At 66.3% G+C, this 57,671-nt stretch carries 48 protein-coding genes, 3 tRNA genes and 1 pseudogene (2 of these 52 only partly in view); 14 read left to right on the top strand and 38 right to left on the bottom strand.

The annotated features are described in order from the left end of the window. The 7 genes and pseudogenes from F791_RS0109605 to F791_RS0109575 form a co-directional block, all read right to left on the bottom strand. On the bottom strand, nt 1–701 hold the 5' portion of the coding sequence (locus tag F791_RS0109605) for a lipopolysaccharide biosynthesis protein (protein ID WP_019592489.1). Its footprint begins 604 nt before the window's first position; the window shows 701 of its 1,305 coding nt (coding positions 1–701); its start codon is at nt 699–701; its stop codon lies beyond the left edge, outside the window. Between the two features lie 53 nt (nt 702–754). Continuing rightward, a pseudogene (locus tag F791_RS13210) lies at nt 755–1,087 on the bottom strand (ABC transporter ATP-binding protein); the annotation flags it as partial. Between the two features lie 448 nt (nt 1,088–1,535). Continuing rightward, complete coding sequence (locus F791_RS0109595) at nt 1,536–1,727, bottom strand: DUF2283 domain-containing protein (RefSeq protein WP_019592488.1); 192 nt, start codon at nt 1,725–1,727, stop codon at nt 1,536–1,538. Nucleotides 1,728–1,941: 214 nt separating this feature from the next. Then, nucleotides 1,942–2,298, bottom strand: a complete 357-nt coding sequence (locus tag F791_RS13890; protein ID WP_019592487.1) for a DUF4258 domain-containing protein — start codon at nt 2,296–2,298, stop codon at nt 1,942–1,944. 42 nt (nt 2,299–2,340) lie between these two features. Further along, entirely contained in the window at nt 2,341–4,056 is a 1,716-nt protein-coding gene (locus F791_RS0109585; RefSeq protein ID WP_019592486.1) for a bifunctional sulfate adenylyltransferase/adenylylsulfate kinase, read from the bottom strand. 135 nt (nt 4,057–4,191) lie between these two features. After that, nucleotides 4,192–4,605, bottom strand: coding sequence for a PIN domain-containing protein (locus F791_RS0109580; protein WP_019592485.1), 414 nt, complete (start codon nt 4,603–4,605; stop codon nt 4,192–4,194). Further along, nucleotides 4,605–4,880 carry a type II toxin-antitoxin system Phd/YefM family antitoxin gene (locus F791_RS0109575; protein WP_018994127.1) on the bottom strand — a complete coding sequence of 92 codons (276 nt, stop codon included), beginning with the start codon at nt 4,878–4,880 and terminating at the stop codon, nt 4,605–4,607. The genes F791_RS0109580 and F791_RS0109575 overlap by 1 nt, the downstream gene beginning before the upstream one ends. 380 nt (nt 4,881–5,260) lie before the next feature. On the opposite strand from F791_RS0109575, the gene F791_RS0109570 reads away from it, so the two are divergent. Continuing rightward, nucleotides 5,261–6,367, top strand: coding sequence for a Wzz/FepE/Etk N-terminal domain-containing protein (locus tag F791_RS0109570; protein WP_019592484.1), 1,107 nt, complete (start codon nt 5,261–5,263; stop codon nt 6,365–6,367). A 294-nt stretch (nt 6,368–6,661) separates the two neighbouring features. On the opposite strand, the gene F791_RS0109565 is transcribed toward F791_RS0109570, so the two are convergent. The 7 genes from F791_RS0109565 to smc all read right to left on the bottom strand — a co-directional run bounded on the left by F791_RS0109565 (nt 6,662) and on the right by smc (nt 18,296). Next, nucleotides 6,662–7,828: a nucleotide sugar dehydrogenase gene (locus F791_RS0109565; protein WP_019592483.1), complete on the bottom strand. Its 1,167-nt coding sequence runs from the start codon at nt 7,826–7,828 to the stop codon at nt 6,662–6,664. Between the two features lie 306 nt (nt 7,829–8,134). After that, a complete protein-coding gene (locus F791_RS0109560) occupies nt 8,135–8,467 on the bottom strand; it encodes a MarR family EPS-associated transcriptional regulator (RefSeq protein WP_018994130.1) in 333 nt (110 codons plus the stop codon). Between the two features lie 118 nt (nt 8,468–8,585). After that, nucleotides 8,586–10,502, bottom strand: a complete 1,917-nt coding sequence (locus F791_RS0109555; protein WP_018994131.1) for a nucleoside-diphosphate sugar epimerase/dehydratase — start codon at nt 10,500–10,502, stop codon at nt 8,586–8,588. 308 nt (nt 10,503–10,810) lie between these two features. Further along, nucleotides 10,811–11,263 carry a transposase gene (locus F791_RS0109550; RefSeq protein WP_019592482.1) on the bottom strand — a complete coding sequence of 151 codons (453 nt, stop codon included), beginning with the start codon at nt 11,261–11,263 and terminating at the stop codon, nt 10,811–10,813. A 197-nt stretch (nt 11,264–11,460) separates the two neighbouring features. After that, nucleotides 11,461–13,545 carry an NAD-dependent DNA ligase LigA gene (gene ligA / locus F791_RS0109545; RefSeq protein ID WP_019592481.1) on the bottom strand — a complete coding sequence of 695 codons (2,085 nt, stop codon included), beginning with the start codon at nt 13,543–13,545 and terminating at the stop codon, nt 11,461–11,463. Continuing rightward, nucleotides 13,542–14,735, bottom strand: coding sequence for a cell division protein ZipA C-terminal FtsZ-binding domain-containing protein (locus F791_RS0109540; protein ID WP_018994134.1), 1,194 nt, complete (start codon nt 14,733–14,735; stop codon nt 13,542–13,544). Before F791_RS0109540 ends, ligA begins: the two co-directional genes overlap by 4 nt. 66 nt (nt 14,736–14,801) lie before the next feature. Then, nucleotides 14,802–18,296, bottom strand: coding sequence for a chromosome segregation protein SMC (gene smc / locus F791_RS0109535; RefSeq protein WP_018994135.1), 3,495 nt, complete (start codon nt 18,294–18,296; stop codon nt 14,802–14,804). Between the two features lie 191 nt (nt 18,297–18,487). Here smc and queF point away from each other — a divergent pair, with 191 nt between their 5' ends. From queF to cysZ, 4 genes are all read left to right on the top strand, one after another. Next, on the top strand, nt 18,488–18,910 hold the full coding sequence (gene queF, locus F791_RS0109530) for a preQ(1) synthase (protein WP_018994136.1): 423 nt from the start codon (nt 18,488–18,490) through the stop codon (nt 18,908–18,910). 9 nt (nt 18,911–18,919) lie between these two features. Continuing rightward, the gene (locus tag F791_RS0109525) at nt 18,920–20,218 is read left to right on the top strand and encodes an FGGY-family carbohydrate kinase (RefSeq protein WP_018994137.1); all 1,299 of its coding nucleotides are present in this window, start codon (nt 18,920–18,922) and stop codon (nt 20,216–20,218) included. A 135-nt stretch (nt 20,219–20,353) separates the two neighbouring features. Continuing rightward, the gene (locus F791_RS0109520; protein ID WP_018138546.1) at nt 20,354–20,563 is read left to right on the top strand and encodes a DUF3185 family protein; all 210 of its coding nucleotides are present in this window, start codon (nt 20,354–20,356) and stop codon (nt 20,561–20,563) included. 56 nt (nt 20,564–20,619) lie between these two features. Next, entirely contained in the window at nt 20,620–21,294 is a 675-nt protein-coding gene (gene cysZ, locus F791_RS0109515; protein ID WP_081622312.1) for a sulfate transporter CysZ, read from the top strand. A gap of 16 nt (nt 21,295–21,310) precedes the next feature. Here the strand turns inward: cysZ and F791_RS0109510 are convergent, their stop codons facing one another. Further along, complete coding sequence (locus F791_RS0109510; RefSeq protein ID WP_018994139.1) at nt 21,311–23,536, bottom strand: TRIC cation channel family protein; 2,226 nt, start codon at nt 23,534–23,536, stop codon at nt 21,311–21,313. Between the two features lie 245 nt (nt 23,537–23,781). Between F791_RS0109510 and F791_RS0109505 the strand changes: the two genes are divergently transcribed. Both F791_RS0109505 and F791_RS0109500 read left to right on the top strand, forming a co-directional pair. After that, nucleotides 23,782–24,741: an ABC transporter substrate-binding protein gene (locus F791_RS0109505; protein WP_018994140.1), complete on the top strand. Its 960-nt coding sequence runs from the start codon at nt 23,782–23,784 to the stop codon at nt 24,739–24,741. Further along, nucleotides 24,738–26,687 carry a SpoIIE family protein phosphatase gene (locus F791_RS0109500; protein WP_018994141.1) on the top strand — a complete coding sequence of 650 codons (1,950 nt, stop codon included), beginning with the start codon at nt 24,738–24,740 and terminating at the stop codon, nt 26,685–26,687. The genes F791_RS0109505 and F791_RS0109500 overlap by 4 nt, the downstream gene beginning before the upstream one ends. Before the next feature lie 61 nt (nt 26,688–26,748). Here the strand turns inward: F791_RS0109500 and F791_RS0109495 are convergent, their stop codons facing one another. The 3 genes from F791_RS0109495 to F791_RS0109485 all read right to left on the bottom strand — a co-directional run bounded on the left by F791_RS0109495 (nt 26,749) and on the right by F791_RS0109485 (nt 29,749). Continuing rightward, nucleotides 26,749–28,854, bottom strand: coding sequence for a DUF1631 family protein (locus F791_RS0109495; protein WP_018994142.1), 2,106 nt, complete (start codon nt 28,852–28,854; stop codon nt 26,749–26,751). A 133-nt stretch (nt 28,855–28,987) separates the two neighbouring features. Then, nucleotides 28,988–29,311, bottom strand: a complete 324-nt coding sequence (locus tag F791_RS0109490; protein WP_012982964.1) for a non-heme iron oxygenase ferredoxin subunit — start codon at nt 29,309–29,311, stop codon at nt 28,988–28,990. Nucleotides 29,312–29,383: 72 nt separating this feature from the next. Beyond that, complete coding sequence (locus F791_RS0109485) at nt 29,384–29,749, bottom strand: hypothetical protein (RefSeq protein ID WP_012982965.1); 366 nt, start codon at nt 29,747–29,749, stop codon at nt 29,384–29,386. A 98-nt stretch (nt 29,750–29,847) separates the two neighbouring features. On the opposite strand from F791_RS0109485, the gene F791_RS0109480 reads away from it, so the two are divergent. Continuing rightward, on the top strand, nt 29,848–30,396 hold the full coding sequence (locus F791_RS0109480; protein WP_018138540.1) for a pyridoxamine 5'-phosphate oxidase family protein: 549 nt from the start codon (nt 29,848–29,850) through the stop codon (nt 30,394–30,396). A 9-nt stretch (nt 30,397–30,405) separates the two neighbouring features. Here F791_RS0109480 and F791_RS0109475 read toward each other — a convergent pair whose 3' ends face one another. Beyond that, complete coding sequence (locus tag F791_RS0109475; RefSeq protein WP_018138539.1) at nt 30,406–30,861, bottom strand: YaiI/YqxD family protein; 456 nt, start codon at nt 30,859–30,861, stop codon at nt 30,406–30,408. 153 nt (nt 30,862–31,014) lie between these two features. Between F791_RS0109475 and F791_RS13530 the strand changes: the two genes are divergently transcribed. Further along, nucleotides 31,015–31,191: a PLDc N-terminal domain-containing protein gene (locus tag F791_RS13530; RefSeq protein ID WP_012982968.1), complete on the top strand. Its 177-nt coding sequence runs from the start codon at nt 31,015–31,017 to the stop codon at nt 31,189–31,191. Here the strand turns inward: F791_RS13530 and F791_RS0109470 are convergent. Beyond that, nucleotides 31,117–32,676 carry a MinD/ParA family protein gene (locus F791_RS0109470; RefSeq protein WP_018994143.1) on the bottom strand — a complete coding sequence of 520 codons (1,560 nt, stop codon included), beginning with the start codon at nt 32,674–32,676 and terminating at the stop codon, nt 31,117–31,119. The two genes, F791_RS13530 and F791_RS0109470, sit on opposite strands and share 75 nt — an antisense overlap. A gap of 190 nt (nt 32,677–32,866) precedes the next feature. On the opposite strand from F791_RS0109470, the gene F791_RS0109465 reads away from it, so the two are divergent. Continuing rightward, nucleotides 32,867–34,978, top strand: coding sequence for an HDOD domain-containing protein (locus tag F791_RS0109465; protein ID WP_018994144.1), 2,112 nt, complete (start codon nt 32,867–32,869; stop codon nt 34,976–34,978). Between the two features lie 37 nt (nt 34,979–35,015). Next, nucleotides 35,016–37,136 carry an EAL domain-containing protein gene (locus tag F791_RS0109460; protein WP_012982971.1) on the top strand — a complete coding sequence of 707 codons (2,121 nt, stop codon included), beginning with the start codon at nt 35,016–35,018 and terminating at the stop codon, nt 37,134–37,136. Nucleotides 37,137–37,172: 36 nt separating this feature from the next. Here F791_RS0109460 and F791_RS0109455 read toward each other — a convergent pair whose 3' ends face one another. The 13 genes from F791_RS0109455 to F791_RS0109395 all read right to left on the bottom strand — a co-directional run bounded on the left by F791_RS0109455 (nt 37,173) and on the right by F791_RS0109395 (nt 49,493). Then, the gene (locus tag F791_RS0109455) at nt 37,173–39,701 is read right to left on the bottom strand and encodes an EAL domain-containing protein (RefSeq protein ID WP_018994145.1); all 2,529 of its coding nucleotides are present in this window, start codon (nt 39,699–39,701) and stop codon (nt 37,173–37,175) included. 133 nt (nt 39,702–39,834) lie between these two features. Further along, nucleotides 39,835–40,965 (bottom strand): glycerate kinase, encoded by a 1,131-nt coding sequence (locus F791_RS0109450; protein ID WP_019592480.1) that lies wholly within the window; start codon nt 40,963–40,965, stop codon nt 39,835–39,837. Nucleotides 40,966–40,978: 13 nt separating this feature from the next. Further along, on the bottom strand, nt 40,979–42,340 hold the full coding sequence (locus F791_RS0109445) for a GntP family permease (protein WP_018138533.1): 1,362 nt from the start codon (nt 42,338–42,340) through the stop codon (nt 40,979–40,981). A 158-nt stretch (nt 42,341–42,498) separates the two neighbouring features. Continuing rightward, nucleotides 42,499–42,572, bottom strand: a tRNA-Cys gene (locus F791_RS0109440). A gap of 98 nt (nt 42,573–42,670) precedes the next feature. Further along, nucleotides 42,671–42,746, bottom strand: a tRNA-Gly gene (locus F791_RS0109435). Nucleotides 42,747–42,820: 74 nt separating this feature from the next. Beyond that, entirely contained in the window at nt 42,821–43,372 is a 552-nt protein-coding gene (gene pgsA / locus F791_RS0109430) for a CDP-diacylglycerol--glycerol-3-phosphate 3-phosphatidyltransferase (protein WP_018138532.1), read from the bottom strand. Between the two features lie 7 nt (nt 43,373–43,379). Next, complete coding sequence (uvrC, locus tag F791_RS0109425; RefSeq protein WP_018994147.1) at nt 43,380–45,209, bottom strand: excinuclease ABC subunit UvrC; 1,830 nt, start codon at nt 45,207–45,209, stop codon at nt 43,380–43,382. 162 nt (nt 45,210–45,371) lie between these two features. Next, entirely contained in the window at nt 45,372–46,010 is a 639-nt protein-coding gene (locus F791_RS0109420) for a uracil-DNA glycosylase (RefSeq protein WP_018994148.1), read from the bottom strand. Then, on the bottom strand, nt 46,000–46,476 hold the full coding sequence (locus F791_RS0109415) for a CYTH domain-containing protein (RefSeq protein ID WP_018138529.1): 477 nt from the start codon (nt 46,474–46,476) through the stop codon (nt 46,000–46,002). The genes F791_RS0109420 and F791_RS0109415 overlap by 11 nt, the downstream gene beginning before the upstream one ends. Before the next feature lie 104 nt (nt 46,477–46,580). Next, nucleotides 46,581–47,543 (bottom strand): beta-ketoacyl-ACP synthase III, encoded by a 963-nt coding sequence (locus F791_RS0109410; protein ID WP_018138528.1) that lies wholly within the window; start codon nt 47,541–47,543, stop codon nt 46,581–46,583. Beyond that, on the bottom strand, nt 47,540–48,568 hold the full coding sequence (plsX, locus tag F791_RS0109405; protein WP_018994149.1) for a phosphate acyltransferase PlsX: 1,029 nt from the start codon (nt 48,566–48,568) through the stop codon (nt 47,540–47,542). The genes F791_RS0109410 and plsX overlap by 4 nt, the downstream gene beginning before the upstream one ends. Before the next feature lie 99 nt (nt 48,569–48,667). Then, nucleotides 48,668–48,865, bottom strand: coding sequence for a 50S ribosomal protein L32 (gene rpmF / locus F791_RS0109400; protein ID WP_012982981.1), 198 nt, complete (start codon nt 48,863–48,865; stop codon nt 48,668–48,670). A 106-nt stretch (nt 48,866–48,971) separates the two neighbouring features. Then, nucleotides 48,972–49,493 carry a DUF177 domain-containing protein gene (locus F791_RS0109395; protein ID WP_026278827.1) on the bottom strand — a complete coding sequence of 174 codons (522 nt, stop codon included), beginning with the start codon at nt 49,491–49,493 and terminating at the stop codon, nt 48,972–48,974. Nucleotides 49,494–49,624: 131 nt separating this feature from the next. On the opposite strand from F791_RS0109395, the gene F791_RS0109390 reads away from it, so the two are divergent. The 3 genes from F791_RS0109390 to F791_RS0109380 are packed head-to-tail and all read left to right on the top strand — an operon-like array spanning nt 49,625 to nt 53,509. Beyond that, the gene (locus F791_RS0109390; protein WP_018994150.1) at nt 49,625–51,043 is read left to right on the top strand and encodes an acetyl-CoA carboxylase biotin carboxylase subunit; all 1,419 of its coding nucleotides are present in this window, start codon (nt 49,625–49,627) and stop codon (nt 51,041–51,043) included. A 34-nt stretch (nt 51,044–51,077) separates the two neighbouring features. After that, nucleotides 51,078–52,910 (top strand): sodium-extruding oxaloacetate decarboxylase subunit alpha, encoded by a 1,833-nt coding sequence (oadA, locus tag F791_RS0109385; RefSeq protein ID WP_018994151.1) that lies wholly within the window; start codon nt 51,078–51,080, stop codon nt 52,908–52,910. 5 nt (nt 52,911–52,915) lie between these two features. Beyond that, entirely contained in the window at nt 52,916–53,509 is a 594-nt protein-coding gene (locus F791_RS0109380) for a nucleoside triphosphate pyrophosphatase (RefSeq protein WP_018994152.1), read from the top strand. Here the strand turns inward: F791_RS0109380 and F791_RS0109375 are convergent, their stop codons facing one another. The 5 genes from F791_RS0109375 to alaS form a co-directional block, all read right to left on the bottom strand. Continuing rightward, nucleotides 53,510–53,884 (bottom strand): metalloregulator ArsR/SmtB family transcription factor, encoded by a 375-nt coding sequence (locus tag F791_RS0109375; protein WP_018994153.1) that lies wholly within the window; start codon nt 53,882–53,884, stop codon nt 53,510–53,512. A 543-nt stretch (nt 53,885–54,427) separates the two neighbouring features. Then, a tRNA-Ser gene (locus F791_RS0109370) sits at nt 54,428–54,518 on the bottom strand. Nucleotides 54,519–54,602: 84 nt separating this feature from the next. Continuing rightward, nucleotides 54,603–54,851 (bottom strand): carbon storage regulator CsrA, encoded by a 249-nt coding sequence (gene csrA, locus F791_RS0109365; RefSeq protein WP_012982990.1) that lies wholly within the window; start codon nt 54,849–54,851, stop codon nt 54,603–54,605. A 68-nt stretch (nt 54,852–54,919) separates the two neighbouring features. Further along, the gene (locus tag F791_RS0109360) at nt 54,920–56,164 is read right to left on the bottom strand and encodes an aspartate kinase (protein WP_018138521.1); all 1,245 of its coding nucleotides are present in this window, start codon (nt 56,162–56,164) and stop codon (nt 54,920–54,922) included. A gap of 151 nt (nt 56,165–56,315) precedes the next feature. Further along, nucleotides 56,316–57,671, bottom strand: partial view of an alanine--tRNA ligase gene (gene alaS, locus F791_RS0109355; RefSeq protein WP_018994154.1) — the 3' portion only. It continues 1,254 nt past the right edge of the window; the window shows 1,356 of its 2,610 coding nt (coding positions 1,255–2,610); the start codon falls outside the window, past its right edge — the gene reads right to left on this strand; its stop codon occupies nt 56,316–56,318.

Here is a 57,671-nt window from a genome sequence, read left to right as displayed (position 1 = left end):
TACAGCGGGAAATCGCGGTGCCTGTGCGCGAGCTCCTTCAGAGGCGTTCTTTGCCCTTCGTCGTCCGCGGTGGGTTCTGCCTGGTAGCGCCTGCGGGCGCCGATGAACAGCAGCGCAGCATGCAGGGCGTGCCCCAGGGTGGCCAACACAATGAGTACCGCCCCGACCGGGTGCATCCAGCCGATGCCGCTCTTGGCGCTATTCAGGATCAGCGAATGGGCTACTGCGGAGCGGGCGACCACGCCGAACTGCTTCTTGCGGATCAGCCATTGCTTGGCGATCTGCATCCACGCGGCAAACAGCATGGCCACGGGGATCAGGAACAGATAGCCGGCAACGGATTCGGCGCCGAGCGTTGCCGTCAGCCAGTCGCCACCGAACGCCAGCAGGGCGGCGGACAAAAGCGCGATGCCGAACGACAGGATGGCGGACAGGCGGACCAGGCCCAGTGCGTCGCGGTCGTCCCGCGGGAGGACGATGGCGATGGGGTATGCGAGCGCGGCGACGGGGATGGCGACGGCAACGATCGCCATGAAGGTGCCCAGCAGGCCAAAGGCCTCCGGCCCGTAGATACGCGTAATAAGCGGGGCGAAGGCCATGGTGATGGCCTGCGCCCCGGCGGTACCGGACGCGACCACGGCCACATTACGCGCGAAACGGCTGCGCCAGACGCGATCGAACGCGCGCCGCGGGAGGGCCATTGCGTTACTCATTGCAGGTGCGGGGCTGCCCCACAGCGGTCTCCAGCAGGCGTGCTGTGGCGGCGCATCTCGACGAAGCGGTTCATCGCGTAGTGCGTGAGCGAGCGAAAGAAGGCGGAGAACAGGATGAGCCCGAAGGCGGCCGCGCCCAGCGCGAGGATGAAGGCATCCACCGAGGTGAAGCCTAGGCCCTCGTACACGGTGTTGAGCACCGGGTTGGTCTGCACCACTTCGGGATTACCCAGCACGCTCAGAAACGGCATGACCGAGGCGACGCCGGCGGTTTCCAACACGGCCATCACGATGACCATGCCGAGCACGAGGCCGCCGCGGCGTTTTTCCTTGGGGGTGAGCAGGGCCAGGGCTTTTCGGTAGGTGCTGAACATTGCTGGGTACTGGATTCCGGGTGCTGGTTCTGGAGGGGGCAGCGCGTGCGAGAGGGGGTATGGCTCGCCTGGGTTTTCGCGTGCGAGCACGCTCCTACAGGGGTGTGTTCAGCGGTTGAACGCTGATTGGACCATGGTTGGGGGGTTGGGCTCAAGGTTTGGGGGGTGGCTCGGGCACCAGAAAGCACGCTGGCCGGCCGCAGGTAACGATGAAGAGCCCAGTGCTCTGGTCAGATGGATTCGGGTTGTGCCCCATCGCGCAGGGGATCGCGCTTCTGCGACCGCGGTGCAATTTGCCGTATGAGCGTGTCTGTAGGCGAAGCCTCTGCCGGCGTCCGACGCGGGCAGGGGCTTCGCGGCCAAGGCCGCTCCCACAGGGGGGCTAGCATTGGGTAGGGGACGCCAGGCCTCCTACAGGTGGGGTTGAGACCTCTGGGTGTGGCGGGAATCAAGCGGCCCGGGATCGCAGGAGCGGCCAGGCACCCTGTTTGGATGCTTCAAGGATCACGACTTCGACGATCGTTCCGTCGTCTGCGTAGCTCACGTGCGTATTCCAGTCCTGTGAGCATTCCCGCGTAATCGGCTTTTCCGAGAGGTGGAGTACGAGAATGTCGTCCGCTTCGTCATAAGTAGTGCGCATTATCACTCTCCCCAGTCAAAGTGGTGCATAAAGGTTTTGACCACCAACTGCTCCTTAAGGAAACACTGATTAATGTACACACTCGCGTTGGTACCCCAGGTTTTCCGAGACAAGGCGCGTCGTGCAGCGGGTAGTGGTTCTACCCGCCCGTTTCTGATTGATTCGGGGCGCAACGCAGGATCGGGGAACCTGGGGTACCAACCCCACAAGCCATTTAATGCGGGGGCTCGGCCGCTTTTGCGCGGGAACAGCGTTGCGGCTCCTTTGTGCAGAGTGACTGCACGGCAGTCACCGCGCCTTGTTCGCACGCAAAAGCGACTCGAGCGCGAGCGTGTACATTAATCAGTGTTTCCTTAAGGATCACGGCTGCACAGATAAGATTATCGGACCGCCCCTCGAAGTGTTTCGCCACCCAAAGCCGTATCTCGTCCTTGTAACGCAAGTCGCCGCGCTCAATCAATTCAAACAGTTCGTGTTCAGAGATACCGCGCTGCTTCATGCGCTCTTGTGCGTGGCGAGTGATCGCTACCTGCCGTTCAAATCTCTGGGAATGCATTCCATTGCGGTCCATAAAATCTTCCGTAGAGGAGGCTAGCCTCTGGCCGATTGTGCGTTAAGGGTTGCGGATGAAGCCCATGGCTTCGAGCTTGAGCAGGATGCGGTGGGCGGCTTCGTCCGGGGTCATCTCGCGGGTGTCGAGGCGCAGCTCGGGGTTTTGTGGCTCTTGGTAGGGGTCGTCGATGCCGGTAAATTCCTTGATGAGCCCGGCGCGGGCCTTGGCGTAGAGGCCCTTGCGGTCGCGGGCCTCGCAGGTTTCCAGCGGCGTGGCGACGTGCACCTCGATAAAGCCCCCTGCCCGCTCGATGCGTTCGCGCACGCGCCGGCGCATGTCGGTGTACGGGGCGATGGGGGCGCAGATGGCGCAGCCGCCGTTCTTGGTGATCTCGCTGGCGACATAGCCGATGCGCTGGACGTTGATGTCGCGGTGTTCCCTGGAGAAGCCGAGCTCGCTGGAGAGCTCCTTGCGCACGATGTCGGCATCGAGCAGCGTGACGGCGCGCCCGCCCAGCTCCATCAGCTTGACCCGCAGGGCGTTGGCCATCGTGGACTTGCCGGAGCCGGACAGGCCGGTGAAGAACACGGTGAAGCCCTGGCGGTCGCGCGGCGGGAAGCTGCGGCGAAGCTCCTGCACCACTTCCGGGTAGGAGAACCACTCGGGGATCTCCAGGCCTTCGCGCAGGCGGCGGCGGAATTCCGAGCTGGGGAGGCTGAGGGTGTGTTCGCCCTCGCGCACCTCGTCAGCCGGTACGAAGTCTGCCCGATCCTGCACGTAGGTCATCGCCTGGACTGGGACCATCTCGATGCCGATCTCTTCGGCATGGCGCTGGATTAGTTCCTGTGCCTCGTAGGGGCCGTAGAAGCCCCACTCGTCCGGGCCTGCATCGGGGCTGGCATGGTCACGGCCAACGATCAGGTGCGTGCAACCGTAGTTGCGGCGGATGATCGCGTGCCACAACGCCTCGCGCGGGCCGGCCATGCGCATCGCCAGCGGCAGAAGGCTCAATTGGGTGGTCTGCTCCGGCGCCTGGCGCAGCACATGCTCGTAGCAGCGCACGCGGGCGTAATGATCCACGTCGCCCGGGGCGGTCACGCCCACGACCGGATGGATCAGCAGGTTGGCCTCGGTCTGGCGCACGGCGCGACGGGTGAGCTCCACCTGGGCGCGGTGCATCGGGTTGCGCGTCTGGAAGGCGACCACACGGTTCCAGCCGAGCTTCTGGAAGTATTCCCGCAGCTCTCTCGGGCTGTAGCGGTAGTTGCGAAAGTCGTGGTGGACCGGGGCCTCCAGGCCGTGCAGCGTTCCGCCCAGATAGACGGGGCCCGTACGATGCAGCAGCTCGTTGACGCCTGGGTGCGCAGTATCGGTGGTGCCAAACACCTGTTCCGCCTCGCGCGTGCGATCGGGCGTCCAGCGGTGCTCCACGTCCATCACCGCGATGAGCATGCCCTCGGCATCGCGCAACGCGATGCGGCTGCCCTCCTCCACCTGCGCGGCGAAGGCTTCGGTCACATCCAGCGCGATCGGCATCGGCCACAGCGTGCCGTCGGCCAGGCGCATGTTGTCGAGCACGCCGTCGTAGTCCGCCGGGCCCATGAAGCCCGTCAGCGGGGAGAAGCCCCCATTCAGCAGCAGCTCCGCATCGCACTGCTGGCGCAGGGTCAGGTCCCAGGAGGGCATATCCCGCGCCGCTTCATTCAGGTCGCGGGCCGTCGCCTCGTCCACATACCGATCGCAGAGCGTGCCGCCATACGGCGTAATCAATTCCATTCCGTCATCCGTTGTCGTTTTACCTTCTGTAGGAGGCCAGCCCTCTGGCCGATTGGGGTATCACAAGCACCCCATCGCGCAGAGGGCTGCGCTCCTACCGTTTCGGCCAGATGACGCCGTGCGGGAGTTTCCGGGTCACCGTGGAATGCGGTGCACGCGCAGGCCCGGTACCTTTTCAAAGTCGCCATCGTCCGTCACGAATGCGCCTTCCGGGTCGGCCGCGAGCAGGGACGCGGCCTGGATAGCGTCAGGTGTTCGCAGGCCATGGTGCGCACGCAGTTTTGTTGCCTCGTCCAGAACGGCCGTATCCAGCGCGATGACCGACAACCCCGGGTCGCCGAAGAACACATCCAGTTGTTCAAGAACCCGGGTGTTCGATTCGCGTAGCGGGCGTACGCGGCATTCCAGACGACTCAAGGCGGATACCGCCAGCGCCGGAGGGCCGTCGCTCTGCTCCAGATTTCTGAGCACCTGTCGGACCGACTCTCGGGTACGGGTATCACCCTCCAGGAGGTAGATGATGGCGCTGGCATCCAGAAACGCCAGCATCAATCGGACCAGCCTTCGCGTTCGGCTTGCAACTCACGGTCCAGGTCCGCCCGGCTTCGGGGTGCGGCGGGCGTTGCATCGTCTTCCAGCAATCGGTGCCACAACCGTCCCCTGGCCTCGGCGCCCTCGGCCAAACGCTGGTAGGACTCCTCACTCAGGATCACGTAACGCGGACGATTGCGCTGGATCACGTGCACCGGCCCCTTCTTTAGCGCCCGATCCACTGCGCTAATGCCGCGCCGCTTGATCTCCTGCGCCGAAATCACGTTCTCCATACACCCTCCGGTACCTCTTTCAGTACCGATTATAGCACCCCTTCAGAAGGCCAGGCCTCTGGCCGATTACGCCGCGGAAAGCCCATACAACGCGCGTTAGCGGAGCAGAAGCTCCTGACGCGTCCGGCACCTGTAGGAGCCGCCTCGGCGGCGAAGCCCCTGCCAAGGTCCGGCACGGGCATGAGCGTTCGCCTGCAAGCAGGCTCCAACAGGATGCTCAAGGGGTGGCTGCGAATTTGACCACGCATACGCAGGGTGGACAAACGCGGGGGCCAACAGACTTCTGCGACGGAACTAACGGGGGCATCGGTGCCTGGTTCCCTTTGTTCGGCGAAATCCGGAGAATGCGTGCACTTGCACCATGACTCGAGAACCAACCGATGCCACCGAACGCCGACAAATCCAGCCCATCCGCGTCTCCCAGAGAACGCGACGAGAGGCACTCCGGTCCCTACGACGATGAAATCAGCCTGATCGACCTGTGGCGGGTGCTTGCACGCCGCAAGTGGTGGATCGCTGCTGTTACGGTCATTGTATTTGTCCTGGGAACCGGCTACGGCTTGCTGCAAACCCCCACTTACACCTTTCTGACCACGATCCAGATCGGACTGGATAACAACCGGAATCCGATTGAAAGCCCTGACGTGAAGGTCTCGTTCCTCAATGACGTCCTGATCCCTGGAATTCGACGCGACATGCAGGAGGAATACGAGGAGGGCCGCCCACCGGAAGCGCGAAGCCGACATGTCGAGGGCACAAATTTCCTCCAACTGACGAGCTCTTCCCCTCTCGATCGCCGCGAAGAGGTACGGGAACTCCATACACTCGTCACCCGTGGCCTGCGCTCGGAGTTCAACCCCAGGGTCGAAGACCTGCGCTCCAACCTGGAGGACGACCGCGAAGAGCTCATCTTGAGCCATCAGGCAAGAATGCAGGAAATGGCATACGAAGCCGACTCGATTGACGAGCGGATCACCCTGACCAACGAGCGCCTGGCGTTGCTTGAAGAGGAGAAAAAGCTCCTCGCGGAACACATCGACCAGCTAGAACCTCTCCGCGAACGGCTTGAAGAAACTCTGGCCAATCCACAAGACAACTCGCCGTTGTGGGCACTGATGCCACAGACGTCGATCGTCGAGATGCGACACAGCGCGGAGCGTGGCCTCCTCACGGACCTGCCTAATCGCATCCAGGAAACGCGACTACAGTTGGCTGAGCTGGAAGCGTCCAGCCAGAAGATTCAAGAGCAGATGGCGCAAGAAGAGCAACGGCACGAACGTTCCCTTTCCGCGCTTAACCGTGAACTAGAGCGAATCCAGGAGGTGGTCGCCCGCGGCTCGGATTACGCCCTGGCGTCCGAGCGTCCCGAGGGACCTGGCCGCTCCCTATTCGCCGCGCTCTCACTGGTTCTTGGCCTGATGCTGGGCGTTTTCGGCGCTTTCTTCCGGGAATTCCTCGCGAATGTACGGGCCGCGGAGAACAGTTAGAAACTCGCATTGCTCATCCGGCCAAGCCGCATCACTCTCCACTGTCACCCCGGAAACCGCGGAGCGGTTATCCGGGGTCTTTGTCGTTTGGAGTGCCGCACCGTCGGAGATCCCGGCTCTTCGCTGCGCTACGGCGGGGATGGTGTACGCCTCTAATGGTTGATGGATCCATTGGAGGACGAACCTGCCGCGATTCTGTGGGAGCGTGCTTGCACGCGAAGGGGTGCCAGGGGCTGGCTTTGGCGGGGGCTTCGCGTGCAAGCACGCTCCCACAGGTTTGTTGCCGGGTTCTGGTTAGTCGCTGTTGAAGAGGTCGCGGGTGTAGATTTTGTCGGTCTGGTCGCGGATGTCGTCGGTGATGCGGTTGGCGACGATGACGTCGGCGATGCGCTTGAACTCGTCGAGGTCGCGGATCACACGAGAGCGGTAGAAGTCGTCGTCCGGAAGTTCCGGCTCGTAGACGACGACCTCGATGCCCTTGGCCTTGATGCGCTTCATCACGCCCTGGATGGCGGAGGCACGGAAGTTGTCGGAGCCGCTCTTCATCACCAGACGGTAGATCCCGACAACCCTGGGGTTACGCCGAATGACAGCGTCGGCCACGAAATCCTTGCGCGTGCGGTTGGCATCCACGATGGCGCCGATGATGTTATTGGGGATCTCTTCGTAGTTGGCCAGGAGTTGCTTGGTGTCCTTCGGCAGGCAGTAGCCACCATAGCCGAACGACGGGTTGTTGTAGTGGCTGCCGATGCGTGGGTCCAGGCATACGCCGTCGATGATCTGGCGCGTGTCCAGGCCATGGGTCTCGGCGTAGGTGTCCAGCTCGTTGAAGTACGCCACCCGCATGGCCAGATAGGTGTTGGCGAACAGCTTGATCGCCTCGGCCTCGGTGGAGTTGGTGAACAGCATCGGGATGTCGTCGTCGATCGCCCCCTCGGCCAGCAGGTTGGCGAAGGTCTCGGCGCGTTCGGACTGTTCACCGACGATGATGCGGGACGGGTGCAGGTTGTCGTACAGCGCCCGGCCCTCGCGCAGGAACTCGGGCGAGAAGAGGATGTTGTCGCTCTGCATCTGCGCCTTGATCTCGCGCGTGTAGCCGACCGGCACGGTGGACTTGATCACCATGGTGGCGTGCGGGTTGATCGCCAGCACGTCGCGGATCACGGATTCGACCGTGGTGGTGTTGAAGTAGTTGGTCTGCGGGTCGTAGTCCGTGGGGGTGGCGACAATGATGAAGTCCGCCCCATCGTAGGCCTGCTGTTTGTCGAGCGTAGCGGTCAGATTGAGCGACCGGTTCTGCAGGAAATCCTGGATCTCGGCGTCGATGATCGGCGATTCCCTGCGGTTGATCTGCTCAACCTTCTCGGGCACCACGTCCAGCGCCACCACCTCGTGGTGCTGTGCCAGCAGCACTGCATTGGAAAGGCCTACATAGCCGGTACCGGCGACTGCGATCTTCATCCCGAATTCCTTGTCGTTCCCATTTATTGATGTGCTCATTGGTTGAGGTCAGGCACCTTTTGCGGCTGTCCGGTACCGCATCGGCGCAAATACCCGCCTTCCCGCCCCGAAACGGTAGGAGGCCAGCCCTCTGGCCGATGGGGCCTGTCCAGCACCCCATCGCGCAGAGGGCTGCGTTCCTACAGTGACAGCCCGCTGGGCGGTCGGGGTCCCTAACCGACTCGCTGCGTTAGCGCGCGCAGAATACCGGCGCCTGGCGATGGCAGGTCGTGCACGGTGCGCGTTCCATAAAGGGCTATCGTGGCTTCAGTCACGTTCCTGACGCCGCACCTCGGCCCGTAGCTGTTCGATCTCGGCCATCAAGGCCTCGTGCTCCGCGCGTTTGCGCTGCAGGAAGTAGTACGCCAGTCGAGCCTTTTCGCTCACGCCGCTCGGGGTGAGCTTGTAGAGATAACCGCGCTTGTTGCCGCTGCGCGTGAAATTCTGCGCCTTAACCCAACCACGCGCGAGCAATGCCCGCAGGGCATGATTCGTACCGCCGATGGAGACCCCCAGCTCGCGCGCCAGCGCGCGCTGCGAGCGCGTGGGGTCTTCCTCCAGCAAACGCAGGAGTTTGAATTGGAGTTCGTCGGAAGGCATTGGCTCGCAGTTTTTGGCTGCGCGGGGAGCAGCACGGCTTTAGCTGTTCATTCAATGAACGGCGATTGCAGCACGGGACCCTGTCTGCTGCAAGCCTCCATGCCACGGAGTAATACGGTCATTCCGATGATGACGCCACTTTGCCGTACGTCTGTGGGGTGTGATCAGCCGGTGCGTACTCATGTACGACACTGCGCAGTGCGCGGCAGGCCAGATCGACTTCCATTTCGCGATCCGCGCGATCGAGCTGCACGAGCGCTGCGCGCACATCCTCAGGGGTTACGCAGTCCTCACGGGCACGCATGATTCGAGGGTGCACGGTGGCTTCCACGTTGTCCCCGATCAGCAGTTCCTCGTAGAGCTTCTCGCCCGGGCGCAGTCCGGTAAACACAATCTCGATGCCGTCTTCGGGGTAGCCGTCTTCCTTCACCTGGCGCCCGTGCAGCCGGATCATTCGGCGCGCGAGGTCGACGATGCGCACGGGCTCGCCCATGTCCAGCACGTAGACCTCGCCGCCTTCGGCCATCGCCCCGGCCTGAATCACAAGCTCGGCTGCCTCCGGGATGGACATGAAGTAGCGCGTGATCTCGGGATGGGTAACGGTGACCGGCCCACCGTCCCGAATCTGCTGGTGGAACAGCGGCACCACCGAGCCCGAGGAGCCCAGGACGTTGCCAAAGCGCACCATGCTGAAGATGGTCCCGCGCTTCTCGCGGGCACGGTCCTGCAGGACCATCTCGGCCATGCGCTTGGTCGCGCCCATTACGTTCGTAGGCCTGACGGCCTTGTCGGTGGAGATCAGGATGAAGCGCTCGACCCCGGCCTTGAGGGCGGCATCCGCGAGAATGGCCGTACCGAATACGTTGTTCCGCACGCCTTCGATCAGATTGGCTTCCACGATCGGCACGTGCTTGTAGGCGGCAGCGTGATAAAGCGTCTGTACGCCAAACTCCTGCAACACCGCCGCCACCCGGCGCGGATTGGCAACAGACCCAAGAACTGCGTGAATCACCGGCATCCGGCCGGTTGGCACCGATCGCTCCTGCAACTCGCGCTCGATGCTGTAGAGGGCGAACTCGTTGCGCTCGTAGAGTATCAGCGCGGCGGGCTCCTCCAGCACAATACGCCGGCACAATTCGGAGCCGATGGAGCCGCCGGCCCCCGTAACCATAACCACGCGACCGCGAATGCTGCGCTGCAGCAACTCGGGCTCCGGCGGGACCGGATCACGCCCGAGAAGGTCCGCCACATCGATGTCTTCCAGCTGTTCCAGGCTGGCCTGCCCAGAGACGACCGCCTCCATCGACGGCACGGACTGGACATAGAGCGGCAGATGCTCAAGCTGCTCCAGGATGTGTCGGCGTTTATTGCGGCTAGCCGAGGGGAGCGCCAGCAGCAGACGCCCCACACCGAATCGATTCACCAGCTTCGGCAGGTAATCCGGAGAATGAACCGGCACACCGTCGATCGAACTCCCCTGCAGGGCCCGGTCTTCGTCCACGAACGCGACGATGCGGAAACGACCACCGGCCTTAAGCGCGGAGAGGAGCTGGACCCCCGTCTCGCCCGCGCCATAGACGACCACGGGTTCTGCGCCCGACACGGCATCCACAACCGAGCGATACCAGGCCCGAACCAGGAAGCGGCTACCAGCCACATAGAGAAACGCCACGATGGCGAAATTGATCGGAACCGATCGAGGAAAACCCTCCAGCTGGACGACCGCCACGGCTGCCCAGATCAGCATCGCCAGGATCACCACCCCGGAGCTGACCGCCCAGATGGCGCGCGAGCCCATAAACCGCACCACCGCGCGGTACAGACCCAGACGGGTAAACAGCGGGATTCCCACGATGACGATCAATGGGAACAGCCACCAGGTCTGCTGCATGATCGGCGGGAAGGGTTCCGCCAGGCGAATCATGAATCCGGACCACAGGGCGAGCGGCAGCATGACCACATCCGCGGCGATCATCAGCCAGCGCTTCTTGCCGCGCGGCAGTCTCAGCAGACGTTCCAGCCCACGATTCAGCATGGTGTGTTGTGCGCGTCCGGCATCCTGATCCTGACCTAAAACCCTATATACAAAACTCAGCCCGACCACACTACATCAAGTGCCGGTCCCTGGCGCCCGCCGCACCCCATCGCGGCGCACGAAGCATAAGCAACCCCTGATGAAAATGCACTTCTGGCGATGGGCTGATCTCTTGGAGTTGTGTGTTGCCATTGTTCGCGCTGGCAGGGCTTCGCGGGCAAGCCCGCTCCCACACCCACTCGAGCCGCCCAGGATGGGCCGAGCTGTGGGAGCGGCCTTGGCCGCGAAGCCCTTTTGGAGCCGGAACCCTACAACCAAATCGCATCCCACAGCGGATAGTGGCGCAGGTTGCTCACGAGCCCCGCTCGCAGAGGATTGGCCACCACATACCGAGCCACAGCCTGGAGTTCCTCCTCCCGGCGCAAAGCGCGGTCATGGAAACCCGGCTGCCAAACCTTACACGGTCGGCCACTCAACTGCCCGATTCGGCGCGTCGTGGAACCCTTCACTTTCTGTACAACGCGGGAGAGGGTTCCAGCTTCGAGTTGCATCATCCAGTGCATATGGTCCGGCATGACCACGAAGCAGAGCGTATTTGCTTCGCCTTCCAGTTCACGCATCGCACGGACACAGCAGCGCCCATGCTCGAACTTAGAAAACCAGGCTTTCCGGTCGGCGCAAACCGCCGTAACCAGGTAAATCCTTCCGTGCTCGCTAACCCGCCCAAACCGCAGCCGGTGGGATCGTGCCTTCCGTGGCATTCGAACCTCCCGTAACTGTTACAGCTATAACCTTTCCACTGCCCGAAACTTGTGTGGGAGCGGCCTTGGCCGCGAAGCCCCTGCCAGAGCCGACCCGGGGCAGGGGCTTCGCGGGCAAGCCCGCTCCCACAAAACCAGCCCCACAAGACCAATCCCACCAAGCCACTTCCTCCAACCCGATCCCACGGGAGGTCTTGTCAGGAGAGGAGCTGGGCGAGGTCGTCGGGGCCGAGGATGGGGATGTCGAGGGATTCGGCTTTGGTGACCTTGGAGCCGGGGTCGGCGCCGGCGATGACGGCGGTGGTCTTTTTGGAGACGGAGCCGGTGACTTTGGCGCCGCGGGCCTCGAGGGCGGCCTTGGCTTCTTCGCGGGTCATGGTGTCGAAGCTGCCGGTGAGGACGTAGGTGTTGCCGGCCAGCGGGGCGGCATCGCCCTCCTCCGCTGCCGGACGCGCGGGCGGATCGGGCCAGTGGACGCCGGCGTCGCGCAGGGACTGGATCACGTCGCGGTTGTGGGGCTCGGCAAAGAAGTTGGCGATGTGTTCCGCGACGATGGGGCCGACGTCCGGCACCTCCTGCAGGGCCTCGGCATCGGCCTGCATCAGTGCGTCCAGGTCGCCGTAGTACGTGGCCAGGTTGCGGGCGGTGACCTCGCCCACCTCGCGGATACCGAGGGCGAAGATGAACCGGGCCAGCGTGGTCTCGCGCGCCTGTTCCAGGGCGTTGACGAGGTTCTCGGCGAGCTTGGGGCCGACCCGTTCCAGGGCCTGCAGGCGCTCGGCGTCCAGCGCGAACAGGTCGGCCGGGCTTTGCACGATGCCGCCATCGGCGAGCTGCTCGATCAGTTTCTCGCCAAAGCCCTCGATGTCCATCGCCCGGCGCGAGACGAAGTGCTTCAGCGCCTCGCGGCGCTGCGCGGGGCAGACAAGCCCGCCGGTGCAGCGCGCGACGGCCTCGCCCTCCGGGCGTTCGATGTGCGAGTCGCACTCCGGGCAGCGGGACGGCATCTCGATCTCCCCGGTGTCCTCCGGGCGCTCGCCGCCGGCGCGGCCGACTACCTCGGGGATCACGTCGCCCGCGCGGCGTACGATCACACGATCGCCGATGCGGATGTCCTTGCGCGCGATCTCGTCCATGTTGTGCAGCGTGGCATTGCTAACCATGACCCCGCCGACCAGTACCGGCTCCAGCCGCGCGACCGGGGTCAGCGCCCCGGTGCGGCCAACGCGGAAGTCGACGGCGCGCAGGGTCGTCGTCTGCTCCTCGGCCGGGAACTTGTGGGCGATCGCCCAGCGCGGCGCGCGCGAGACGAAGCCCAGGTGCTGCTGATCCTCCAGCGAGTCGACCTTGTAGACAATGCCGTCGATCTCGTAGTCCAGCTCGCGACGACGCTCGGCCAGACGCTCGTAGTAGGCAAGGCAGCCCTCTACCCCTTCCAGCACCGCGCGCTCGGGGCAGACCGGAAAGCCCAGGTGGTGCAGCCAGTCCAGCGTGCCGGACTGGGTGTCCGGCAGCGTGCCGCCCTCGACATGGCCGACGGAATAGGCAAAAAAGCTCAAGGGCCGCCGCGCCGTCACCTTCGGGTCCAGCTGACGCAGACTGCCGGCGGCGGCATTGCGCGGGTTCATGAAGCCGCGCTGGCCATCGGCCTCCAGGCCCTGGTTCAGGCGTTCGAAATCCGAGCGGCGCATGAACACCTCACCACGCACCTCCAGCACGCCGGGCGCATCGTCGGTGTAGCGATCCCCCAGGTGCAGCGGGATCGGGCGCACGGTGCGGACATTGCCGGTCACGTCCTCGCCGGTCTCGCCGTCGCCGCGCGTCGCGGCTTGCACCAGGCGGCCGTTCTCGTAGATCAGGCTGATCGCCAGGCCGTCCAGCTTGGGCTCGGCCATGTAGGCGACCGCCTGCTCAACGCGGTCGGGCTCGCCAGTCTGTTTGGTCAGGCGCTCACGCACGCGGCGGTCGAAGTCGCGGATCTCGTCGGGTTCGAAGCCGTTGGCCAGGGACAGCATCGGCAGCCGATGCCGCACCGTGTCGAAACCGGCGGCGGGGGCACCGCCGACACGCTGGGTGGGCGAATCCGGGGAGACGAGTTCAGGGTGTTCGGCCTCGAGCTGTTCGAGTTCGCGCATCAGCGTGTCGAACTCGGCGTCGGAGACCTCCGGGTCGTCGAGGACGTAGTAGCGGTAGTTGTGGTGCTCGATCTGGCGCCGCAGCTGCTCGATCCGTGCGCCCGCCTCCCCCGCCGCGCCCTCGCGGGACGCGGAGAGCGAACTCACCGCGCCCTCCGCCGCCGCAGCAGATCCGGGCGGTGGCGCATCAGCCACTCGTTCAGATCCTCACGCATGTAGGCGAGCGTCTGGTTGGTGGCGGTGGACTGCTGGGCGTCGAGGATGGAGCCGCCGAGATCCCGCGCCAGGCCGTGTGCATTCTCCAGCAGTGCCTCGAACGCGCGTTGCGGATCGGCGCTGTTGTGCACCTGCACGAACAACGTGATGCCAGGGGTCATCGTGTCCGTCAGGTCCTGTTCGCGCAGCGTGCCCGGCGGCACCATGTTCGCGGCGGAGAACAGGGCCTGGCGGCCGTCGATCTCGGCATCGTGGTAGTGGTAGATGTCCATCGCGCCCGGCTTGAGGCCCGCGCGCTGCAGCGCAGCCCCCAGGGCGACGCCGGTAAACGGCCGGTTGCGCGGCGCGACCACATGCAGCAGCAGGATCTTTTCGTCCGACCCCGGGCCACCGCGCAGCGGGTTGCGCCCCACCACACGCGGTTCGGACACAAACTCGCCCAGGGTCTCCATGTCGGGCGCCGGCTCCTCGATCAGCTCGGGGTCGACCTCGTGATCCGGGTGCAGTTGTTCGCCGAGCGTCTCTTCCGCACGCGGGCGGCGCAGGCGCGTCCCGCGCAGCGCGGCGATCCCGGAGCGCATACGGCCGCTCAATTGGCCCATCACGCCCTTCGCGGTTTCCGCGGCGCTGGACCTGGCTCGGCGTCGCGGCGCATCCTCCGGGTCCGGCTCGAAGGCGCCATGGGGCGGCGGCGGAACCGGCTCTTCGTCGTTGTCCAGGACGCCGTAGATATCCTGCGCTCGGTCGGCATGGCGCTCGCCCGGAGGCAGTGGCTCGTCGTCGTCCGCCGAGGTCACGCCCAGGTGCGGCTCCGCGCGGTCGTGCTGGGGAATGCGCACGTCGTCGAAGTCTTCATCGGGATCGGCAGTATCGGCGTCCCGCGTGTACTCGCGCGAGGTCTCCAGGGGATCGGCCCAGCCCGCCTCGGCCCCAAGGCTGTCGGAATCGCCCTCGCGTCTGCGCGGCGCGGGGTCGTCCTGGGCGCGAATGTGCACCGCGTCGTCACTCCAGTCGGTGGCGTCATCATCCAGATCCTGCGCGCGATCGCGCGTGCGCAGGCGATGGGCCATCCAGATACCGGCGACCAGCACGATCCCCAGGATCACCAGACTGATGCGCATCCAATCCACTCAATACCTCGTCTTTCCGGTTGTACGACCGCGCCCCAACCCGTGGGATCGCAGGGATCAGGCCTCGGCCAGTTCGACGGCCTCGTCGATATCCACGCTCACCAGGCGCGAGACGCCCGGTTCGTGCATGGTAACGCCGATCAGCTGTTCCGCCATCGCCATCGTGGCCTTGTTATGGGTGATAAAAATAAACTGGATCTGCTCGGACATGTCCTCCAGCAGCTCGCAGAAACGCCCGACGTTGGCCTCGTCGAGCGGCGCATCCACCTCGTCCAGCATGCAGAAGGGTGCCGGATTCAACTCAAAGATAGCGAACACCAGCGCCGATGCTGTGAGCGCCTTCTCGCCTCCGGACATTAGATGGATGGTGGACAGGCGCTTGCCCGGCGGGCGGGCCATGATGTTCACGCCGGTATCCAGCAGGTCGTCACCGGTCATCTCCAGGCGCGCCTCGCCGCCGCCAAACAGGCGCTGGAACTTCTGCCCCAGCCCGGCGTTCACCTGATCGAAGGTCTGCTTGAACAGCTGACGCGTCTCGCGGTCGATGCGGTGCATCGCCGCCTCCAGCGTCTCCAGCGCCTCGATCAGATCGGCATGCTGCTCCTCGAGGTAGCGTGAACGCTCCTCCAGGCTGCGCGCCTCGTCGATCGCCGCCAGGTTGATCGGCCCCAGGCGGTCGATCTTGCGGTCGAGTTCCGCGATCGCCTGCTCCCAGGCCGGTACCGTCGCATCCCCCGCGAGCCCATCCGCCAGCGGGCCGGCCTCGAATCCCGACTCCTGGAACTGGCTCTTCAGCTGTTCGATCTGCACCGAGCGCTCGCGCTGATCCAGGCGCAGCTCCTCGCAGGTGGAACGCTGCGCCTCGACGCGGCTGTCCAGCTCGCTGGCCTGTGTGGCCAGTTCCCGCAGCCGCGCATCGCAGGCCTCGAGATCCGCGCGCGCCCGGGTCAGGCGTTCTTCCGCCTGCTGGCGCTGCTCCGCGGCGGCCTGCAGATCCCCACGCCACTGCTCCAGCGGCCCCTCGCGCCCGGCCAGGCCCTGCTGCAGCTTTTCCAGGCGTTCGCGATCCTCCGCGCGCTGGCGTTCCAGGCGCTCGCGTTCGCTTTGCTCGCGCTCCAGCCGGTGGCGCGCCTCCTGCTCCGCCATGCGTGAACGCCCGGCAACATCGCGCGCCTCGCGGACCGCATCGCGGGCCTGACTATGGGCGTCGCGCGCGGCCTCCAGTCGACTCTCCAGTGTGCCGCGGTCGGCCTCCAGTGTTTCCAGCGTGGCGAGGGCCTGGTTGCGTTCCTGCTGCGCGGTCTCCAATTGCTCCCGGGCGCGAGCTGTTTCTTCTTCCAGTTCGCCCGCCTCGCGGTCGATCCGCGCCTGCTGCTGTTCCAGCTGCCGGGCCTGATCGCGCAGGCGCTGGATGCGCCGGTCGCGTTCGTCGATCTCGCCCTGCTGTTCGCGCAGCTGGGCATCCAGCCGGTCGCGCTCGGCCTGCGCGGCATCGATGGCCTCGCCCCGTTCCGCCAGGGTCGCCTGGTGCTGCTCGACCTGCCCCTGCAGCTGCTCTTCCTGCTCGCGCAGCTCGCGCGCCAGGCGCACCCGCGCGACCGCACCGGAGGCCCCACCTTCCAGCGTGCGATGCGCGACCCACCCCGGCCCCATCCAGGTGCCATCGGGCGTGATCACGCTCTCGTCCGGTGCGAGGTTCGCAACGCGGCCCCGGGCCTCGTCCAGATCTCGCGCGCAGTGGATGCGTGACAGCCACTGCGTCACCGCCGCGGAGCCGCGCACGCGGCCGGCGAGCGAGTCGTCCGAGGTCGCCGCGGCGGCATCCGCCTGCGTACTCACCAGGCGCAGCGCGGCATCCGGCCAGTCCTGCGTGGCCTCGGGCGCGTCCAGCACGGCGGCCTCCAGCCAGGCCCCCAGCACCAGCTCCACGGCCGTATCCCAGCCGTCGTCGACCTCCAGCTGCTGCACCAGGGGCCGCGAGAGGTCCAGCCCCTGTTCGCGTGCCCAGGCCTCACGGCGCTCGCGTGTCTGCGCCGGGTCGTCCTCGCCGGCGAAGTGTTCCAGCCCCGCCAGACGCCCCGCGACCTCGCGCGCCTCGCGCTCGGCCTGGTGCAGGGCGTCGCGGGCCTCGCGGCGGGCCTCGGTGAGCTGGTTCAGTTGTTCCTGCTGCTGCTCGTGCTGCTGGCGCAGCTGCTCCAGGCGCTCGGCCAGGGCATCGCGTTCGCCCTGCATCCGTTCGGCCTCCTCGCCCGGGTGGGTCTGTGGCAGGGCCGCGCGCTCGGCGTCGAGGCGTTCGCGGCGCTGTTCCAGGCGCGCGAGCTGGTGCTCGGCGTGATCCATGCGCGAACGCGCGAGCTGCGCATTCTGGCGCGGCTCGGCCAGGGCGCGTTCCCACTCGGACTGGGCCTCGCGAGCGGCCTGAAACTCGGTTTCGGCCTGCTCCGCTGCGGCCTCCAGGCGTTCGCGCTCGGCCTCGGCGGCCCCCGCCTCCTGCTGGCGCTGGTCGCGTTCGCGTTCGGCCTGGGCAATGCGCTGTTCCAGCGCCGCGAACGCCTCGCCGGCCGTCTGCAGGCGCTCTTCCAGCTGCCGCAGTTCCGCGCGCTCGCGGGCCAGTTCGTCCTCCGCATGGCGGATCGACTGCTCCAGGCGCGAGACCTCGGCGGCGCGGTCGTAGTAGGCGGACTGCGCCTCGGTAGTGGCCGCCTCCAGGTCCACGCGCGTCTGGCGCTGCTGTTCGGTCTCGGTGCGCACCTTTTGCGCCTCCGCCTGGGTGCCGGCCAGTTCGGTCTCGGCCGCCTGCAGGCGCTGTCGGCTCGCGTCCAGTTCCTGTTCCTGCGCACGCAGACGCAGCAGGATCGCCTCGGCGCGTTTCTGGCGCCGCTCGGCGGCGAGGGTCTGATACTTCTCGGCGGTGGCGGCCTGGCGATTGAGGCGTTCGGCCTGCTTGGCGACCTCGTCGCGCACGTCGTCCAGGCGCTCCAGGTTCTCGCGGGTGTGGCGCACGCGGTTCTCGGTCTCGCGCCGGCGCTCCTTGTACTTGGAGATGCCGGCGGCCTCCTCGAGATAGACGCGCAGTTCCTCGGGGCGGGCATCGATCAGGCGCGCGATCATGCCCTGCTCGATGATCGCGTAGCTGCGCGGGCCGAGGCCAGTGCCCAGGAACAGGTCCACCACGTCGCGCTTGCGCGCGCGCTGGCCGTTGAGGAAGTACTTGGACTGGCCATCGCGCGTCAGCGCGCGGCGCACGGCGATCTCGCCGTAGGCGCTGTACTCGCCGCCCAGGCGACCGTCGGAGTTGTCGAAGATCAGCTCGATCGAGGCCTGCCCGACCGGCTTGCGGCTGGAGGAGCCGTTGAAGATCACGTCCTCGCTGGAGTCGCCGCGCAGGTGCTTGGCCGAGGACTCGCCCATCACCCAGCGCACGGCGTCGATGGTGTTCGACTTGCCACAGCCGTTCGGCCCGACGATGCCCACCCGGTTTCCGGGCAGCACCAGCGTCGTCGGGTCGACGAAGGACTTGAAGCCGGCCAGCTTGATTCGGGCGAGTCGCACGTTCGGCGTAATCCGCGGTCAGGACACTCGGGGGTAGAATGGTACACGCTTGTGCCGGTAACGTGACCGGTCCATTCGCCATCACAACATAACGACGGTGGGAGCCTGCTGGCAGGCGATCGTCCGCACGCGGGCAGGCGCTTCGCGTGCAAGCACGCTCCCACATCTCTTATCCGCAACGAGAAACCGACATGCCCAGCCAGCCGAGCAAGACCCTGGAGACCTTCGACAACCCGGCGCCGGAGAACGACTTCGCGATCTATATCCGCATCCCGGAGTTCACCTGCCTGTGCCCGGCCACCGGTCAGCCCGACTTCGCGGAACTGCACCTGGAGTACGTGGCCGACCACAAGTGCGTGGAACTGAAGTCGCTGAAGAATTATATGTGGTCGTTCCGTGACGAAGGCGCCTTCCACGAGGCGGTGACCAACCAGATCCTGGCGGATCTGGTCGCGGCGACCGAGCCGCGCTTCATGCGCCTGACTTCGTATTTCAACGTACGTGGCGGCATCTATACCTCGGTGGTGGCCGAGCACCGCCAGCCCGGCTGGGCCCCGCCGGAGCGGGTCACGCTCCCGCCGCCGGGTCGCAGCCCACTGCATTCGGGCCTGTAGCCGGTCCCCATGCACGCGATCGGCCTCGACCTGGGGACCTCCGGCATCCGCCTGGCGCTGGTGGATCCGGACGGCGCGCGGGTGTACTCGGCCGAGCGCGAGCTTCCGGAGTCGGAGACGGACGGAGACGGCATCGCGGAGCAGGACCCCGCGCAGTGGTGGACCCTCGTGCGGGAACTGCTGCGCGAGGCCGCCGAGCACCTGAAGGGCGAACCCGTCGCGATCGCGGTGGACGGCACCTCCGCCACGCTGTTGTTCCTGGATGCCGATGGTCGGCCAGTGCGCCCGGCGATGATGTACAACGACGCCCGCGCCACCGACATGACCGCGATCCTCGCCGGGGTCGCGCCCAGTGGATCGGCCGTACACAGCCCCAGCTCCTCGGCGGCGAAGCTGCTGTGGGTACGCCGCCACGAGAGCCTCTCCGGGGTACGTCGCGTATTGCATCAGGCCGACTGGATTGCCGGGCGCCTGCGCGGGCGCTTTGACGTGATGGACGAGAACAATGCGCTGAAGCTTGGCTACGACGCCCTCTGGCAGGGCTGGCCGGACTGGCTGGAGGACATCCTGACCACGGATGCCAACCTGCTGCCGGAGGTCGTGCCGGCGGGAACCAACCTGGGGCCGATTGCGCCGGAGATGGCGCAGCACCTGGGGCTGAACCCGGCCTCGCGGGTGATCGCCGGGACCACCGACAGTATCGCCGGCTTTCTCGCCTCCGGGGTTGAAGACGACCGCACCGGGGTCACCAGCCTGGGTTCGACCATGGTGATCAAGCAGCTCTCGTCGGAGCCCGTGTTTGCGCCCGAGCTGGGAATCTACAGCCATCACCTGTTCGGCCAGTGGCTGGTCGGCGGCGCCTCCAACAGCGGCGGCGCGGTACTGCGCCAGCACTTCGACGACACCACGCTGAAGCGGCTGAGCGAGCAGATGGCCCCGGATACGGACACGGGCCTCGATTACCTGCCCCTGCCCCGACGGGGCGAGCGCTTTCCGGTCAGCGATCCGGAACTGGAGCCACGCCTGACGCCGCGCCCGGATGACGACGCGCGCTTTCTCCAAGGACTGTTCGAAGGCATCGCGCGCATCGAGCGTGATGGCTACCGGCGCCTGACGGAGCTTGGGGCACCGCGCGTGGAGCGCGTGATCACGCTCGGTGGCGGTGCCGCGAACCCCACGTGGACGCGCATCCGCGAGCGCATCCTGGAGATCCCGGTGACGGGCGCGGACAACGACGACGCCGCACACGGCGCCGCACGGCTGGCGCGCATCGGCATGGGACTGGAGGCCTTCTCGCCTTCTCGCTGAAGCCAACGGCGATCGGCCAGAGGGCTGGCCTCCTACGCAACCGGGGAGACTCGCGTTTCTCTGGATACGTCACCGCCAGCGCCGGTGATCGGTGCTACATTCAGGCAAAGAACCACAACAAGAAAGGACGTAGACATGCACTGGAGCCGTATTCTCGGAATCGCCCTGCTGGTGGGTGGCGTCATCCTGCTGGTGATGGGCTACAACGCGACCGAAAGCCTGGGTGAAGAGCTGCACGAGACCTTCACCGGACGCTACACGGACGACACTCGCATGTACCTGATCGGTGGCGGCATCATGGCCGCAGTGGGTCTGGTCCTGACGTTGTTCGGGGCCCGCCGCTGAACCAGCGGGCAAGACCCCTCTCGCCGCTTTACGCGTTCCTCGCCCCGTTCCGGGGCCTGACACGCGTCCACGAGCCCGCCCTGCGCGGGCTCGTGATCATTCCGCTGATCATCAATGTCCTGCTGGTGGGCGCGCTGGTCGCAGCCGCGGCGGTGGGCTTTGACGCCCTGCTCGCCGCCTGGCTGCCGCAGACCCTGGACTGGCTGGCCTGGCTGCTGTGGCCGCTGTTCGCCCTGTTCCTGCTGCTGGTGGTCGGGATATCCGCCGTGGCCCTGGCCGCGATCGTGGCCAGCCCCTTCTCCGGGCCGCTGGCCTACCGCACGGCCGAAGGTCTGGGCCACCCGCCCCTGGCCGCGCCGCGCTCGCTGACCGCGGAGTCCGTACACGCGCTGGCCACCGCGGCGCGCAAGCTCGGGTATTACGCCCTGTTGCTGATCCCGGTGCTGATCATCACCTTCGTTCCGGGGCTCAACCTGCTCGCACCCGCTGCCTGGTTCCTCTATGGCAGCTGGGTCCTGGCGGTGGAGTTCATGGAGGTCCCGCTGGCCAACGACGGCCTGTCATTCGATACGGTGCGCCAGCGCCTGCGCGAGCGCCGCCTGCAGACCCTCGCATTCGGCGCCGGGACGACGCTGCTGGCGATGGTGCCCATGGTGAACCTGCTGCTGGTGCCGGCCGCGGTGATCGGCGCCACGCACCTGCGCACACGGCAGTTGGCCGCAACCCCATAGACCGCCGACCAGGCAATCATTCGGCGCGCAGGAAACGCCGCTGCAGTGCACGCCGATCCCCCTGTACCGGGCTCAACGTCGGTTCCAGCCGCCGCTCCGCGTACTCCGCCAGCATCCAGAGCATGCGCTCCACGCGGTGGGTGCGCTGCAGCACGCGGTCCAGTGCACCCCCGGGCTGGAAATGATCGGGGTCGAGGTAGCGGGCACGCAGGGCATCGAAGCGGCTGCGCTGATTGGCCGTCATGTCGCGCAGCCAGGCCAGGTCGTCGGGGTCCGTGGAACTCGCGGCCATGGTCGTGGCATCCAGCAATCCCCGCAGGGCCTCAAGAACGCGGCCTTCCAGGGCCCACGCCACCTCGTCGGCTGCGATCTCCATATCCGTCACAGTCGCGCGCAGGTGGTCATACAGCTGCTGCTCCAGGCGCGCGACCAGCCGGAAGCGGTCACGCAGGGCCTCGTGCCGGCGCGCGGCGGCCTCCAGCAGGGGCTCGCCCGCCAGCCGGTCCAGCTCGGCGAACACCGGCTGCAACAGGTATTCGAAGTCCTTGTGCAGGCGCTCCAGCTCCCCGGAATCGGCCGGGCGGGCCCGCCCCTCGTTATCCTCGGTGAGGTAGCCGGTCAGACTGGACCAGGCCTCCGGTTCGCGCTGCGCCAGTGCCTCGAGGCGCCGTTCCGGCAGGGTATGCGGATCCCCCATCTGCAACGGGTTGGGACGGCCCCAGTAGAGAACGCCCAAGCGCGCCAGGAACAGCAGCACGATCACCGCATGCGTGGCGATCAGGATGAATCCGAGGCTCAGCTCCACCGGGGGCCAGAGCAGGATCAGCGAATAGAGAATGCCGCCCAGGACCGAGATCTCGGCGAAGGAGTCGCGCTTGAGCATGTCGATGTTGAAGTCCGAGCGCACCACATCGCGCATGATCACGCCGAACGAGGCGGTCACCACGGCCATCACCGGGCCCCAGAGCCACAGCGGGCTGGCCTGCGATTCGACCGCCACCCCGACGCCGATCACGGTGAACGAGGCCACGGCCCAGGCATCCAGACCCCGCTGCAGATTCCCCACTACGCGCCCGCCCAATCCCTTCTGCTGCCGCGCCAGGAGTTCCTGGACGAGATGCCAGCGCACCAGCACATGGTCATGCAGCTTGTACAGCACGAACCCGACTACCACGACCACGATCGGGACCAGCAGAAACTCCGGCGTCTCGAAGATGAAGATCGGGTCGCGGCCCAGCAGCAGATCGCGCAGCACGCCGCCACCGATGGCCGGCAGCGAGGCCAGGACCAGGGCACCGAACAGGTTGTAGCGTTCGCGCCGGGCGAGGATCAGCCCGGAGGCGGAGAACGCGAGAATCCCCAGCAGGGTGAGCGTATTGAACCAGGTCTCGCTGGTAGCCATCGAGAGAAACGCGGGCAGCACATGCTCGACTTCCAGCGCGGCCATCCGGCGGCTGTCCCCCAGCGCCTGCAACTGCGCGTTGAAGTTCTCGACGAAGGACTCGGGAACGGTGGCACGGGAGAACATCACGCGCACGCCGACGGTCCCCAGGTCCAGCGGATGCGTCTGGATCTCGCGGGCGCGACCCGTCCGCGCCAGCAACAGATCCACGATCACGGGGTCTGCGACAAAGCCGTCGATCCGACCCTCGATCAGCGCCTGGATATGGGCCTCGTCACCGGCGGCGGGGTACAGGCGCGCGGCCTCCCCCGGATCCGCGACCAGATCGGCCAGTTCGCTGGAGGCGTAGGCATAGCCGGTGGTCACCCCTAGCCGGAAGTCTCCGTCGCGAACCGCCTGGACCAGGCCGGCGCGATCCTCGAATGAATAATCACCACGCTCGCCGGCGCGCACATAGAGGGCGTTGCGTTCCTGACGGTAGGGTTGCGAGTACTGCGCATAGTCGAGGCGACCGGAATCAAAATAGCTGCCGATGACGAAGTCGATCGCGCCGTGGCGCAGTGCGGCGAGCTGGTCGTTCCAGGAAAGCGGCGTGAACTCGGCGCCATGCCCGACACCGGCCAGCGCCTCCTGCGCGACCCGCACGTCGAGCCCGGCCGGGGATGCCCGGGATGCGCTGTCGGAACCGGCCTGATACGGGGGACGTTCGAACCAGCCAGAGCGCAACGTTTCGGGCGCCGATTGCTGCGCGATCGGGATCGGGGTGCCGATATCGGCCGCGGACGGGGGCGAGGACGCACCGGCCGTGAACGGCGCGAGGATGGCCAGCGCCAACCCCACCCACAGCCCCCCCAGCCAACGCGCAACCCGCGAACGTCGGCCCCGCGGCCGCTCCCAACCGCTTCTCTGGCGCCACCGCGACGCCCGAATAACGCCCGCCTGACGGCTAGCGCGCGACTGGATGCGCCCGCAGGAACACCTCGGTATGCTGTCGCCGTCTAAGACCCCCCACGGCCGACTCCCTCCCCATGGACGCTGCATACGCACGATTCCCCAATTCTGCGGCCCATGGCCCGGGCGCCGGCATGCGCCGCGTACTGGCCCTGGCGGCTGTCCTGCTCCTTTGCGCCAACACCGCGCTGGCCGACACGCAGACCCTGCGTTTTCAGCCGCACTGGGTCCCCCAGGCGCAGTTCGCCGGCTTTTACCTGGCCAAGGAGATGGGCTGGTACCAGGACGCCGGACTGGAGCTGGAAATACTCCCGCACGGCGCGGAGCACCCCGCCCCCGCCACGCTGGCCCGCCAGGAGGCCGATGTGGCTTTGCTCTATCTCACCCAGGCCCTGGAATTGCGTGAACAGGGCGTGGACGTGGTCAACGTAGCACAACTGATCCAGGACTCCTCTCTGGTGCTGGTATCGCTGGCGGAGTCCGGGATCCTGGTACCCGAAGACCTGGACGGGCAGCGCGTCTCGCGCTGGGCCAGCTTCAGCCTTCAGCCGGAGGCGTTGTTCCGCACCTACGGGGTGCACCCCGAGACGGTCGATCAGGGGGCGACGATGGCCGCATTGCGCACCGGCGCGGTCGCGGCCGCCACCGCCACGCGCTACAACGAACTGGTCGAGCTGTATCTCAGCGGTCTGGATCCGGACGAGATCGAGGTGATGCCACTGGAGGATCACGGCGTGGGCCTGGCCGAGGACGGGATCTATGTCCTGGAGTCGACATTGCGCGAACGCCCCGAAGCCGTCCGCACGTTCGTCGAGGTCTCACTGCGGGGCTGGGAGTACGCGTTTGCCCATCCGGACGCCGCAGTGGACGCGGTGATGGATCGCGTCATCCAGGCCGGCGAGCCGACCAATCGGGCGCACCAGCGTCTGATGCTGGAGGCGCTGCGCCCGCTGTATCTGGAAGACGAGGCGCTCCGCGGCCCGCACCTGGATCGGCAGGACTACCAGCTGGCCGTCAGTCTGATGCGCAACCTGGGGCACCTGGAATGGGAGCCGGTACCGTACGAACAGTTTCACCAGGACGTGACGCAATGAACGGCCGCAAGAGCCTCGCCGTCCGCCTCGCCCTGGTCACCCTGCTGACGACCGGGTCGATCTTCTTCATCTCCTCCGGCGCGCTGTACCTGATGGTGCGCGATATCATGCTGGAGCACGCCGAGGACCAGGCGCGCGAGCTGACCCACGCGACGGCCAACCGCATCCGCTCGTCACTGAACGAGGTGGCCGGGTCGGCACAGGGCCTCGCCAGCGCCCTGAATTCGGGACAGATTCGACCCGACGGCCTGTTTCCCGTGCTGGACAACGTGACGCTCCAGTCGGATGCGGTCCAGGGCGCCGCCGTGACCTACGAGCCCTATGCCGCCGACCCCGACGAGCGCTACTACGGCCCATTCTCCTACGAGACGCCCAACGGCATCACGCGCATGCACCTGGGCGGCGACGACTTCGACTACTTTACCCGGGACTGGTACCAGATCCCGGCGCTCACGCGCAGCGGCTTCTGGACCGAGCCCTTTCCATCGGCCGCCGACCCCAACCGCCTGATCACCACCTACTCGCGCCCGTTCTTCGACCCCGACGACGCCGAGGCACTGCGCGGGATCGTGACCATGGACATCGAACTGCCAGCCCTGACCGCGCGCGTGGACGAGGTGGAGATCTTCGACAGCGGCTTCGCATTTCTGGTCAGCCCGCGTACGCGCTTTATCACCTATCCACAGCGCGACTGGATCATGCGCGAGAGCCTGTTCAGCCTGGCCGAAACCCTGGGCGAGCCGGAACTGCGCGAACTCGGACGGCGCATCCAGCAAACCGACGAAGGCTTCTCCCGCGTGCCGGAGGCCCTGCTGGAGGAACCCGCCCGGCTCTATCACGTGCGCCTGCCCGAGGCGAACTGGGCGGTGGGCGTGATCATCCCCGAGCGCGAACTGTTCGGGGATATCCTGCGGGTGATGCACTGGGTGCTGATCATCGCCGCGATCGGCTTCTTCATCCTGCTCGGCACCATCATCGGCATCTCGCGCGGCATCACCCGCCCGCTGAAGGGCCTGGCGAGCAGCGCCGGCGAGATCGCCCGCGGCAATCTGGACCGCCCGCTGCCGCCGATCCGCACCGGCGACGAGGTGGGCCAGCTCGCCCATTCGCTGGACGAGATGCGCCTGTCGCTGAAGGACTACATCAACGACCTGACCGCGACCACCGCCGCCAAGGAGCGCATGGAGAGCGAGCTGAAGATCGCCCGCAACATCCAGATGAGCTTCCTGCCCAAGCGGCTGGACCTGTCCGACCTGGATGTAGGTATCGACCTCGCGGCGCGCCTGATCCCGGCCAAGGAGGTCGGCGGGGATCTCTACGACTTCTTCCCGCTGCGCGAGCACAACGCCCTGTTCTTCGCGGTCGGCGATGTCTCCGACAAGGGCGTTCCGGCTGCCCTGTTCATGGCCGTGACCAAGACCCTGGTCAAGGGCATCGCCGAGCAGGATCCGCGCGACCCGGGCGAGATCCTGACCCGCGTCAACAACGAGCTGTGCCTGAACAACGACAACGGCATGTTCGTGACCTACCTGTGCGGGGTACTGGACCTGGGCACCGGCGAGGTCCGCTTTGCCAACGCCGGCCACAACCCGCCGTTGATCCACCGCGCCGATGGCACCTACGACTGGCTGAAGCTGCCGCCGGGGCTGGTGCTGGGGGCGATGGAAGACATGGAGTACCCGGTGCAGACCGTCCGCCTGGCGCCTGGCGATGCGTTGCTGCTGTATACCGACGGGGTGACCGAGGCGGCGGACGGGGAGCAGAAGCTGTATGAGGAGGACCGGCTGTTCGCCTTGTACGGGGGGATCGCATCCCAGCCAGCACGGGAGCAGGTCGATGCGGTGCTGGAGTCCGTCGAGCGTTTCGCGGATGGTGCTACACAGGCGGATGACATTACCGTGCTGGCGCTGCGTTACTGCCCGGGGGATGGGGAGTGCGTCAGATAAAAGCCTGGGCAGGGGGTTCGCGGGCGAGCCCGCTCCCACATCGCACCCAGAGACCCTGGCGCTAGCGGATCATCGCGTCGAGGGGGTTGTCTCGGGGTAGCGCGCGCATGCGGCCCTCGCGCATCTCATGGGCCACACCCTGCAGGCTGTGGCGACGGCTGGTCACGCCATCCAGCGACAGGAACAGGAAGCGGCGCGTGGCCTCCCCGCGCCAGACCAGCGCCATGCGCTGGGTCTCGCCGGTCGACTTGTCGATGAACTCGAACCAGTCCCCGACCTGTACCCGCGAGGCCTCGAACACATAGGGGTCGTCCTGGTCCGCCAGCAGGTCCGGATCGTCGTCCTCGAAGCGGACGGAACGGCGCGCCCGAATGCGCTCCTGCGGGTCAAAGCGCGGCTCGTCTCCTGAGGCCCGGATCCGCTGCAGATGGGCCTGCCCCAAGTGCTGCACCACGGCCTTCACGCGCTCCTCGGAGACCCCGGCCTCGCGCGCGGTCGCCACAATGCGCTGCACCATCGGGTTGACCTCCTTCGGGGTCGCGCGGTTGCAGATGGCCTTGGCCACGTCCTTGACCACCTGGTCCAGCCGTTCGGCCGAGTCACCATCGGCGGCCAGCAGGTCTTCCCAGGCCTCGGCGATCTGCTCAGCCGAACGTTCCGGCAGCTCCGCGCCGGTCTCCAGCACGCAGATGGTCAGGCTGCGCCGCGCGCGCGCCGCGCGCTCCTCCTGGCGCAGTGGATCGATATGGGGATCCTGCAGCTCCTGCCAGCGCGCATCCTCTTCCTCGATCGCCGCCAGCCAGTCGTCCACCAGGGCCTGCGCGGCATCACGGTCCATGCTGTCGGCTTCGTGGCGCAGCCGATTGACCGACTGCTGGATATGCTGCAAGTAGGCCTCAATGGCGTCGTTGCCCTCGGCCTGGTCATCCGGGCTGACGCGCACGCCGGTGTTGATCAGGCTGCCGATCCACAGGCGTAACGGGTGCGAGCGATCGCGGAAGAACGAGAGATCACGGATGACCACGCGCGCCAGGGAGAACTGCATGTCGGCAATGGCCGCACGCACGCGCGAGTTGAACCCGACCTGCCGAAAGATGTGATCAAACATCCCCTGCAACAGATCGAGGATGAACGGGGTCAAGGACTCGCGCGAGAATTCCGCTGATTCCGGGGCCACACGCTCGCCGCCCGCGCCCCCGGCCCCGGAGCCGGCCCCATCCGGCACGCCGGCCGCATGCGGCGAACTGGCGGGCAACCCCTGGGCCTGCACCAGGGCGCGGGCCCACAGGGCCCAGGCGGTGGGGTCGGCATCCGGCGCGGGCATTTCGCGTGTCCCGCTGGAGCCCGCCGCCCCCAGCCCCAGCGTCGCCGGGTCTCCGCCGGCGGTTGATTCGGAGGCGGATCGCGGTGGGCTGCCCGCGGTGTAGTGGGCCCAGCTCGCGCGCTGCTGGGGCACGCAGTCCGACTCGTGCGCCTCCGGACTGCGGGGCGGCTCGGTCACCAGCCCGCACTCGTCAATCGTCTCCACCACGAAGGCCAGCATCGGGGCGCCTGTGCGCCCCATGCACTTCACGTAGGCCCGCATCAGGTCCAGGGTCATGGCCGTGCGGCCGAACTGCCGTTCGGCGGCCTCGATCACCCGTTCGTACCAGTGCAGCGGAGACCAGGGCGCCCAGCCCGGGTGCTCGAAGCGGTGCTCCTCGCGCGCGGCCTGCTGGAACATGTAGTAGGAGTAGCGGTTGTGCTCGCGGATCACGCCCTCGAGCTTGTGCCGCAGGGAGCGCCGGGTGGACTGGTAGTCGTCGAGCACTTGCAGCCCGGAATCACCACCCGCATAGCGCGTGCCGGAGAAATCGTATTCGGGCGGATAGGTGGTGGTGCGCAGGTCGCGGTTCAGTGCCTCCTCGAACTCACGCCGCAGGACGTACTGATAGCCATGCAACTGGTTGGCCCATTCGACCGCATCACTTTCCTGGTCGCCCCAGACGCGCCCGGCGCTCCATTCGGTCGCGACCCACTCCATGCATTGATCCAGGTGATCGACCACGCGCGGGGCGACACCGGCGGCCAGCTCGGAACGCTGTGCCTCGGACAGCCCCGACAGACCGCTCCAGATCGCCGTGTCGTCCTGGTAGTTTCCCTGTTCTCTGGAGTCCTTTCCCGCCATGCGCCCTGCCTTCGCGACCGGCCGCGGCGCGGCCGTTAGCCCAGTGTTAATCGGCCAGTGTACAGGTCAGAAAGCGGCAAAACAGCCACAAGTTGCTATTTTGCACCGTAGCGCGGGAGGTTAACTGGAGAGCTTAGTCGTCCAGCGGCTCGGAACCCACCTGAACCATGCCGCCATGCACGCGAGTCGGGAAACGGGTCAGCGGGTCCTCCGCCGGGGGCTCCATCACCTCGCCGGTGCGCAGGCAGAACTGGGCCTCGTGCAATGGGCAGGTGATACAGTCATCGTCGAGCTCGCCATCGGCGATGGGCACTTCTTCGTGCGTGCAGAGGTTTTCGACCGCGAAGAACTCGCCGTCGAGGTTGAAGATCGCAACCTCGGTTCCCGCCGTATCTACCAGACGATGTTCACCGTCCGCGATACTGTCGACCGGTGCCACGTCGATCCACTCGCTCATCTCTCCTCCAGGGCCTTGTGGTTGGGCTTCAACTTGCCGCCCAGCGAATCTCCATCTTGGGAAACACTGTCCCTAAGGCGTCGCATCCAGGGCTGCCGTTGCGGCCGGGTCGATCTCGATCAGGCGGCCTTCTTCCGGGTGGTAGCTGAAGCGCCCGACCACGCGGATATGTTCCCCCAGCCGATCCGATACCTCGTCGTGAGGCTCGACCGCCACGCGGTTCACATCCTCGTCTTCCAGCCAGTAGTGGTAGCGTTCGGGGTCCTCGTCAAAGCGCTTGACCACACCCTCGGTCTGCACCAGCTCACCGTTGAATTCGCCCGCCGCACCCGCCAACTGGGCCAGCGTTACCTCGGACACACGCTCACCACCCCCGCAGGCGGCAAGCCCCACCACCAGGATGGGCGTCAGGAGCAGGGGGCGCAGCGAATGTCTCATGTGAATCTCCGGGCCGAAGCAACGTTGTAGTACGCTCGCGAGGGTACCGAAACCTGCCTTCAACGTCTCGATTCACCCCAATCAAGCCGGTAATGCCAATGGCCAAGACCTTCCCTGCCCTCGACGAACGACTCACGGGCTTCATCCTCGAACAGCCGGTTTATTTCGTGGGCTCCGCCCCGCTCGCGGCCGACGGCCACGTGAACCTGTCTCCCAAGGGGCTGGACACCCTGCGCGTCCTGGGTCCTCGCCGCGCGGCCTATCTCGACCTGACCGGCTCCGGCAACGAGACCTCCGCCCATTTGGCCGAAAACGGCCGCATTACGCTGATGTTCTGTGCCTTTTCCGGAAAACCGAAGATTCTCCGGCTATACGGCCGCGGGCGAACCGTGCTCCCGACCGATGGCGACTGGGAATCCCTGTACAGCGCGTTCCCTGCACATCCGGGAACGCGGCAGATCATCGACATCGAGATCCACCGCATTCAGACCTCCTGTGGCTTCGGCGTACCCGAAGGCGAACTGCAGCCACGCCCCACCCTGACCGAGTGGAGCGAACGCAAGGGCCCCGAGGGCCTGGAACGCTACTGGGAGGAAAAGAATGCGGTCAGCATCGACGACCTGCCGACCCCACTTGGGAAACGCTGAACGAGCCGCCTACCGGGCTTTTGCCTGACGGGTCAGCAAGCGGTCGAGCTGGTTGGCGAAGGCCTGGCGATCGGCCTGGCTGAAGGCGGCGGGACCGCCCGTATCCACGCCGCTGGAGCGCAGGGTCTCCATGAAGTCGCGCATGCTGAGGCGCTCGCGGATCGTCCCCTCGGTATACAGCTCGCCGCGCGGATTCAGGGCCTGGGCGCCCTTGGCAATGGCCTCGGCCGCCAGCGGGATGTCGGCGGTGATCACCAGGTCCCCCGACTCCAGCCGCCGCACGATCTCGTTGTCGGCCACGTCGAAGCCGGCACCCACCTGAATGGCATCGATCCATTTCGACGGTGGGGTGCGCAGCGGCTGATTGGCCACCAGGGTCAGCGGCACCTGAGTGCGGTTGGCCGCCCGGAAAAGAATCTCCTTGATCACCGCGGGACAGGCGTCCGCGTCTACCCATATCTTCATGCTCACCGATCGTCGATTCGAGAGAAGTTCCGCAGCATAGCCGGTTCGGCGAAGCGCAACACACTCCACCGCTTTTCGATTGGCCCTGCCCCCGGCCGCATGCCATGGTGCTACGCTCAACGGACACGGCACTCGCGCCGACAAGGAGCCCCCATGGGTATCGAAGTCACCGGAATTCTCGGTCTGATCTGGCTGATCATCGTGATCTGGGCCATCGTCCGCACCGCGCAAAGCCCGGCTGGGCCAATGGTCAAGCTACTGTGGATTCTGATCCTGCTGTTCCTGCCAGTGGCGGGGCTGATCGCCTGGCTCCTCCTCGGGCCCAAGTAGCCCGGAAGACGGATCGGTCGAATCATCGCCGTTCGGGTTGCCGATGGGCGGGGACGGGGCTACACCGTCCCCGCGCCGCTCAAGCTGCTCGATCAGTAGCTGTCCCTCGTCGCGGGAATCGCGCAACCACTGCAACAGGTCCTGCTGCGAGCCGAACACCGCCACATCCACCCGGTGTATGGCATCGGGTTTCGGGATCGGCGTTGGGCGCTCGCTCGCCGCCAGCGGGCCGTAGCGGCCAAAGTCGGGCGTCACCACGTTTTCGGGCGGCTCCGGGCAAGCGGCATCCTCTCCGCGGGTTGCCTGTTCCAGACGCGCGCCGATGCGCTCGAGTACGTCTTCGGAGGTCTCAGGGTGCTCGAGCAGCCATTCGATCAGCGCCTCCGGATCCACCGCGGGGATGCCAAAGCGATCGCGATAATCGGCCTCCAGCGTCTGGATCCACTCGGCCAGCGCGCAGGGCTCGTCGACCGCGCTCGCCAGGGCACGGAACTCCCGCCGCAGGGCCTCGAACCGCTTCTTCACCTCACTGCCGGACTCCGGTGCCGGGACTTCCACATCCGGAGTGGCACCCCGTTCGGCAAGCGGCTGCTCCGACGGGGTGTCATCCGCCCCGGCGTCAACCGCCACTGGCTCGCTCGATGCGGGTTTGCGCAATAGATGCCGGAACCAGAAACGGCTGAACGAGGCCTGGTTCGAGGGGTCCCAGGAGAGATCGTTCAAGGCCTGTGCCAGCCGCTGAAACGGGCGTACTGACGGATCATGCTCCGAGAACATCGCTACGGGGTGCTGCAGGGTCACCGCCGCACGCAGGCTCTCGTCGCGCTGAATGAACCCGAGAAAGCCCACCGAGATCTTCAGATACTTCTCCACCGCACCACTGAAGCGCTGATACACCGCCCGCGCCTCACTGATGTCGGCCACCATGTTCACGACCACCTGACAGGTGAGCGGATACCGCCGTAGCGCGACCTTCAGCAACGAAAAGGCATCGGTGAGCGAGGTCGGCTCCGGCGTAATGACCAGCAGCACTTGGTGTCCGGCGGCGACGAAATCCAGGGTGGTATCGCCAATCCCCGCAGCGGTATCCAGGATCAGGTCATCGAAATGCTGCTCGATCCGCGCCAGCTCGGTCACCAGCCGCCGCTGTCGGGCCGCCGACAACTCCACGCAATCGCGGATACCCGAGGCCCCCGGGATGACTTTCAGGCCATGGGGGCCCTCGAGAAGGACATCCTCGACCGGACACTCCCCCGTCAGGACCTCGGCCAGCCCCTTTTGCGGGTGCAGCCCCAGCAGGATGTTCACGTTGGCAAGCCCCGTGTCGGCATCCAGGATGCAGACCCGGCGCCCCGCCCGGGCCAGGGTAATCCCGAGGTTGACCGCGATACTGGACTTGCCCACCCCGCCCTTGCCGCTGGTCACTGTCAGGACACGCGGCTGAGCTGACTGGACGCGAGCCGTGCCAGACTGCCTGTCGATCATGGGCTTCAAAGCTTCCTGCCTCCGAAGTGGCCTCACGGGATAGGCCTCACGCACGCCTAACGTCTCGTCTACTGGAATCGCTGGCGCAACGCAAGTCCCAGCAGTATAGTCGGGAACCAGGGCGAGAAGCCGCGACGCAGCAACGGATCGGGGCAATACAAGGGCACCCTCTCGGGTCCCGGGGAGAAGCATGGCCACGGCGCATACGGCAACCGAAACCATCCCCAGCCTGCCACAGGCCCTGACGTCCGTTCTCGATGCGGGCCAGGCGGCGGAGGCCGATTTCGAGGCCCTCAGCCGTGCCATTCTGCGCGACACCGGCATGACCACACGCCTCCTCGCGGCAGCCAACTCCCCGTTCTATTACCGCGGCTCGCCGTGTCGCACCATCGATAGAGCCCTTTTCAGCCTGGGGCTGGACACCGTGCGCAGCCTCGCCCTGACCGCCGCGATCCAGCAGCTTTTCGGCCGCTACCAGCCCAAGCGCACCAGCACGCTTCGGACCATCTGGCGCCGTGCGCTGACCACCGCCATGCTCGGCCAGGTCCTCGCCTCCCTGACACGCCACCCACGGCCCGAAGAGGCGTATCTGTCAGGGCTTCTGGTTGATCTCGGCAAGCTGATGCGACTGGCGTCCGACGAAGCGCGCTACTGGCCGCTGCTCGAGGCCAGCAGCGACCACCGCGAGCTGGTCTCCCGTGAACAGGCGACCTACGGTCAACACCATGCAGAACTGGCCGCCGAACACCTGGACCAATGGGGCCTGGACGGCTTCGTCACCGATGCGGTGCGTTTCCACCTCGAACCCACGGCACAAGTGCGCGATGCACACCACCTAGTGAAGATTGTCCATCTCGCCAGCCGACTTGGCGACGAACCACCCGACGCCATCGGCGACCCGGCCCTGGCAGCCGCCCACGACCTGTTTGGGCTCAATGACGGCCTGACCCGGGAACTGCGCAACCGCATCGAAGACGATGTCACCCGGGTTGCCGGTTCCCTGGGTATTGAGCTGGACGCGGGAGCCGAAACCGCGAATATCGAGGCACATCACCCCGATCAGGCGGCGCGCGAGGCGCTGGGGATGCGTGTCCGCGACCTCACCGAGCTGGAGCGGCTGTCCGGCGAGCTTCGCGCCTCGCGGACCCCCCGAGAACATTGTCTGGCCGCCCAGCGAACGCTGTTTCTCACCCTGGGTGTCGAACACAGCCTGATGTTCCTGACAGACGCGGACGGTGCATCGGTCTCCGCCTGGCTCGGCGAGGAAGACGAGCCCGACTTCACCCTGCCCCTGCTGCCGGGACGGAGCCTTGTGACCGACACCCTGCTGGACCGCGAGATGCGCCAGCACAAACCCGATGGCGAGACACCTGCACCGGTCATCGACCAGCAGTTGTTCCGGCTCTGCGGTGCCGAGGTGATCTGGGCATTCCCTCTGCTGGCGGATGCCAACTCCTCGCCCGCAGGGGTGCTGATCCTGGGACTGGACCGAGAACGTGCCCAGACCCTGGAACCCCGAACCGGATTTGTCCGGGCCCTGGCGCGAGAGATTGCACGCGCGCTGTGCACCTCGCAGTCCGACCCGCCCGAGCAAGCGCACACCGACGATACGACGCAGGAGCGAATCCGCGAGACGCTGCACGAGGCGGGCAACCCCCTCAGCATCATCCAGAATTATCTGGGTGTGTTGAACACAAAGCTGGGCGATGAGCACGAGGCCAGCCAGGAACTGGCCCTGATCAAGGAGGAGATTGATCGCGTCGGCCGCATCCTGCTGCGTCTAAAGGAACCCGACCAGGCAGTGGACGGACCGCCATCCTCGCTTAATCGGCTGGTCCAGGACGTGGCCGACATCGTGGACCGCTCTCTTTGCCACACGCGGGGCATCCGCCTGGAACTGGATCTGGCACCCGGCGATGCGCCCTTGTCTGTCTCCAGCGACCATGTGCGCCAGATTCTGACGAACCTGCTCAAAAACGCCGCCGAGGCCCTGCAGCCGGGGGGCGTCATTCGGCTGCAGACCCGTGACCCCGAGAGCTTCAATGGGACCAGCGTGGTGGCACTGGTGGTCGCCGACGACGGCCCCGGGCTTCCCCCGGAGGTCCGCGCGGCCCATTATCGGCCGGTGGAGTCGCACAAGGGCGAGGGGCACGCCGGGCTAGGCCTGAGTATTGTCCGCCGCCTGGCGGACGAGATCGGCGCTCACATCCAGTGCGACAGCGACCGCGAAGGAACGCGGTTCGAGATTCGGCTCCCCCATCGCGAGGCCGAAACCGGAGCCCTCGGGGCGGGACAGGGATAGCCCCCGCGATGATGCGAGACCACGGCGGGAGCCGCACATGAACGAACCCGGCACACCACAGACCCCTCGCATCCTCGTCGTCGACGACGACCCGCGCCTTCTGGAAAGCGTGCGCCAGCTGCTGGAACTACAAACGTTCAACGTGGAAACCGCGCCGGGCGGCGGCAGCGCTATCGAGGCCCTGCGGCGGGATCCGCCCGATCTCCTGCTGCTCGATCTGTGCATGCCGGAACTGGGGGGGCGTGATGTCCTGCGCTTCATCCAGGCCGCCGGGCTCGCGGTCCCTGTGGTGGTCATCAGCGGCAACACCTCGGTGGACGATGTCGCCGGCGCCCTGCGCGACGGGGCCTCCGACTACCTGAAAAAGCCCTACCAGCCCGACGAGCTGCTGGCGACCGTCCGCAATGCCCTGCACAAAAAAGACCTGGAAGACGCCAATCGCCACATGCGGGCACGCCTGGAGCGTTCCGAGCGCCTGCACCGGCTGATCGTCAACAACTCGCCGGACATCGTGTTCATCCTGGACCGCGACGGTCGGTTTCGTTTCGTGAATTCGCGCGTCCACGAGTTGCTCGGCTATTCCCGTCAGGACCTGCTGGACACCCGTGTCCTGGATCTGGTCGAAACCGACGACCACGAGAAGGCGGAGTACTTCTTCGAGCAGGCCGGGCGCAGCCATGCCCACATCCGCTCCGTGGAGCTCGCGCTCAAGCCGCGGGAGATGGCCCGCACCCGGCGCTATTTCGAGGTCGCGGTCTGGCCGACGGCGGCCAGCGACGATACAGGCGAGACCCTGGTCTACGGGACTGCCCGCGACATCACCGACCGCAAAGAGTCAGAAGCCTTCATCAACTTTCAGGCCTACCACGACCTGCTTACGCGCCTGCCCAATCGTGCCCTGTTCCGCGACCGGGTCGATGTGGCCATCGCCCAGGCACAGCGCCAGGGTCACCCCCTGGCCGTGATGTTCATCGACCTCAACCGCTTCAAGGTCATCAACGATTCGCTGGGGCACACCATCGGCGACCGCCTGCTGCAGGCCGTCGCCCAGCGCCTGCTGGGCTGCATTCGCAAAGGGGATACGCTGTCGCGCTTCGGCGGCGACGAATTTACCCTGCTGCTCCCTCAGATCAGCCGCCAGGAGGCCGCGGTTGATGTAGCCGAAAAGATCCTCGAAAGCCTCAATGAACCGTTCCACCTGGGGGGCGACCACGAGTTGTATGTCGGGGCCAGCATCGGGATCGCGATCTACCCCGAGGGGGGCGACACGCTCGAGACCCTGATCCGGCATGCCGACATCGCGATGTACCGGGAAAAGAACACGGGCAAGAATGGCATCCGCCTGTTCGCACCGGAGATGCACGGCAACACGCCACACCGCCTGCAATTGGAGCAGGACCTGCGCAAGGCCCTGGAGCGCGAAGAGTTCCACATCCTCTACCAGCCGCAGGTCGATGGCGAGACAGGACAGCTCCTGGGCGTCGAGGCGTTGGTTCGCTGGAATCACCCCGATCGCGGCATGCTGGGCCCAGCCGAATTCATCCCGGTCGCCGAAGACACACGTCTGATCGTCGACCTCGATCGCGCGACCCTGCGCAACGCCCTCGGCGACATACGCAAAGCCCATCAACACGTACCCAACCTGCGCCTGGCTGTGAACCTGTCACCGGTACTGATCGAGCGCGACGACTTTGTCGACGGCGTACTGGGACTGCTGGTCGAGACCGGCTTCCCCGCAGAACTGCTGGAGATCGAGATCACCGAAAGCCTGTTGATGAGCGACACCCACGATACCGTGGCCAAACTCAACCGCCTGTGCGAAGCCGGCGTCCAGGTGGCAGTGGATGACTTCGGCACCGGTTATTCGTCGCTGAGCTATCTGCAGAAGCTGCCGGTCCACACCCTGAAGATTGATCGCAGCTTCACCCTCACCATCTGTACCGACGGGGAGGCCTGTATCGTTAACGCGATCGTATCGATGGCACGCGGCCTGCAGATGAACATCGTCGCGGAGGGCGTGGAGACCGCAGCCCAGCAGGAGTATCTGCGCCGCCTTGGCTGCCCGATGATGCAGGGCTTCCTGTTCGGGCACCCTTCCCCCCTCGCGGACCTGCTACAGGCGGAATCCGACTTCGGGCGTCGAACTGCCCGATCCTGAATCCGGTTTGCGGTCCCGTCCCGCCCTCGCAGCAGACTATGCGCCAATGCCTTGCAAGGCATTATCGGCCGGGGCCGGGCGGCCCAGCAGGTAGCCCTGCCCGAAACGGCAGCCCTCGCGTAGCAGGAACGCTTGCTGGCCCGCTTCTTCCACACCCTCGGCAATCAGGTCCAGCCCCAGTGCGTCCGCCAGGGCAATGATGGCGCGGATAATCGATTCGTTGTTGCGCGAGTGCCCGATATCGCGGACCAGTGACTGGTCGATCTTCAGCCGCCGCAGCGGCAAGCGACGCAGATGCGCCAGGTTGGAATAGCCCGCACCGAAGTCATCCATGGCCAGCGTCACGCCGAGCGTTTCCAGGCGGTGCAGCACGGCCAGCGCCCGCTCTGGCTGCTCCATCATCATGGTCTCGGTCAGTTCCAGCTCCAGCCGGTCGGGCTCCAGACCGTGGTGCTCCAGGATCTCCTGGATCGCCGCCACCAGAGTTTCGTCATGCAGCTCGCGCGCGGACAGGTTCACGGCCACGGTCGGCACGCCTCGGCCGTCCTGGTCCCAATGCGCCAGCTGGGCACAGGCCGCGTTCAACACCCAGCGATCAATGGCCTGGATCATCCCCGTCTCTTCCGCCAGCGGGATGAACTCCGCGGGGGACACCATTCCGCGCTGTGGATGACGCCAGCGCACCAGCGCCTCCATCCCCACCAGCCGGCCCGACTGCATCTCCAGCTGCGGCTGAAAGTAGAGCAGCAGCTCGTCGTTGGCGATGGCGCTACGCAGGTCGTTTTCCAGGAACAGACGATGTTCCGTCTGCGCCCCCATTCCGGGCTCGTAGACATGCCAGGTGTCCCCGCCAACGCTGCGCGAGGCCGCCATTGCGAGTTCCGCGGCGGTCAACAATTCGTCACGCGTGTTGCCATGTTCGGGGAACGTCGCCAGCCCGACGCTCGCCGTGGTGACCAGCGCACGCCCACCGATAGCGCAGGGTTCGCGCAAGGCTTCCAGCAGCTGCTCGAGGAAGGCCTCGGCGCCGCCATCCATCGGCGGGTTTTCGATAATCAGGCAGAACTCGTCTGCCCCCACGCGAGACACCGTATCCTGCGGCCCCAGTAACCCCCCAAGCCGTTCCGCAATACCTTCCAGCACGCGGTCGCCCGCCGACGTTCCCAGGGTTTCGTTAACATTGCGGAAACGATCCAGGTCGATCAGCACCACCCAGCGCGCAAGACCATCGGCCATCGCGCGTTCCAGGGTGTGTCCCAGCCGGTCGTGCAACAGCACGCGGTTCGGGAGGCCGGTACGCGCGTCGTAATGGGCCATCTGCCGCAGCGCTTCTTTCTGCTCCATGCTGGCGGTGAGATCCGTCCAGCTGCCGACCACCTCGGCCCCGCGCTGTCCCTGATTGCCGCCGGGAATGATCCGCATCTCGTCGCGGATATGGCGCAGCTTGCCCCAGCCGTCGAACAGGCGCAGTTCACGGACCATGTGGCGTTCCTCCTGCAAACGCCGGTTCTCGCGCATGGCCGTGGCCCGGTCCTCCGGATGGACTTGCTGCTCCCACCAGCCCGGCTGCAGCGCCACCCTGGAATTGAATCCAAACAGCCGCGCGAAGTTGCCACTCACCCAAAGCGGCTTGAAATCCAGCGCATTGAGTTGATAGAGCACGACCGGTCCACTCTCGAGCAGGTGTTCGAGACGCTGATTGGCCTCGCGCAGGGCACGTGTCTGCGCGCGCACGGTGCGTCGCAACCAGACCGCCATCAGCCCCAGGACGAGTGCGATCACGGCGGCGGACGCCAGCGCCGACCAGGCCCACGTCGGGATTTCCCCCTCCCCGAGGGGTGGTTCCAGTGCCTGCTCCATCGCGTGCTGATAGGGCGACCCCGCGTCGCCCTTCCAGCGCTGGAGGTAGGCGTCGATCACCTCCAGTCGGTCATCCTGCCGCCCAGGGGCAGCGGCGTAGTAAAGACCGACCTGGTCGAAGGTGACGGGGGTTTCCACCAGCATATGCTGGCGTGCATGACGCCGCGCATAGAAGTTGTTTGTGATCGCCACGTCGGCATCGCCCGACGCGACAGCAGCCAGCACGGATTCCATGTCGCCACGGGTCACAAGGGTCCAGTCCAGGCCGGTGTCCAGTGCGTACTCGCGCAGGTAGTCGTATTGAATCGATCCATCGAGCACCGCAAGGCGGAGGCCTTCCAGCGCTTCGATGCGATCCAGCCCCGAATCGATCGGCGCCAGCACCTGGCTCCATGCCTGAGCCACCGGGATCGAGTGAAACGCGAGGCTCTCGCGCCGCTCCGGCGTCAGCGCGACATCCGGCATCAGGTCGATCTCGCCCGCCTCCAGGGCCTCCAGACAGGCCGACCACTCGCACGAGACATACTCCAGCCGCCAGTGCTCGCGTCGCGCGATGGCGTCCAGCAACTCGACGAACACGCCCCCTGCCGCCCCATCGTCACCCGTGCCGACCTTGGGCACGTTCTCGTACAGCCCTATGCGCAGGGGATCATCCGCGCCGGCCCCGGCGGGCAGGCACAGGGACACCGCCAGCAGGACAGGCATGACCGCACGGCGCCATCGCGTCCATTTGCTCCTGGTTCTGGGTTTCCAATCAGGCACGACGCGCCCCTGTGCGTTCGGTACCGCATAGTGCCATGGATGGCCAGGCCACGGACCGCCCGTTGTTATCCGTTCGTTAGACCGATCGCGCCCCTCGCGCCTCCACCAGTGCGCGCGTACGCTCCATGATCCAGCGCCCGGGCTCGCCCATCGCCTGCTCCAGCGTGATCGTGCCATCACAAAGGGCGCGCGCGTCGGCGAGCCCCACCGCCTCGAGTTCCTCCGGGGTGGCATCGATCGAACCGGCCACGGCGACGACCGGCACACAGCAGCGCCGTGCCCGCCGAACCACCTCGGCCACGACCTTGCCATGCGCGGTCTGGCCGTCGACCTGCCCCTCACCCGTGATCACCAGATCGCTCCCGGCGATCGCCGCATCGAGATCGATCAGATCCGCCAGGTACACCGCCCCCATGCGTGACTGCCCGCGCAGGACACAGGCCAGTGCAAAGCCCAGTCCGCCGGCAGCCCCCGCCCCGGGCATGGCGCCCGGGCGGCGCAACTCCCCCGCCTCGTCAATCGCGCGTTCCAGCCGCTCCATGTAGGCATCCATGCGTGGCACGTCTTTCGTGGCCAGGCCCTTTTGCGGGCCGAACACCGCCGCAGCACCCCGGTTGCCCGTCAACGGGTTGTCGACATCGTTCAGCACCGTGATGCGGAGTCCCGCAAGCCGTGGCTCCAGACCAGAGAAATCGGCACTTTCCAGGTGCTCCAGCCGGTCCGGGACAGGATCCAGCTCGGCCCCTTCTCGGTCCCGAAAGCGGACCCCCAGTGCGTGCAGCATCCCGGCACCGCCATCCACCGTGCCGCTGCCCCCGAGGCCGATCAGCACATGCCGGGCACCGGCATCCAGGGCGGCAAGGATCAGCTGCCCCACGCCGCGGGTATCGAGCCTCCACGGATCGCGCTCGGCCTCGGGCACCAGGTCCAGCCCACAGGCCGAGGCGACATCAATCACCGCGCGTCGGGTGACGGCATCGCACCCCCAGCCCGCCGAGACATGCTGCCCACGCGGATCACGGACATCGGACAAATGCCAGGCCCAACCCATCGTATGGCTGACCAGTTCCGCCGTCCCTTCTCCTCCATCCGCCATCGGCAACGCCCGGATGCGGGTGGATGGACTCGCGGCATGTACACCGCGAGCCATCGCCTGGGCCACGTCTGCCGCATCCAGACTGCCCTTGAAGCTGTCCGGACACAGCACGACCCGCCTCAGCTCAGACAAAGACGAGCCCCAGCAGGTAGATCACGATCATCGCGCTCACACCCTGCAACAGCGTGGCGGTCGTATAGGCCTTGTAGGCGGTCGACACCTTCATGCGGCTGAACTGGGTCACCACCCAGAAGAAGCTGTCGTTCGCGTGGGAGACAGTCATAGCGCCGGCACCGACAGCCATCACCGCCAGCACCATGCCCATGTCGGAGTCCAGGCCCAGCGAGGGCAGCAGTGGTGCCACCATGCTCGAGGCGGCCACCAGCGCAACCGTCGACGAACCCTGGGCCGACTTCAGCGCAGCCGCGAGCAGGAACGGCACCAACAGCCCCAGTCCAAGACCGGTCAGCATGTCGCCGAGCTGGTCACCAATCGGGGTCTCCTGCAGCACGGAGCCAAACGCGCCGCCGGCCCCAGTGATCAGCAGGATCGGCGCCGCGAGCAGGACCGCATCGACCGTCATCTGGTGGAAACGCCCGCGTTTGTCACCACCCTTCACCAGCAGCAGGGCGAACACCACGCCAATCGCCAAGGCGACCACCGGCTGGCCGAGGAAGATCAGCCCCTCCGCGAACATGCCGGGATCGGCATCGCGCGTGGCCAGCGACGCGATCGAACCGATGGAGATCAGTACAATCGGCGCCAGGATCGGCATGAATGCCGCCAGGGTGGACGGGCGATGGGCCAGATCGGGCTCCGGCTTCTTCACCTCCTGGCCAGTCGCCTCCTCGATCGGGTCTGGCTCGAGCAGTTCGTCGTCGTTCGCGTGGGTATAGCGGCTCGCCCAGAGCCAGCCCACTGCCGCCGCCACGGCGGCCACCAACAGGCCGAACAGGATCACCAGCCCTAGCGCATCGGCGATGCCGATGTTGCTGGCCGCGGCGATCGGACCCGGGGTCGGCGGGACGAAGTTATGCGTGGCGAACAGACCCGTCGCCAGTGCCACACTCATCGCCACCAGGGACACGCCCGCCTTCTTCGCCAGCGCGTTCTTCAGGGAGTTCAGGATTACGTAGCCGGAGTCGCAGAACACCGGGATGGACACGATGTAGCCGATGATCGTGGCCGTAAGGTTCGGGAATCGATCCGACAACGCCCGAATGATCGCCTCCGCCATCACGATCGCCGCCCCGGTGCGATCCAGGATCACCCCGATGATCGTACCCAGCGCGATCACGATCCCGATATAGCCGAGCGTACCGCCGAAGCCGTCGTTGATGACGCTGATCGCCTCTTTCGGGGCAATACCTCCGATCAGTGCCATCACGAAGGCCGCCAGCAACAGGGCAAGGAAGGGGTGGACTCGCAGCTTCACGGTGGCAAACACCAGTGCCGCCACGACGATAATCAGGCCAACAATCAGCATCTCGCGTCCCCGTCTTGTTGTGGTTATCGAGTTAAGAGCATAGACCCTGTAACCCTTATTGGGACGAGAATTTCCATACTGATTTCGATCCGCGCTGGCACGCCATACCGACAAAAGAAAAGGCCGCCCGAAGGCGGCCCTGGCGCGAAGCGCGATGATGGAGGCTGGGGTCGGAATCGAACCGGCGTACACGGATTTGCAGTCCGCTGCATAACCACTCTGCCACCCAGCCTGTATCGGGTGGGTCCCGGTCCGCATGATGCCCGCGTGATGCGACAGGCGGCGGCCGAAACAGAAAACCCCGGCCGAACCGGGGTTTCAGGAATCTGTTGGAGCGGGAAACGAGATTCGAACTCGCGACCCCAACCTTGGCAAGGTTGTGCTCTACCAGCTGAGCTATTCCCGCTCTTCGTTAACGGCGCGTATTCTACCGCACCGGGGGCGAACGTCAATACCCCGCCGGTGTTTCCGTGCGGCCAATCAGCGCCCGCGCGCAGCCGCCAGCATGTACTGCACCATCGAGACCAGCGTCAGGATGGCCGCCAGATACAGCAGCCATTCACCGATCGCGAAAATCGGCAGCCCGGCGACCGGCTCCGCCCACAGCAGGAGGAAGATCGCCACCATCTGGGCGGTGGTCTTGACCTTGCCGACCCAGGATACGGCCACCTTCGCGCTGGCGCCGACCTCGGCCATCCATTCGCGCAAGGCCGAGATCGCGATCTCGCGCCCGATAATGACGACCGCCGCCAGCGCCAGGCCCACGCCCGGGTTGTGATCCACGACCAGGACCAGCGCGGCGGCCACGATCAACTTGTCCGCCACCGGGTCGAGGAACGCACCGAAGCGGCTGGTCACCTCCCAGCGCCGGGCCAGGTAGCCGTCCGCCCAGTCGGTGATCGCGGCGAGCGCAAAGACGATCGCCGCGACGATGCCGGCCGTGGGCATCGGCAGCGCGTAGAACACGACGATCAGCAGCGGGATCATGACGATCCGCGACCAGGTCAGCCAGTTGGGGAGTTCACGGATCATCTGCTGGTCAGCCCTCGTGAAACTGGTCGTAAATCGCCTGCGCGAGCCGCCGGTGGATGCCCGGCACCTTGGTCAGCTCGTCGACGCCGGCCCGGGCCACTCCGCGCAGCCCCCCGAAGTGGCGCAGCAACGCGCTGCGGCGCTTCGGCCCCAGCCCCGGGATCGACTCCAGGGTCGATTCCTTGCGCGCCTTGGCACGGCGCGCACGGTGCCCAGTGATCGCGAATCGGTGCGCCTCGTCGCGAATCTGCTGGATCAGGTGCAGCGCACCCGAGTGCGCGGGGAGTATAGAGGGGGCCTCCACCTCGCTCAATATCAGAGTTTCCATACCCGGCCGGCGTTCCTCGCCCTTGGCGACGCCGATCACGCGGATGTGATCCAGCCCGAGGTCCGCCAGCGCATTGAGCGCCTGCGTAACCTGCCCCTTGCCACCATCGATGAACAGGATGTCCGGCTCCTGCCCTTCCCCCTTCTTCAGCCGCGCGAAGCGCCGGCTCAGGGCCTGATGCATCGCGGCGTAATCGTCGCCGGGCTCGATGCCGTCGATGTTGAACCGCCGGTAGTCGGACTTGATCGGCCCCTCGGGCCCAAACACCACACAAGAAGCGACCGTGCGCTCGCCGCCGGTGTGCGAGATGTCGAAGCACTCCATGCGCTTCGGGGGATTCTCCAGATTCAGTTCGGCGGTGAGGGCGTCCAGGCGCGCGGTCTGTCCGGCCTGACTGGCAATGCGGGTCTTCAGCGCCAGTTCGGCATTGCGCCGCGCCATATCCAGCCAGCGCGCCCGATCCCCGCGCAGCGACCAGGCGACCTGGACCTTGCGGCCCCCGCGGCGCTCCATCAGGAAGGCCTCCAGCGCCGGCGCGCCTTCCGGCTCGTGCGACAGCAGCACGCGCGCCGGCGGTTCGCGTTCGGCGTAGTACTGCGCCAGCACCGCCGCCATGATCTCCCCGGTGTCAGTGGCCTCCGGCACGTTCGGGAACAGCTCGCGGTTGCCCAGGTTCTGTCCGCCGCGCACGAAGAAGATCTCCACGGCCACCGCGCCCGCCTCCTGCGCCAGCGCAATCACGTCGGCATCGCCCTCGCCGCCGGAGACAAACTGCTGCTCGGAGATCTGGCGCAGCCGCGCGATCTGGTCCCGCAGCCGGGCCGCATGCTCGAAGTCGAGACGCTCGGAGGCCGCCTCCATGCGCTGCATCAGATCGGCGATCACCACCTCGCTCTTGCCCTGCAGGAACTGCACGGAAGACTCGACGTCGCGGGCATACTCCTCGGGCGTGATGTAGCCCACGCAGGGTGCCGTACAGCGCCCGATCTGATACTGCAGGCAGGGCCGGGAGCGGTGCGCGAACACGCTGTCCTCGCACTGACGCACCTGAAACAGCTTCTGCAGCAGCGCCAGGCTCTCGCGCACCGCCCCGGCCGACGGGTACGGACCGAAATAGCGCACGCCCTTCTTTTTCGCGCCCCGGTGAAAACCCAGACGCGGGTACTCCTGACCGGACACGAAGATGTAGGGGTAGCTTTTGTCGTCGCGCAGCAGCACGTTGTAGCGCGGCCGGTGGCGCTTGATCAGGTTGGCCTCGAGCAGCAGGGCCTCGGCCTCGGTGTGCGTGACCGCGACGCGGATGTCCGCGATCTGGCGCACCATCGACCGGATCCGCGGCCCGCGATCATCCGAACCGCGAAAGTAGCTGGCCACACGGCTCCTGAGATTGCGCGCCTTGCCGACGTACAGCACGCCGCCGCTGGCATCCAGCATCTGATAGACGCCGGGCGACTGCGTCAGCGTCTTCAGGAAGGCCTTGGAATCGAAACTGGTGTCGGAGGCACTCATGACAGCTTCAGGATACCGGAACGGCCAAGGGAGTCGGCCAAACCTGCAGGGCAACTGGGCGTGAGAGATGTCAGCAGAGGGCGTTCAATGCCCTTCGCACGTTGGTACCTCGACACCTTTGGGCCCCACGCCATCGCGAGCAGCCGGACCAAACAGGCTTTTCTACTCGAGGTGGGTACGGATGCGGGCGAAGAGTTCGCCGAACATGGCCGGGGTGAGGCGGCGGGTCTGGGTGTTGTAGCGGGAGCAGTGGTAGGAGTCGATCAGCCGCATGCCATCCAGTGCATGCTCGGCGCCGTGGGCAAAGCGCAGGCTGGACAGCGGCAGGCCGCAGGCCCGCAGCACCGCGTCATGGGCGATCTTGCCCAGCGCCAGGATCACCCGGGGCTGCATCGCGTCCATCTCCGCGGCCAGGAAACCGTTGCAGGTGCGGATCTCCTCGGTGGTGGGCTTGTTCTGCGGCGGCAGGCACTTCACCGCATTCGTGATGCGGCAGTCCAGCAACTGCAGCCCGTCGTCCGCGCGCACGCTCTCGGGGCCGGTCGCAAAGCCGTACTGGTGCAGGGTCTCGTAGAGCAGCACCCCGGCGTAGTCCCCGGTGAAGGGCCGCCCCGTCGCGTTGGCCCCGTGCATCCCCGGGGCGAGTCCAACGATCAGCAGGCGGGCATCCAGCGGCCCAAACGAGGGCACCGGAGCGGCATGGTAGTCCGGGTGCTTCGCCCGCACGTCTTCCAGAAAACCGGCCAGGCGCGGGCAGCGCCGGCAGTCCGGATCGAACACGGGAAAGGAATCAGCTTGCATCGGGCCAGTCGCGGTAGGGGTTCCGGGCCAGCTCGGTGTTGTAGTAGCGCGGGTCATGCGAGACCTCCTCGCCCAGCCATTCGGGGCGCGGGAAGTCGGCATCGCTCGCGGGCAATTCCAGCTCGGCGACGATCAGGCCGGCATTGGCGCCCTCGAACACGTCGATCTCGTATTCCCAGCCGTCCACATCCACCCAGTAGCGCGTCTTCTCGACCTGCGGACCCGCGAGGGTGTCGAGAAGGCGATGGGCCTCTTCGACCGGGATCGCGTACTGGTACTCGTCGCGCTCGACCCCCAGGGTCGCGCTCTTGATGTTCAGGTTCGCGCCCTCCTCGTCCACGCGCACGCGGATCGAGGCGCGATCATTGCCGCACAGATAGCCCTGGCGCATGCGCTGCGAGCGCACCACGGCCTCGCGCCAGGTATCACTGGCCAGCAGAAACTTGCGTTCGATCTCGCGACCCATGTCGTCGACTCCCGTCTTTCGGCGAACCGCTTCGTATCAGGCTTTGGCAGGGGCTTCGCCTGCAAGCAGGCTCCCACAGGAATGGAATCGCGAAGCGGCGCGCGCTACATCCGGATCAGCGCGGAGCCCCAGGTAAAGCCGCCGCCAAAGGCCTCAGTCAGGATCAGGTCGCCCTTCTTGATACGCCCGTCGCGCACGGCGGTATCCAGCGCCAGCGGAATCGACGCGGCGGAGGTGTTGCCGTGCCGGTCGACCGTGACCACGACGTTATCCATGGACATGTTCAGCTTCTTGGCCGTGGCCTGGATGATGCGGATGTTGGCCTGGTGCGGGACCAGCCAGTCCAGCTCGGACTTCTCGATCCCGTTGTATTCCAGTGTCTCGTCGACGATCTGGTCCAGGGTGTTGACCGCGACCCGGAAGACCGCGCGGCCTTCCATGCGGATAAACTCGAGATCCGGGTTGTCGCCGGGCTGCGAGACCCCGCCCGGGACCTCCAGCAGGCCCTTGTGGTGGCCATCCGCGTGCAGGTGGGTGGAGATGATGCCCGGGTCCGGCGAGCGCGACAGCACCACCGCGCCCGCGCCATCGCCCCACAGGATGCAGTTGCCGCGGTCGGTGTAGTCGGTGATGCGCGAGAGCGTCTCGGCCCCGACGACCAGCACATGCCGGATCTCGTCGCTCTGCATGAAGCGATCGGCCGTGGCGAGTGCATAGACAAAACCGGAACACACCGCCTGCACGTCGAATGCCGGACAGCCGCCGATACCCAGCTTCGCCTGCAGGATGCAGGCGGTACTGGGGAAAATCTGGTCCGGGGTCGTGGTGGCGACGATGATCAGGTCCAGGTCGGCGGGACGGATGCCCGCGGCATCCAGCGCACGCTCGGCGGCCTTCAGCGCCAGGTCGGAGGTCACCTGGTTTTCGGCCACGATGTGGCGCTCGCGAATCCCGGTGCGCTCCTGAATCCACGCATCCGAGGTATCCACCATGGCCTCGAGATCGGCGTTGGTCAGGATCCGCTCGGGCAGGTAGCTCCCGGTCCCGCTGATGCGTGCATGCTTCACTGCGCGTGCTCCTGCCCCAGTAGCTGACCCAGCTGCTTGTCGATGCGGCTGGAGATGTTCGCCTCCGCCTCGACCCGGGCGATGCGGATCGCGTATTCGAATGCCAGCGCATCGGCACTGCCGTGGCTCTTGATCACCACGCCCTGCAACCCCAGCAGCGAGGCCCCGTTATAGCGTCGGTGGTCAAAGCGGTGGCGCAACCGGCGCAGCACGGGCAGGGCAAACAATCCGGCCAGACGCGAGTACAGCGAGGCACGGAATTCGGCCTTCATGTTCGTCGAGATCATCTTGGCCACGCCCTCGCTGACCTTCAGCGCGACGTTGCCGACAAAGCCGTCGCAGACGACCACATCGACATCACTGCAGTAGACGTCGTTGCCCTCGACGAAGCCGACATAGTTCAGACTGGATTCCTCCAGCATGCGCCCGGCCTCGCGTACCCGATCGTTACCCTTGATGGCCTCCGACCCGATATTGAGCAGTCCCACCTTGGGGGCCTCGAGCCCGTCCACCGCATTCGCCAGCACCGAGCCCATCACCGCGAACTGGTACAGGTGTGCCGCCTCGACGTCCACGTTGGCGCCAAGATCCAGCATGTGGGTATGGCCGTAAAGCGACGGCAGCGCGGTCGCGATCGCCGGACGATCGATCCCCGGCAGGGTCTTCAGCACATAGCGCGCAGTGGCCATCAGCCCGCCGGTGTTACCGGCGGACACACAGGCCTGGGCCGTGCCTTTCTTGACCTGATCGATGGCGACCCGCATCGAGGAATCGCGCTTGGTGCGCAGGGCGACGGCCGGCGACTCCTCCATGCCGACTACCTGGCTGGCATGCACGATTTCCACACGGTCGCGCTCGGCAGGCGTCCAGTCGGCAAGACCGGACTCGATCGTCGCCTCGTCCCCCACCAGCAGCAGGCGGAAGTCGTCCGCCACCTTCAGCGAACGGCGGGCGGCCGGCAATACCACGGGGGCCCCATGGTCGCCACCCATCACGTCCAGGGCGATGGTGAATTCTCGGCTCATGCGCGCGCCCGCGAGACACCCAACGACCGGGCCCGATTAAACGCGGAAAGGCCACGGTGCAGCCGCAGCCGTGGCCCCAGCAAGGTCATCACGCCGAGCTTAGTCTTCGTCGTCTTCGACTTCGACGTCCTGCTGGATCACCTGACGACCACGGTAGAACCCGTCCGGGGTCACGTGATGCCGGCGATGGACCTCTCCGGTGGTCGGATCGGTGGACAGGGTCGCGCCCTTCAGCCCGTCGTGGGAACGGCGCATATCGCGCTTGGAACGGGTCTTGCGGCGTTGTTGCACAGCCATGATGAATCTCCAGATTAATCAAATCCCGCCTGTGCGGGGTTAGCCCGAATCAAAAACGGGCGCAAGTATAGCGTTTCGAGCCGGGCGGCGCCCTGCTCCGCCCGGCCTACCGATCCTCGCCGTCGCTCGAACTGCCCTTTAGCTGCTCGAGCACCGCAAACGGGTTGTCCTCGCGCTGCCCGGGAACAAACTCGGGTTCCACTGCGGGCTCGCAGTCCACGTGGCGCGGCACCAGCGGCCAGGCCAGCAGCACCTCGTCCTCGGCCCAGACCGCCGGGTGCAGCCGTCCGTCGTCCTCGAGTTCGAGGATGTCCTCGTCCGCGCCCAGGCCTTCTACGGAGCCGCCCGCCGGCAGGATCACCGCATCGGTCTCCAGCCGGAATTCCCAGGCCATCGGCTGCAGGCAGCGCTGGCAGGTCTGCCAGAGCTCGCCGGTGATCACACCGGCCAGCCGCACCTCGTCCAGCGCACCGCGCTCCAGCCCGAAACGGACATGGACTCGCAGCGGGTGCTCGGCCAGCGCCTCGTCCCGCAGGCGCGGCAGGTCCTCCGCAGACAAATCGCCTTCGAATTCCTGGTGCCGGGCCCGTGGCTGCCACGGGTCGAGAGATACGGGAATACGACTCATAGAACACTCAAATACAAGGGCGCGGAATATACGCGCGAGAGGGCCGTTCTGTCAAAGCGAAACAGAAACTTGCAGGCCTTCGACTGCATGCCGATACTCGGGCTTTCACTGACCTTCCCAAGGCCTTCCGTTTGATCCGCAAGCTGCTCATAGCCAACCGGGGCGAGATCGCCGTACGCCTGATCCGGGCCTGCGCGGAGATGGGGATTACCTCGGTCGCGGTGCATACCGACGCCGACCGCCACGCCCTGCACGTTAAAAAGGCGGACGAGGCCTACGCGATCGGCCCCGACAGCATGGGTGGCTACCTGAGCATCCACCGGCTGCTCAGTGTGGCCCGCGCGGCCGGATGCGACGCCGTACACCCGGGATACGGCTTTCTCTCGGAGAACGCGGATTTCGCCGCGGCCTGCGACGCGCGCGGGCTCACCTGGGTCGGCCCGGACGCCAGCGTCATCCGCCGCATGGGCGACAAGGTGGCCGCGCGAAAGGCAATGATCGAGGCCGGGGTCCCGGTCACCCCAGGGTCGGAGGGCAACCTGGAAACCCTGGAGGCCGCACTGGAGGCCGCCGAGGCCATCGGCTATCCGGTGATGCTCAAAGCGACCAGTGGCGGCGGCGGGCGTGGCATTCGCCTGTGCGACGACGCGGACGCCCTGCGGCGCAACTTCGACCGCGTGCGTTCGGAGGCGACCCGTGCGTTCGGCAGCACCGAGATCTTCCTGGAAAAGGCCGTGGTCAACCCGCGCCACATCGAGGTACAGATCCTCGCGGATACGCAGGGCAATGCCGTGCACCTGTACGAGCGCGACTGCTCCGTGCAGCGGCGCCACCAGAAACTGGTGGAGATCGCCCCCTCGCCGCAGTTGAGCGAGGCCCAGCGCGAGCACCTGGGCACACTGGCCGTTACCGCCGCCCAGGCCGTCGGCTACCAGAACGCCGGTACCGTCGAGTTCCTGATGGACGGCGATGACACGTTTTATTTCATGGAGATGAATACGCGCCTGCAGGTCGAGCATCCGGTGACCGAGATGATCACCGGCGTGGACATCGTGCAGGAGCAGTTGCGCATCGCCAGTGGCGACCCCCTGCGTTACGACCAGTCGCAGATCACGCGGCGCGGCTTCGCCATGGAGTTCCGCATCAACGCGGAAGACCCGACCAACGACTTCCTGCCAAGCTTCGGTCGCATCACGCGCTACTTCGCCCCCGGTGGCCCGGGCGTGCGCACCGACGGCGCGATCTACACCGGCTACGAGATCCCGCCCCACTACGATTCGATGTGCGCCAAGCTGATCTGCTGGGCGCTGGAGTGGGACGACCTGCTGGCGCGCAGCAACCGGGCCCTGCGCGACATGGGCGTGTTCGGGGTCAAGACCACCATCCCGTATCACCTGGCGATCGTGAACCACCCGGATTTTCGCCGCGCGGATTTCAATACCGGCTTCATCGCCGAGCACCCAGAACTGACCGAGCTACCGGCCAAGCGCTCCGACCGCCAGCTGGCCGTCGCAATCGCCGCCGCAATCGCCGCCCACCACGGGCTTTAGGGAAACACTGCCCCGCCCGAACACCGGACTAGCCATGGATCGAGTTCACATTACGGATGTCACCCTGCGCGACGGCCACCAGAGCCTGATCGCCACGCGCATGCGCACCGAGGACATGCTGCCGATCTGCGAGCAGATGGACGCGATCGGCTTTCACTCCCTCGAGGCCTGGGGCGGGGCCACGTTCGACGCCTGCGTGCGCTTTCTCAAGGAAGACCCGTGGGAACGCCTGCACCAGCTCAAGGCCGCGCTGCCCAACACGCCGCTGCAGATGCTGCTGCGCGGGCAGAACCTGCTCGGTTACCGCCACTATGCCGATGATGTCGTGCGCGCCTTTGTTGAACGGTCCGTGGCCGGCGGCATCGACATCATCCGCATCTTCGATGCGATGAACGATGCCCGGAACCTGCGCACGGCGATCGAGGCCACGCGCGAGGCCGGTGGTCATGCCCAGGGCACGCTGTGCTACACCACCGGGCCGGTACACTCCGCCGCCCAGTTCGTCGCCCTCGCCCGCGAGCTGGTGGCAATGGGGGCGCAGAGCATCGCGATCAAGGACATGGCCGGGCTGCTGACCCCGACGGCCACCCGCGAACTGGTGACCGAGCTGGTCGACGCGCTGGATGTCCCGATCCACCTGCATGCGCATGCCACCTCGGGTCTGTCCGAGCTGTGTCACTGGCAGGCGATCGAGGCCGGCTGCCGCCACATCGAGACGGCGATCTCCGCTTTTGCCGGGGGCACCAGCCACCCCCCCACGGAGAGCCTGGTTGCGGCCTTGTCCGGCACCAAGCACGACACAGGGCTGGACCTCGTGGCCCTGCAGAAGATCGGCCTGTATTTCCACGAGGTGCGCAAGAAGTACCAGCGCTTCGAGAGCGAATACACCGGCGTCGACACCCGCGTGCAGGTGAACCAGGTCCCGGGCGGCATGATCTCCAACCTCGCCAACCAGCTGCGCGACCAGAACGCGCTGGATCGCTTTGATGCCGTGCTGGAGGAGATCCCGCGCGTGCGCGAGGATCTCGGCTACCCGCCCCTGGTCACGCCGACCTCGCAGATCGTCGGGACCCAGGCGGTGATGAACGTCCTCGCCGGGGAGCGCTACAAGACCATCACCAACGAGGTGAAGCAGTACCTGACCGGGCACTACGGCCGCGCACCGGGTCCGATCAATCGCGTGATCCAGCGCAAGGCGATCGGCAACGCCGAGGTCATCGACGTGCGCCCGGCGGACCTGCTGAAGCCGGAGATGGACCATCTGACCCGGGAGATCGGGGACCTCGCGCAGGGGCCGGAGGACGTACTGACCTTCGCGCTGTTTCCCGAGGTGGGACGTTCCTTCCTCGAGCAGCGCCGCGACGGGACACTGGAACCGGAACCATTGAACCTGCCCGAGAACACCCAGGCGGGCTGCCCGGCGCCGGTCGAGTTCAACGTCACTTTCCACGGGGAGTCGTACCATATCCGCGTGAATGGCAGCGGCCACCACCGCGAGGACACGCGGCCGATGTACGTCACCATCGACGGCATGCCGGAAGAGGTCCTGATCGAGACGCTCGACACCATCGACACCGCCGGCGGCGGTAGCGGTGGCGCCGAGTCGCCGCGCACGGGCAAGAAATCCCGCCGCGCCACCCGCCCGGGGGATGTCACCACGTCCATGCCGGGCACGATCATCGACGTCCTGGTGGCCGAGGGCGACACCGTGGAGGCCGGCCAGCCGGTGCTGGTGCTCGAGGCGATGAAGATGGAGTCCGAGATCGCCGCGCCCATCGCCGGCACCGTGCGCGCGGTAAACGTGGCCAAGGGTGCGGCCGCCAACCCGGACGATGCCCTGATCGAGATCGACAGCCCGGATGCGTAAGCCCCATGCGTGAAATCGTCCTCGCCTCGACCTCGCCCTATCGCGCCCAGCTGTTGCAGCGCCTGCATCTGCCGTTCGCGACGGCCGCCCCGCAGGTCGACGAGACGCGGCTCCCGGACGAAGACGCGGCGGCCCTCGTGCAGCGCCTCGCCGAGGCCAAGGCCCGAGCAGTCGCTGGGACCCACCCGGGCGCATTGATCATTGGTTCCGACCAGAGCGCCAGCCATCAGGGCCACATCCTCGGCAAGCCGGGCGATCCCGAGCGCGCCCGCGAACAGCTGGCCTCGCTGTCCGGCGGCACGGTCACCTTTCACACCGGGCTGTGCCTGTTGGATGCCTCCAGCGGCGAGGCGCAGGTGGAGGACGTGGAATACGTCGTCAGCTTCCGCCGGCTGTCGGACGCGGAGATTCGGGCCTATGTCGCGCTGGACAATCCCGTGGACTGCGCCGGAAGTTTCAAGTCGGAAGGCCTGGGCGTCAGCCTGTTCGAGCGCATGGAGGGTTCGGACCCTACCGCCCTGGTGGGTCTGCCGCTGATCCGCCTGTGTCACTGGTTGCGGGAAGCCGGCATTGCCATGCCTCCCACCGAGGAGCGCTGATCAGGTCTCCGACGTGCGCCGGGAAACCGGGAGCCCCAGATCGGCATCGCGCCACATCGCCTGCAGGCGCGCATGATCCTCGCGCAGCGTGCCATCGACGCGCGAAGCCTGGGCCGTCGACGCCAGCACCTCGCGGGCCCACCCCGGCAATTGCGGATGCAGCCGGTAGTAGATCCAGTTGCTTTCGCGCCGGGTCGTCACCACGCCCTGCTGACGCAGCGCGGCCAGATGACGCGAGACCTTCGGCTGCGAGATTTCCAGCGCAGTCATCAACTCGCACACACAGAGCTCGCGCTCCAGGTGAATCAGCAGCAACGAACGCAAGCGGGTGTCGTCCGCCAGCAGGCTGAACAGGACAGTGGGGGTCAGAGACATAGGAAATCCGCTTTGGCCGATCCGGCCTTTATAAGTCGACCATTTCGCACAAGTTTAGCACGCTCGGGAGCGTGGAACCCCCAATGCGTGCAGGCATTCAGCAAAACCGTCAGCGATGGGCTTGGCGGTACACGCTGTCACTGAGCCCGGAAAACGCCTTCCAGCGCGCCGACTATCGTCATTCCGCCCCTTAGAGCCCCCAACCAATACGCCTCGCCCTTCGGGCCGTCACCTGCGGTGACGTTCGGGTACCGCTGCGCCTCACCCGTCGAACCATCATTTTCGATATCTCGGGTTCGAATCCCGATACCGCGGGGGCCAGCTGTGCGAAAGGGGCCACTTGGGGCCCCTTTCTGGATCTGGCGAAGAGTGAGGATTACTCGGCGCGACGCGCGCCTCGCCCTTCGGGCCGTCGCCTGCGGCGACGTTCGGGTGCCGCTACGCGTCACCCGTCGAACCATCATTTTCGATATCTCGGGTTCGAATCCCGATACCTCGGGGGCCAGACGTGCGAAAGGGGCCACTCGGGCCCCTTTCTGGATCTGGCGGAGAGTGAGGGATTCGAACCCTCGATGGGCTTTTGACCCATACTCCCTTAGCAGGGGAGCGCCTTCGACCACTCGGCCAACTCTCCGGAATGCGCGGCACAGGATACGGACTTGTGCCCATAAAGAAAAGGCCCGGCGGCCACTGGGGCCGCCGGGCCTGGCAACCTCTGTCAGTCGTCGCGCGAGGAAGCGGCCACGCTCCCCCCCGGGGCGGACCCACCGCCGGACGAACCCTGATCGTCGCCCGCTACGTTGGATTCGCGCTGGATGCGCTGGAAAATCTCCTCGCGGTGGACAGCAACGTCCTGAGGCGCGTTGATCCCGATACGAACCTGATTGCCCTTGACCCCCAGGACGGTGACGGAAACGTCCTCGCCGATCATGAGGGTCTCGCCCACACGTCGAGTCAAAATGAGCATGCTCTTCTCCGCAGTGCCTGTGTCGGACGCAGTCGGTCGTCCGGTAACCGTTTTACGGTCTGTCATCCTTAACCGTCCTCCTGTTGACCGACAGGTTCCTGCTCAAGTTCAAAGGCATCGTGCAGAGCGCGTACTGCAAGTTCGAGGTACTTCTCATCCACGACCACCGAGATCTTGATCTCGGAGGTCGAAATCATCCGAATGTTGATCGTCTCACGCGAGAGCGCCTCAAACATCTTGCTGGCAATCCCCGCGTGCGAGCGCATACCGACGCCGACCACCGAGATCTTCACGATGTGGGTGTCCCCGGAGACCTCACGCGCACTCAGCGCCCTGCAGGCATCCTGCAGAATCGCCAGCGCCTTGTCGTAGTCGTTGCGATGAACCGTAAAGGTGAAGTCGGTGGTCTGATCCGCGCCCACGTTCTGCACGATCATGTCCACCTCGATGTTGGCGTCCGCGATCGGGCCGAGGATGCGATGCGCGACCCCCGGTTGATCGGGGACGCCCTGAACCGTCAGCTGGGCCTCGTTCTGATTGAACGCGATACCCGCAACCAGCGCCTGTTCCACCTGCGCATCCTCCTCCGTGGTAATCAGGGTCCCCGGTCCTTCCTCGAACGAGGACAGCACTCTGAGAGGGACGTTGTACTTGCCCGCAAATTCCACCGCGCGGATCTGCAGCACCTTGGACCCGAGGCTCGCCATCTCCAGCATCTCCTCGAAGGTGATGCTGTGCAGGCGTCGCGCATTCGGCACCAGGCGCGGGTCGGTGGTGTACACACCATCGACATCCGTATAAATCCGGCACTCGTCGGCCTTCAGCGCGGCCGCGAGCGCGACCGCCGTGGTATCCGATCCGCCGCGGCCCAGCGTGGTGATCGCGCCGTGCTCGTCCACGCCCTGGAAACCGGCCACAACGACGATACGGCCGGCCTCCAGATCCGCGCGCACACGGGCATCGTCAATACTGCGGATACGCGCCTTGTTATGCGCGCTGTCGGTGCGAATCGTGACCTGGGCGCCGGTATAGGATCGCGCCGGGCAACCATGCGCCTCCAGCGCCATCGACAGGAGGGCAATCGTCACCTGCTCGCCGGTGGATAGGAGTACATCCAGCTCGCGGCCATCGGCCCGCGGGTTCAGCGCATGCGCGAGCCCCAGCAGACGATCCGTCTCGCCACTCATCGCGGAGACGACGATCACCACCTGGTGGCCCTCCTCGCGCAGCTTCAGCGCCCGCTCCGCGACCGCCTGGATGCGCTCGGTGGTGCCCACCGAGGTGCCCCCGAATTTCAGTACCAGCAACGCCATTGCACGATTCCATTCACCGCCACCCGGAAAGGCGGCGCATTAAACATCATTCAGTTCTTCATTGCGAGAACCCACGGGCACGCGCGTAAAGCGCCCCGAGGGTGGCGGACAGACATCCCCGCGGCGCTGGCCCCGCGGTGACGGATGGTCTTCAGGCGCGCTCGCGTACCCAGTCGGCGACCGAGGCCAGCGCGGCCTCCAGCTTGTCCGGGCTCTGGCCGCCGGCCATCGCCATGTCCGGACGGCCACCGCCCTTGCCGTCCACCTGCGCGGCGACGTGACCGACCAGATCGCCGGCCTTGAACTGGCCGGTCTCGGCCTTGGTGACACCCGCCACCAGGCTGACCTTGCCCTCGCCGGTCGCGGTACCCAGGACCACAACCGCCTTACCGAGTTTCTGCTTGAGCTGATCGACCATGTCGCGCAGGGCCTTGGGCTCCACGCCCTCGACCTTCGCGGCCAGCACCTGCACGCCGCCGACCTCCTGCGCCTGCGAGGCCAGATCGCTGCCGGCCTGGCTGGCCAGCTTGCCCTTGAGCTGATCGATCTGTTTTTCCAGTTCGCGCGAACGCTCCTGTAGCTGGGCGACCTTGTCGGCCGCCTCGCCGCGCCCGGCGCGCAGGCGATCGGCGATCGCATCCAGGTACCCCAGCTGCCGGTCGACCCAGCGCAGCGCCACCTCACCGGCCACCGCCTCGATGCGGCGGATACCGGCGGCCACCCCGCCTTCGGAGGTGATGCGGAACAGGCCGATGTCGCCCGTGCGGTGCACATGCGTCCCGCCGCACAGCTCCACGGAGGTGCCGATCTTCAGCACCCGCACGCGGTCGCCGTACTTCTCGCCGAACAGCGCGACCGCGCCGGACTCCATCGCCGACTCGATGTCCATCACGCGGGTATCGGTGGCCTCGTTGGCCAGAATCTCGGCGTTCACCTGGGCCTCAATGGAGCGCAGCTGCTCGTCGGTCAGCGGCTCCATGTGGGTGAAGTCGAAGCGCAGCCGATCGGGGTCCACCAGCGAGCCCTTCTGCTGGACGTGGTCGCCCAGCTGGTCGCGCAAGGCCTTGTGCAGCAGGTGGGTCGCCGAGTGATGGCGGCGGATGTTCTCGCGACGCGGGCCTTCGACTGCGGCCTGCAGCGTCTGGCCGACCTCCAGCGTGCCGGCACGCACCTGGCCCACGTGGATATGTGCCGCGCCCTGCTTGCGGGTGTCGGCGACCTGGAAGCGCACGCCGGAGCCACTGAGCGTGCCGACATCGCCCACCTGGCCGCCGGACTCGCCGTAGAACGGCGTGCGGTCCAGTACCACCAGGCCTTCGGCGCCGACCTCGAGTCGTTCGACCGGCTCGCCGTTCTGGTACAGCGCGACCACGCGACCCTCGTCGTCGACGGTCTCGTAGCCGGAGAATGTGGTTTCGACGTCGACTTGCGGCAGGCCGCCGTCGTCCATGGAGAAGTGACTGGCCGCGCGGGCGCGGGCGCGCTGATCCGCCATCGCGGACTCGAA

It is taken from the genome of Thioalkalivibrio sp. ALRh (assembly GCF_000381425.1).
GTDB lineage: Bacteria > Pseudomonadota > Gammaproteobacteria > Ectothiorhodospirales > Ectothiorhodospiraceae > Thioalkalivibrio.
Note: the sequence above shows the minus strand (reverse complement) of the source record. Positions and strands in the feature narration are given on the sequence as shown.

What these genes read in the sequence shown, in the direction of transcription:
- F791_RS0109455 (WP_018994145.1), bottom strand. Translation starts at nt 39,701, where the DNA reads ATGCCTGTCCTGCTGGCGGTGTCCCTGTGCCTGCCCGCCGGGGCCGGC.
- F791_RS0109575 (WP_018994127.1), bottom strand. Translation starts at nt 4,880, where the DNA reads ATGGAGAACGTGATTTCGGCGCAGGAGATCAAGCGGCGCGGCATTAGC.
- F791_RS0109505 (WP_018994140.1), top strand. Translation starts at nt 23,782, where the DNA reads ATGCGCCGCGTACTGGCCCTGGCGGCTGTCCTGCTCCTTTGCGCCAAC.
- pgsA (WP_018138532.1), bottom strand. Translation starts at nt 43,372, where the DNA reads ATGATCCGTGAACTCCCCAACTGGCTGACCTGGTCGCGGATCGTCATG.
- F791_RS0109470 (WP_018994143.1), bottom strand. Translation starts at nt 32,676, where the DNA reads ATGATCGACAGGCAGTCTGGCACGGCTCGCGTCCAGTCAGCTCAGCCG.
- F791_RS0109445 (WP_018138533.1), bottom strand. Translation starts at nt 42,340, where the DNA reads ATGCTGATTGTTGGCCTGATTATCGTCGTGGCGGCACTGGTGTTTGCC.
- F791_RS0109420 (WP_018994148.1), bottom strand. Translation starts at nt 46,010, where the DNA reads ATGCAAGCTGATTCCTTTCCCGTGTTCGATCCGGACTGCCGGCGCTGC.
- F791_RS0109570 (WP_019592484.1), top strand. Translation starts at nt 5,261, where the DNA reads ATGCCACCGAACGCCGACAAATCCAGCCCATCCGCGTCTCCCAGAGAA.
- csrA (WP_012982990.1), bottom strand. Translation starts at nt 54,851, where the DNA reads ATGCTCATTTTGACTCGACGTGTGGGCGAGACCCTCATGATCGGCGAG.
- F791_RS0109475 (WP_018138539.1), bottom strand. Translation starts at nt 30,861, where the DNA reads ATGAAGATATGGGTAGACGCGGACGCCTGTCCCGCGGTGATCAAGGAG.
- F791_RS0109490 (WP_012982964.1), bottom strand. Translation starts at nt 29,311, where the DNA reads ATGAGCGAGTGGATCGACGTGGCACCGGTCGACAGTATCGCGGACGGT.
- F791_RS0109500 (WP_018994141.1), top strand. Translation starts at nt 24,738, where the DNA reads ATGAACGGCCGCAAGAGCCTCGCCGTCCGCCTCGCCCTGGTCACCCTG.
- F791_RS0109480 (WP_018138540.1), top strand. Translation starts at nt 29,848, where the DNA reads ATGGCCAAGACCTTCCCTGCCCTCGACGAACGACTCACGGGCTTCATC.
- F791_RS0109560 (WP_018994130.1), bottom strand. Translation starts at nt 8,467, where the DNA reads ATGCCTTCCGACGAACTCCAATTCAAACTCCTGCGTTTGCTGGAGGAA.
- F791_RS0109360 (WP_018138521.1), bottom strand. Translation starts at nt 56,164, where the DNA reads ATGGCGTTGCTGGTACTGAAATTCGGGGGCACCTCGGTGGGCACCACC.
- F791_RS0109585 (WP_019592486.1), bottom strand. Translation starts at nt 4,056, where the DNA reads ATGGAATTGATTACGCCGTATGGCGGCACGCTCTGCGATCGGTATGTG.
- F791_RS0109540 (WP_018994134.1), bottom strand. Translation starts at nt 14,735, where the DNA reads ATGCGCATCAGTCTGGTGATCCTGGGGATCGTGCTGGTCGCCGGTATC.
- F791_RS0109395 (WP_026278827.1), bottom strand. Translation starts at nt 49,493, where the DNA reads ATGAGTCGTATTCCCGTATCTCTCGACCCGTGGCAGCCACGGGCCCGG.
- F791_RS0109525 (WP_018994137.1), top strand. Translation starts at nt 18,920, where the DNA reads ATGCACGCGATCGGCCTCGACCTGGGGACCTCCGGCATCCGCCTGGCG.
- rpmF (WP_012982981.1), bottom strand. Translation starts at nt 48,865, where the DNA reads ATGGCTGTGCAACAACGCCGCAAGACCCGTTCCAAGCGCGATATGCGC.
- F791_RS0109415 (WP_018138529.1), bottom strand. Translation starts at nt 46,476, where the DNA reads ATGGGTCGCGAGATCGAACGCAAGTTTCTGCTGGCCAGTGATACCTGG.
- F791_RS0109565 (WP_019592483.1), bottom strand. Translation starts at nt 7,828, where the DNA reads ATGAAGATCGCAGTCGCCGGTACCGGCTATGTAGGCCTTTCCAATGCA.
- F791_RS13890 (WP_019592487.1), bottom strand. Translation starts at nt 2,298, where the DNA reads ATGGACCGCAATGGAATGCATTCCCAGAGATTTGAACGGCAGGTAGCG.
- F791_RS0109375 (WP_018994153.1), bottom strand. Translation starts at nt 53,884, where the DNA reads ATGTCTCTGACCCCCACTGTCCTGTTCAGCCTGCTGGCGGACGACACC.
- F791_RS13530 (WP_012982968.1), top strand. Translation starts at nt 31,015, where the DNA reads ATGGGTATCGAAGTCACCGGAATTCTCGGTCTGATCTGGCTGATCATC.
- F791_RS0109485 (WP_012982965.1), bottom strand. Translation starts at nt 29,749, where the DNA reads ATGAGACATTCGCTGCGCCCCCTGCTCCTGACGCCCATCCTGGTGGTG.
- F791_RS0109495 (WP_018994142.1), bottom strand. Translation starts at nt 28,854, where the DNA reads ATGGCGGGAAAGGACTCCAGAGAACAGGGAAACTACCAGGACGACACG.
- F791_RS0109580 (WP_019592485.1), bottom strand. Translation starts at nt 4,605, where the DNA reads ATGCTGGCGTTTCTGGATGCCAGCGCCATCATCTACCTCCTGGAGGGT.
- F791_RS0109465 (WP_018994144.1), top strand. Translation starts at nt 32,867, where the DNA reads ATGGCCACGGCGCATACGGCAACCGAAACCATCCCCAGCCTGCCACAG.
- F791_RS0109520 (WP_018138546.1), top strand. Translation starts at nt 20,354, where the DNA reads ATGCACTGGAGCCGTATTCTCGGAATCGCCCTGCTGGTGGGTGGCGTC.
- F791_RS0109555 (WP_018994131.1), bottom strand. Translation starts at nt 10,502, where the DNA reads ATGCTGAATCGTGGGCTGGAACGTCTGCTGAGACTGCCGCGCGGCAAG.
- queF (WP_018994136.1), top strand. Translation starts at nt 18,488, where the DNA reads ATGCCCAGCCAGCCGAGCAAGACCCTGGAGACCTTCGACAACCCGGCG.
- F791_RS0109550 (WP_019592482.1), bottom strand. Translation starts at nt 11,263, where the DNA reads ATGCCACGGAAGGCACGATCCCACCGGCTGCGGTTTGGGCGGGTTAGC.
- F791_RS0109380 (WP_018994152.1), top strand. Translation starts at nt 52,916, where the DNA reads ATGCGTGAAATCGTCCTCGCCTCGACCTCGCCCTATCGCGCCCAGCTG.
- oadA (WP_018994151.1), top strand. Translation starts at nt 51,078, where the DNA reads ATGGATCGAGTTCACATTACGGATGTCACCCTGCGCGACGGCCACCAG.
- plsX (WP_018994149.1), bottom strand. Translation starts at nt 48,568, where the DNA reads ATGAGCCGAGAATTCACCATCGCCCTGGACGTGATGGGTGGCGACCAT.
- F791_RS0109460 (WP_012982971.1), top strand. Translation starts at nt 35,016, where the DNA reads ATGAACGAACCCGGCACACCACAGACCCCTCGCATCCTCGTCGTCGAC.
- uvrC (WP_018994147.1), bottom strand. Translation starts at nt 45,209, where the DNA reads ATGAGTGCCTCCGACACCAGTTTCGATTCCAAGGCCTTCCTGAAGACG.
- F791_RS0109595 (WP_019592488.1), bottom strand. Translation starts at nt 1,727, where the DNA reads ATGCGCACTACTTATGACGAAGCGGACGACATTCTCGTACTCCACCTC.